This is a genomic window from Rhizobium sp. BK289, assembly GCF_014193575.1.
Taxonomy (GTDB): Bacteria; Pseudomonadota; Alphaproteobacteria; order Rhizobiales; family Rhizobiaceae; genus Rhizobium; species Rhizobium tropici_C.
Window position 1 is genome coordinate 1 of the sequence record NZ_JACHZO010000012.1, and the last position, 57,515, is coordinate 57,515.

51 protein-coding genes, 1 pseudogene and 1 riboswitch (1 of these 53 running past the window's edge) are annotated in these 57,515 nt (G+C 61.0%); of the genes and pseudogenes, 20 read left to right on the forward strand and 32 right to left on the reverse strand.

Annotated features, from left to right (window positions below; translation table 11 throughout):
* The 10 genes and pseudogenes from FHT84_RS21875 to FHT84_RS21920 form a co-directional block, all read right to left on the reverse strand.
* Window positions 1-3,988 (reverse strand): filamentous hemagglutinin N-terminal domain-containing protein (locus FHT84_RS21875; RefSeq protein ID WP_183768583.1); only part of this gene is annotated, 3,988 nt, incomplete at its 3' end.
* Window positions 3,989-4,180: 192 nt separating this feature from the next.
* Window positions 4,181-4,735: a hypothetical protein gene (locus FHT84_RS21880; protein ID WP_183764165.1), complete on the reverse strand. Its 555-nt coding sequence runs from the start codon at window positions 4,733-4,735 to the stop codon at window positions 4,181-4,183.
* A gap of 58 nt (window positions 4,736-4,793) precedes the next feature.
* Entirely contained in the window at window positions 4,794-5,216 is a 423-nt protein-coding gene (locus FHT84_RS21885; protein WP_246698601.1) for a hypothetical protein, read from the reverse strand.
* Window positions 5,217-5,271: 55 nt separating this feature from the next.
* Complete coding sequence (locus tag FHT84_RS21890) at window positions 5,272-7,050, reverse strand: ShlB/FhaC/HecB family hemolysin secretion/activation protein (protein ID WP_183764137.1); 1,779 nt, start codon at window positions 7,048-7,050, stop codon at window positions 5,272-5,274.
* 21 nt (window positions 7,051-7,071) lie between these two features.
* The gene (locus FHT84_RS21895; protein WP_112339811.1) at window positions 7,072-7,749 is read right to left on the reverse strand and encodes an invasion associated locus B family protein; all 678 of its coding nucleotides are present in this window, start codon (window positions 7,747-7,749) and stop codon (window positions 7,072-7,074) included.
* Window positions 7,750-8,070: 321 nt separating this feature from the next.
* Window positions 8,071-9,291 (reverse strand): DUF1501 domain-containing protein, encoded by a 1,221-nt coding sequence (locus FHT84_RS21900; RefSeq protein WP_169643870.1) that lies wholly within the window; start codon window positions 9,289-9,291, stop codon window positions 8,071-8,073.
* Between the two features lie 2 nt (window positions 9,292-9,293).
* The gene (locus tag FHT84_RS21905) at window positions 9,294-10,799 is read right to left on the reverse strand and encodes a DUF1800 family protein (protein ID WP_183764133.1); all 1,506 of its coding nucleotides are present in this window, start codon (window positions 10,797-10,799) and stop codon (window positions 9,294-9,296) included.
* A 75-nt stretch (window positions 10,800-10,874) separates the two neighbouring features.
* Entirely contained in the window at window positions 10,875-11,324 is a 450-nt protein-coding gene (locus FHT84_RS21910) for a periplasmic heavy metal sensor (protein ID WP_183764130.1), read from the reverse strand.
* The gene (locus tag FHT84_RS21915) at window positions 11,321-11,770 is read right to left on the reverse strand and encodes a hypothetical protein (RefSeq protein WP_183764128.1); all 450 of its coding nucleotides are present in this window, start codon (window positions 11,768-11,770) and stop codon (window positions 11,321-11,323) included. The genes FHT84_RS21910 and FHT84_RS21915 overlap by 4 nt, the downstream gene beginning before the upstream one ends.
* Window positions 11,763-12,359: pseudogene (locus FHT84_RS21920) on the reverse strand (RNA polymerase sigma factor); the annotation flags it as partial. The gene FHT84_RS21915 and the pseudogene FHT84_RS21920, both read right to left, overlap by 8 nt.
* 676 nt (window positions 12,360-13,035) lie before the next feature.
* On the opposite strand from FHT84_RS21920, the gene FHT84_RS21925 reads away from it, so the two are divergent.
* Entirely contained in the window at window positions 13,036-13,677 is a 642-nt protein-coding gene (locus FHT84_RS21925; RefSeq protein ID WP_183764126.1) for a TetR family transcriptional regulator, read from the forward strand.
* A 157-nt stretch (window positions 13,678-13,834) separates the two neighbouring features.
* Here the strand turns inward: FHT84_RS21925 and FHT84_RS21930 are convergent, their stop codons facing one another.
* Window positions 13,835-14,926, reverse strand: coding sequence for a porin (locus tag FHT84_RS21930; RefSeq protein ID WP_113249703.1), 1,092 nt, complete (start codon window positions 14,924-14,926; stop codon window positions 13,835-13,837).
* An 845-nt stretch (window positions 14,927-15,771) separates the two neighbouring features.
* A riboswitch (TPP riboswitch) is annotated at window positions 15,772-15,904 on the forward strand.
* A gap of 92 nt (window positions 15,905-15,996) precedes the next feature.
* Here FHT84_RS21930 and thiC point away from each other — a divergent pair.
* The 6 genes from thiC to FHT84_RS21960 all read left to right on the forward strand — a co-directional run bounded on the left by thiC (window position 15,997) and on the right by FHT84_RS21960 (window position 20,881).
* On the forward strand, window positions 15,997-17,823 hold the full coding sequence (gene thiC / locus FHT84_RS21935; protein WP_183764123.1) for a phosphomethylpyrimidine synthase ThiC: 1,827 nt from the start codon (window positions 15,997-15,999) through the stop codon (window positions 17,821-17,823).
* A 1-nt stretch (window position 17,824) separates the two neighbouring features.
* Window positions 17,825-18,805, forward strand: a complete 981-nt coding sequence (gene thiO, locus FHT84_RS21940) for a glycine oxidase ThiO (RefSeq protein ID WP_112342255.1) — start codon at window positions 17,825-17,827, stop codon at window positions 18,803-18,805.
* Window positions 18,796-18,993 carry a sulfur carrier protein ThiS gene (thiS, locus tag FHT84_RS21945; protein ID WP_112342256.1) on the forward strand — a complete coding sequence of 66 codons (198 nt, stop codon included), beginning with the start codon at window positions 18,796-18,798 and terminating at the stop codon, window positions 18,991-18,993. The genes thiO and thiS overlap by 10 nt, the downstream gene beginning before the upstream one ends.
* 2 nt (window positions 18,994-18,995) lie before the next feature.
* Entirely contained in the window at window positions 18,996-19,769 is a 774-nt protein-coding gene (locus FHT84_RS21950; RefSeq protein ID WP_112342257.1) for a thiazole synthase, read from the forward strand.
* Window positions 19,766-20,377, forward strand: coding sequence for a thiamine phosphate synthase (locus FHT84_RS21955; protein ID WP_112342258.1), 612 nt, complete (start codon window positions 19,766-19,768; stop codon window positions 20,375-20,377). Before FHT84_RS21950 ends, FHT84_RS21955 begins: the two co-directional genes overlap by 4 nt.
* A 156-nt stretch (window positions 20,378-20,533) precedes the next feature.
* Window positions 20,534-20,881: a hypothetical protein gene (locus FHT84_RS21960; RefSeq protein ID WP_112342259.1), complete on the forward strand. Its 348-nt coding sequence runs from the start codon at window positions 20,534-20,536 to the stop codon at window positions 20,879-20,881.
* A gap of 115 nt (window positions 20,882-20,996) precedes the next feature.
* Here FHT84_RS21960 and FHT84_RS21965 read toward each other — a convergent pair whose 3' ends face one another.
* Entirely contained in the window at window positions 20,997-21,857 is an 861-nt protein-coding gene (locus FHT84_RS21965) for a DUF1989 domain-containing protein (protein WP_183764120.1), read from the reverse strand.
* 126 nt (window positions 21,858-21,983) lie between these two features.
* On the opposite strand from FHT84_RS21965, the gene FHT84_RS21970 reads away from it, so the two are divergent.
* Entirely contained in the window at window positions 21,984-22,868 is an 885-nt protein-coding gene (locus tag FHT84_RS21970) for a LysR substrate-binding domain-containing protein (RefSeq protein WP_112342261.1), read from the forward strand.
* Window positions 22,869-22,943: 75 nt separating this feature from the next.
* On the opposite strand, the gene FHT84_RS21975 is transcribed toward FHT84_RS21970, so the two are convergent.
* The 3 genes from FHT84_RS21975 to FHT84_RS21985 form a co-directional block, all read right to left on the reverse strand.
* Entirely contained in the window at window positions 22,944-23,342 is a 399-nt protein-coding gene (locus FHT84_RS21975; protein ID WP_112342262.1) for a type II toxin-antitoxin system VapC family toxin, read from the reverse strand.
* Window positions 23,342-23,575 carry a type II toxin-antitoxin system VapB family antitoxin gene (gene vapB / locus FHT84_RS21980; protein ID WP_112342263.1) on the reverse strand — a complete coding sequence of 78 codons (234 nt, stop codon included), beginning with the start codon at window positions 23,573-23,575 and terminating at the stop codon, window positions 23,342-23,344. The genes FHT84_RS21975 and vapB overlap by 1 nt, the downstream gene beginning before the upstream one ends.
* A 119-nt stretch (window positions 23,576-23,694) precedes the next feature.
* On the reverse strand, window positions 23,695-24,579 hold the full coding sequence (locus FHT84_RS21985) for a LysR family transcriptional regulator (protein WP_112342264.1): 885 nt from the start codon (window positions 24,577-24,579) through the stop codon (window positions 23,695-23,697).
* A 129-nt stretch (window positions 24,580-24,708) separates the two neighbouring features.
* Between FHT84_RS21985 and FHT84_RS21990 the strand changes: the two genes are divergently transcribed.
* Window positions 24,709-24,894, forward strand: a complete 186-nt coding sequence (locus FHT84_RS21990) for a 4-oxalocrotonate tautomerase (RefSeq protein ID WP_112342265.1) — start codon at window positions 24,709-24,711, stop codon at window positions 24,892-24,894.
* A 40-nt stretch (window positions 24,895-24,934) separates the two neighbouring features.
* Here the strand turns inward: FHT84_RS21990 and FHT84_RS21995 are convergent, their stop codons facing one another.
* Both FHT84_RS21995 and FHT84_RS22000 read right to left on the reverse strand, forming a co-directional pair.
* The gene (locus FHT84_RS21995; RefSeq protein ID WP_112342266.1) at window positions 24,935-25,201 is read right to left on the reverse strand and encodes a hypothetical protein; all 267 of its coding nucleotides are present in this window, start codon (window positions 25,199-25,201) and stop codon (window positions 24,935-24,937) included.
* A 158-nt stretch (window positions 25,202-25,359) separates the two neighbouring features.
* Window positions 25,360-25,821 (reverse strand): Lrp/AsnC ligand binding domain-containing protein, encoded by a 462-nt coding sequence (locus tag FHT84_RS22000; RefSeq protein WP_112342267.1) that lies wholly within the window; start codon window positions 25,819-25,821, stop codon window positions 25,360-25,362.
* Window positions 25,822-26,003: 182 nt separating this feature from the next.
* On the opposite strand from FHT84_RS22000, the gene putA reads away from it, so the two are divergent.
* From putA to ugpC, 7 genes are all read left to right on the forward strand, one after another.
* Window positions 26,004-29,708 carry a trifunctional transcriptional regulator/proline dehydrogenase/L-glutamate gamma-semialdehyde dehydrogenase gene (putA, locus tag FHT84_RS22005; RefSeq protein ID WP_113249758.1) on the forward strand — a complete coding sequence of 1,235 codons (3,705 nt, stop codon included), beginning with the start codon at window positions 26,004-26,006 and terminating at the stop codon, window positions 29,706-29,708.
* A gap of 289 nt (window positions 29,709-29,997) precedes the next feature.
* A complete protein-coding gene (locus FHT84_RS22010) occupies window positions 29,998-30,954 on the forward strand; it encodes a LacI family DNA-binding transcriptional regulator (RefSeq protein WP_348647369.1) in 957 nt (318 codons plus the stop codon).
* 45 nt (window positions 30,955-30,999) lie between these two features.
* Window positions 31,000-32,238: a sugar ABC transporter substrate-binding protein gene (locus FHT84_RS22015; protein ID WP_183764117.1), complete on the forward strand. Its 1,239-nt coding sequence runs from the start codon at window positions 31,000-31,002 to the stop codon at window positions 32,236-32,238.
* Window positions 32,239-32,305: 67 nt separating this feature from the next.
* A complete protein-coding gene (locus FHT84_RS22020) occupies window positions 32,306-33,223 on the forward strand; it encodes a sugar ABC transporter permease (protein ID WP_183764114.1) in 918 nt (305 codons plus the stop codon).
* A gap of 8 nt (window positions 33,224-33,231) precedes the next feature.
* Window positions 33,232-34,095 (forward strand): carbohydrate ABC transporter permease, encoded by an 864-nt coding sequence (locus tag FHT84_RS22025; RefSeq protein ID WP_183764155.1) that lies wholly within the window; start codon window positions 33,232-33,234, stop codon window positions 34,093-34,095.
* Between the two features lie 24 nt (window positions 34,096-34,119).
* On the forward strand, window positions 34,120-36,051 hold the full coding sequence (locus FHT84_RS22030) for a glycoside hydrolase family 127 protein (RefSeq protein WP_183764111.1): 1,932 nt from the start codon (window positions 34,120-34,122) through the stop codon (window positions 36,049-36,051).
* Window position 36,052: 1 nt separating this feature from the next.
* A complete protein-coding gene (gene ugpC / locus FHT84_RS22035) occupies window positions 36,053-37,126 on the forward strand; it encodes a sn-glycerol-3-phosphate ABC transporter ATP-binding protein UgpC (RefSeq protein ID WP_183764108.1) in 1,074 nt (357 codons plus the stop codon).
* Between the two features lie 77 nt (window positions 37,127-37,203).
* On the opposite strand, the gene FHT84_RS22040 is transcribed toward ugpC, so the two are convergent.
* The 13 genes from FHT84_RS22040 to murA all read right to left on the reverse strand — a co-directional run bounded on the left by FHT84_RS22040 (window position 37,204) and on the right by murA (window position 52,371).
* On the reverse strand, window positions 37,204-39,474 hold the full coding sequence (locus FHT84_RS22040) for an FdhF/YdeP family oxidoreductase (RefSeq protein WP_183764105.1): 2,271 nt from the start codon (window positions 39,472-39,474) through the stop codon (window positions 37,204-37,206).
* A 141-nt stretch (window positions 39,475-39,615) separates the two neighbouring features.
* Window positions 39,616-40,566, reverse strand: coding sequence for a lytic transglycosylase domain-containing protein (locus FHT84_RS22045; protein WP_112342274.1), 951 nt, complete (start codon window positions 40,564-40,566; stop codon window positions 39,616-39,618).
* A 107-nt stretch (window positions 40,567-40,673) separates the two neighbouring features.
* Window positions 40,674-41,789, reverse strand: coding sequence for an anhydro-N-acetylmuramic acid kinase (locus tag FHT84_RS22050; RefSeq protein WP_183764103.1), 1,116 nt, complete (start codon window positions 41,787-41,789; stop codon window positions 40,674-40,676).
* Between the two features lie 10 nt (window positions 41,790-41,799).
* A complete protein-coding gene (locus tag FHT84_RS22055; protein WP_183764100.1) occupies window positions 41,800-42,816 on the reverse strand; it encodes a serine hydrolase in 1,017 nt (338 codons plus the stop codon).
* Between the two features lie 21 nt (window positions 42,817-42,837).
* Complete coding sequence (locus FHT84_RS22060; protein ID WP_183764097.1) at window positions 42,838-44,577, reverse strand: ABC transporter ATP-binding protein; 1,740 nt, start codon at window positions 44,575-44,577, stop codon at window positions 42,838-42,840.
* On the reverse strand, window positions 44,574-45,413 hold the full coding sequence (locus FHT84_RS22065) for an ABC transporter permease (RefSeq protein ID WP_183764094.1): 840 nt from the start codon (window positions 45,411-45,413) through the stop codon (window positions 44,574-44,576). Before FHT84_RS22065 ends, FHT84_RS22060 begins: the two co-directional genes overlap by 4 nt.
* A complete protein-coding gene (locus FHT84_RS22070) occupies window positions 45,413-46,372 on the reverse strand; it encodes an ABC transporter permease (protein ID WP_183764091.1) in 960 nt (319 codons plus the stop codon). The genes FHT84_RS22065 and FHT84_RS22070 overlap by 1 nt, the downstream gene beginning before the upstream one ends.
* A 129-nt stretch (window positions 46,373-46,501) precedes the next feature.
* Window positions 46,502-47,947: an ABC transporter substrate-binding protein gene (locus FHT84_RS22075; protein WP_246698599.1), complete on the reverse strand. Its 1,446-nt coding sequence runs from the start codon at window positions 47,945-47,947 to the stop codon at window positions 46,502-46,504.
* A 156-nt stretch (window positions 47,948-48,103) separates the two neighbouring features.
* Entirely contained in the window at window positions 48,104-49,027 is a 924-nt protein-coding gene (murQ, locus tag FHT84_RS22080) for an N-acetylmuramic acid 6-phosphate etherase (protein ID WP_183764086.1), read from the reverse strand.
* Window positions 49,028-49,424: 397 nt separating this feature from the next.
* Window positions 49,425-49,874 carry a type II toxin-antitoxin system VapC family toxin gene (locus tag FHT84_RS22085; protein WP_183764083.1) on the reverse strand — a complete coding sequence of 150 codons (450 nt, stop codon included), beginning with the start codon at window positions 49,872-49,874 and terminating at the stop codon, window positions 49,425-49,427.
* Window positions 49,871-50,122, reverse strand: a complete 252-nt coding sequence (locus FHT84_RS22090; protein ID WP_112342281.1) for a type II toxin-antitoxin system Phd/YefM family antitoxin — start codon at window positions 50,120-50,122, stop codon at window positions 49,871-49,873. The genes FHT84_RS22085 and FHT84_RS22090 overlap by 4 nt, the downstream gene beginning before the upstream one ends.
* Before the next feature lie 96 nt (window positions 50,123-50,218).
* Window positions 50,219-51,118 carry an N-acetylglucosamine kinase gene (locus FHT84_RS22095; RefSeq protein ID WP_112342282.1) on the reverse strand — a complete coding sequence of 300 codons (900 nt, stop codon included), beginning with the start codon at window positions 51,116-51,118 and terminating at the stop codon, window positions 50,219-50,221.
* Window positions 51,115-52,371 (reverse strand): UDP-N-acetylglucosamine 1-carboxyvinyltransferase, encoded by a 1,257-nt coding sequence (gene murA, locus FHT84_RS22100; protein WP_112342283.1) that lies wholly within the window; start codon window positions 52,369-52,371, stop codon window positions 51,115-51,117. The genes FHT84_RS22095 and murA overlap by 4 nt, the downstream gene beginning before the upstream one ends.
* Before the next feature lie 227 nt (window positions 52,372-52,598).
* Between murA and FHT84_RS22105 the strand changes: the two genes are divergently transcribed.
* From FHT84_RS22105 to FHT84_RS22120, 4 genes are all read left to right on the forward strand, one after another.
* Window positions 52,599-53,459 (forward strand): MurR/RpiR family transcriptional regulator, encoded by an 861-nt coding sequence (locus FHT84_RS22105; protein ID WP_112342284.1) that lies wholly within the window; start codon window positions 52,599-52,601, stop codon window positions 53,457-53,459.
* 101 nt (window positions 53,460-53,560) lie between these two features.
* Window positions 53,561-54,337 carry an SDR family oxidoreductase gene (locus FHT84_RS22110; protein WP_112342285.1) on the forward strand — a complete coding sequence of 259 codons (777 nt, stop codon included), beginning with the start codon at window positions 53,561-53,563 and terminating at the stop codon, window positions 54,335-54,337.
* A gap of 146 nt (window positions 54,338-54,483) precedes the next feature.
* Entirely contained in the window at window positions 54,484-54,756 is a 273-nt protein-coding gene (locus FHT84_RS22115) for a type II toxin-antitoxin system VapB family antitoxin (protein WP_112342286.1), read from the forward strand.
* Window positions 54,753-55,166 (forward strand): type II toxin-antitoxin system VapC family toxin, encoded by a 414-nt coding sequence (locus tag FHT84_RS22120; RefSeq protein WP_112342287.1) that lies wholly within the window; start codon window positions 54,753-54,755, stop codon window positions 55,164-55,166. The genes FHT84_RS22115 and FHT84_RS22120 overlap by 4 nt, the downstream gene beginning before the upstream one ends.
* A 73-nt stretch (window positions 55,167-55,239) precedes the next feature.
* On the opposite strand, the gene nadC is transcribed toward FHT84_RS22120, so the two are convergent.
* Together nadC and FHT84_RS22130 are read right to left on the reverse strand one after the other, a co-directional pair.
* Complete coding sequence (nadC, locus tag FHT84_RS22125; protein ID WP_183764081.1) at window positions 55,240-56,097, reverse strand: carboxylating nicotinate-nucleotide diphosphorylase; 858 nt, start codon at window positions 56,095-56,097, stop codon at window positions 55,240-55,242.
* Between the two features lies 1 nt (window position 56,098).
* Window positions 56,099-57,515, reverse strand: partial view of an L-aspartate oxidase gene (locus tag FHT84_RS22130; protein WP_112342289.1) — the 3' portion only. The gene runs 125 nt beyond the window's last position; only the last 1,417 of its 1,542 coding nucleotides appear in the window; the start codon falls outside the window, past its right edge — the gene reads right to left on this strand; the stop codon is at window positions 56,099-56,101.

Here is a 57,515-nt window from a genome sequence, read left to right on the forward strand (position 1 = left end):
TGTGCCCGGTGATGGTGGCGGCCGTCACGCTGGCTGCGTTGATGTTGATAGTACCGGCGGCTTCCACCGTCGATGCAGAGAATCCGCCACTGAGCCGCGCAGCCAGATTCCCGGTCTGGCCAAGAACGATATTGCCACCGGATGCGTCCGTTGCGGCGAAGTCGATACCGGCGACGACAGACTGTGCCGACAGGCCTTGGCCGGTGATCAGGACATTGCCGGCCGCGAGAATCTGGCCGGTGATGCTGGTCACGCCATTCAGCGTGGCATCGCCATGGGCAGTGACGGCATCCGCGCTTACGGTCGTACCGCTGGCCGAAAAAGTGCCAGCCGAGAGCAATGTGCCGGTCTTGATCGCACCGGTCGAAGCAAGAGTCAGATTACCGCTTGTCGTCTGGACGATGTTCCCATTGGCGGCTGCCGTTGCTGCGAAATCGACGCCTGAGACAATGGCGCCGGCTTTGATGCTCGAGCCAGAGATACCGATGTTGCCGCCGCTAAGCATCTGCTGATTAACGGTGGTTGCCCCGGCGAAGGTGATGTCTTTATGACCTGTGACGGCATCTGTCGTCACAGTCGCGGCATTGACGTTGATGGCACCGGCGGCTTGCATCGTCGATGCCGAGAACCCACCACTCAACTGAGCTGTCAGATCCCCAGCGCGATTGCCTGCAATCGTCGCGGTCTGACCAACAACGATATTGCCGCCGGCGGCATTAGTTGCGCCGAAGTCGACGCCCGCAACGACGGTCTGCGCTGCCAGACTTTGGCCAGTGATCAGCACGTTACTGGCGCCCAGGATCTGGCCCGTAACGCTGGTGGCACCCCGGAGCGTCACATCGCCATGCGCCGTGACGCTCCCGGCCGTGATAGTAGACCCGGCCGCATTGAGGCTACCTGCCGAGAGTAGTGTGCCAGTGTCGATGTTGCCCGCGGCGGCAAGTGTCAGATTGCCGCTTGTCGTTTGGACGATACTTCCGTTTGCGGCTGCCGTTGCAGCGAAGTCTACACCCGAGACCGCGGTACCGACCTTAATGCTCGAGCCAGAGATGCCAAGGTTACCGCCGCCAAGCAACTGGTTGGTGATATCAACGCGACCGCTTGCGGTCGTCGTGGCGACACCGCCAGCTGCCGTGCCGGAAAGGCTGATATCCTCGTGACCGGTAATCGCATCTGCAGTGATGGACGCGCCGCTGACGTCGATGGCACCCGCAGCCTGTATGGTCGGCGCCGCAATGGCGCCATTGACGTTCACCGTCAAATTCCCGGCGTGGCCAAGGACGATATTGCCGCTGGCCGCATTGGTCGCATCGAAGTCGATGCCGGAAACGATGGTCCGAGCCTTCAAGCTCTGGCCGCTGATCGATACGTTGCCGGACGCAAGGATCTGGTCCGTCACGCTGATCGCGCCGCCGAGCAGCATGTTGCCATGGGCCGAGATATTGCCGGCCGTGACCGTCGCGGCACCGGCAGTGAGATTGCCGGCAGAGAGCAACGTTCCAGCGCTGAGCGCGCCAGTGGCCGTCAATGTCAGATTGCCGGTTCCGGCTGATGGTGCGCCAAGCACGACGCTGCCTCCGGCCGCATTGGTGGCGGCAATGTCGACGCCGGAGACAATAGCGTCCGCCTGGATGCCAGAGCCGGAAACGCGGACATTGCCGCCGCCGAGGACCTGACCGATGATATCAACACTGCCGCTTCCGGCTGCCGCACTGGTGGCGCCTGAAAGCACGATGTCCTTGTGGCCGGTGATCGTGTCGGCGGTGATGGTCTGGCCGGTGGTATTGATCGCGCCGGCTGCAAGCACAGTCCCTGCCTGTATGGCGCCAGCACTGTCATTGATCGTCAGATCACCGCCACCCGCACTGAGCACGATATCACCGCCATTGGCTTTGGTCGCGGCAAAGTCGACGCCGGAGGCGAGAAGATCGGCGCTGACACCATTGGCGTTGCCATTGATGGTGATATTGCCCGCGCCGAGCAATTGGTTGGCGACATTGACGCCGCCGGCGACGCCGACGGCTCCATGGCTCGTGATGTTATTTGCCTGCAAAAGAGCAGCGTGGGCCGTCAGGTCGCCGGCCGACAGCAACGTGCCGACGGCGATGGTGCCGGCGGCAGCTTTTAGATCGAGTGCGCCGGCCGAACCTAGGACGATGTTGCCACCGGCGGCGTTGGTCGAGGCAAAGTCGACGCCGGCCGCGATAGCGGTCGCCTCAATGCCAGCCCCGGAGATCAGGATATCGCCCGCCCCCAGAATCTGACCACTTGCGTTTATCGCAGCGTTGACGGTCAGCCCACCATGCGAAGTAACATTGGCGGCCGTGAGCGAAGTCGCGGTCGCGGTAAGATTGCCGGCTGATTGAATATTCCCCGCCGTGATATTACCGGTCGCACCGGTGTTGAGGCTTCCAGCCGACTGCAGATTGCCAGTGGCAATCGTGCCGCGAGTCGCCGTCAAGCTCAAGTTGCCTGCGGAGCCAAGAACGACATTCCCGCCAGGATCGGCACTGGTGGCAGCAATATTGATGCCGGAAACAACCATGCCGGTGGAGATTGACTGAGCAGTGGCGCTGACATTGCCCTGCGCCAGGACATTGCCGGAAACGGCAAGACTATTACCAGCGGTAAGAGCGAGATTGTTGTAGCTCAACAGCGAGGCGGCCGAGATCGAGCCGGCCGTGGCAGTCAGAGTAAGGTCGCCGGTGCTGCTGGCAGCACCACCGATCGCGATATCGCCGGAAGTGGCGACAAGCGTCGCAGCACCATTGCCAGCGGTGACGCTGCCGGCGGCAATGCCGCCGTCCGAACTCAGCTGCACGCTCGTGCCGCTGTTGACGTCGCCGGAGGCGCTCAAGAGACCGGTGCCGTTCGCAAGCACGATATCGCTATCCGCTGCGACTGATTGCAGGGTGATACCCTGGTCAGCCTGAACCGAAACCTTCTGTCTCGAGGTCACCTTGGCGGCCGTCGCCTTCTGTTTCGAGGTGATGGCAACGCCATCGCGGCCAGAGGCATTGCCGATCGAGATCTTGCCGTCGGCCGACAGCGTCAGTTCGCCGGCATTGGCGGCCATGTCACCGCTCATCTTGACGCCGGCGCCCTTCTCGGTGACGACGACCTTGATGCGGTCGGCCTGCATGGCGCCGAGTGCCGTGCCGTCGATCGCGTATTCCGGCGTGCCTGACGTGGCGGTCAGCGCCGTCGCTTCGCCGGTGGCATAATTGTATTGGCTGGCGCCGCCCGTCAGGCGGATGGTCTTGCCGTAGACCGGCGCATTGACATGGATATTGCGGGCAACGACGTCGAACAGGTCGACGGCGCCGGGGGCAGCCGCGAAGTTTCCGCCTGCCCCTTCGAAGGTGACGTCGCCGCCGTTGACGGTGAAGCCTGACAGGCTGCCGTCGGCGCCGATATTGGGCACGCCTGATGTCAGCGTCGCTCGCGGCGTGTTGATGAAGCCGCAGCCCGCGCAGGTGATCCCGTTTGGATTCGCGATGATGACGTCAGCCCTGCCGCCGAACACTTCGGTCGGGCCGTTCAGCGCGGAACGATTGCCCGACGTGACTTCGTTTAGGATGACCGAAGCCGGGCCGGAATTCCTCAAATTGGGATTGCCGGGGGTGGCGCCGCCCAGGTTCGAAGTGCCGACTTCACCGTTGAAGTTATTAAGGATGAGGCCGGGCGTGCCGACGTTGAAATTGTCGTATTTGTTATGCGACAGGCCCGTGCCATTCGGGGTGACGATATCGATCAACGGCACACCGTTCGGGGCAGCCCCGACACTCGGCTGGTTTGCGGCGGGTGCCGAGCCGGCAGCGGAGACGGATTGCGCATTGGCAATCGCTGGCTGCAGGAAGAGAAGCAAGCTCAGAGTGACGGCGAGCGACTGCCGCCCAAGACGCAGGAGCGGGCTTCGCAGATCAAACGCGACCTCCCTCTCGTTGGCCGCAAGCCGCGATCCAACCAATGCGATCTTCTTGCTCATCACACGCCCTCACTGGTGACTGTGCGGCAAGCTGAACTTGCCGCAATTGAAACTAAGCTTGCTGATCGATCGCGACATCCGGGGCCTCGCGAGCACCGCGATTTCGGCCCCTGGCTGACGCAATCTTTCTGGCCGGCATAGGCCGTTCACTCTGAACCCTCTCGGAAAGCCGACATCGCAGCCGGCCTCCCGCTATTTCTTCGTCAGCAACCACTGCTTGACCTGCTTGGTGAAGGCGTTCGACAGCCGTTGCGCCAGAATATCGTCAGGCCCTGCGGCCGAAGCTGCGTTGACGGCCATGGCCACAAATATGCCGAGCCCCTCTCCGCGCATGCCACTGTTACCCGCCGCAATGGGCTGCTCGGCAATGAGATGCCCTGTCTTGGCGTCTTCCAGCCTAGCTATTCCCGCAATCCGGCTGTCGCTGTGAATAAGAACACGTCCAGCCTTCGTGGCCAGATCGACCACATGGAGGCTGACGACCAACCGCGCTCGCGTTGGACCACCGGGTAACCCGATCAGCTCCTTCTCCATGGTCCCTTTCAACACGCGGACAACCGTGGCCAATTGCGGATCGGGTTTACCTTCCGTGAAAAGGCCTGTCATTTTGATATCGGGTGCTGTCTCGATGCGGATTTCGCGCACGGAGGTCTTTTGAAGAGCGGCCACAAGACGTGGGTCCGTTGTGACGCAGGACGCGAGTAACATCACGAGAACAAGGGCGATACCGCCGGAGATGTATCGCATCGCCTGAGCGCCCAAGGCACCTGCTACAAATATCAAGCGCAAATCCACCTTCGCCTCCTCAACCGCCTCTTGCGGCCGGCGCCGTCTTCCCGCCGCCGTCGAGTTTCTTGTAAAGTTCGCCCAATTGAGATTTCGGCGCCGGGCACTTTCGTGAACGGGCAAGGTCCGTCAGCACCTGATTGCGATTGCGCAATGCGTCGATCTCGACTTTTTCGGGTGACTTGGGGTCCATGAAGAACAGAGCTGGCCAGAAGAGAAGAACGCCGGTTGCACCAAGAATCACGTTCTTGCCCTGTGCCTGCGAGCGCTCCTTGACCGTCGAAAGGATCTGGCGTTCGTTCGCTGCAAATTCACGGTTGACGCCGCTGCAATCCAACCCGCCGTCACCGGCACTGGTCGATGCGATCGGATGTGCTTCACGACCGCCGCAACCGGAGAGTATGATTGTGCAGCAAACCAGCGCCGTGATCGCGAGCGGCATCAACGTGGCCCGATCATCTTTCTTTCCCAAAATCATGATTTCCCTCAAAATATGATCACCATTTCACCGACGTGCTGACGAACAGAAGTCCGGCCTCATGCCGATCGACCGTGCCGCCCAGCACATCCGAATAACCCATGTCAAAATTCACATGCCCGCCGGCGAGCTTGGCACCGACCGTCCAGCCGAGCATGTCGCCACCCTGGATGCGGTAGCGCGCCTGCGAAGCGATCCGGCCATAGTCCAGGCCGATGTAAGGCCGGAACTCGCCAAGGATCTTGGCAAGCTCGGCATTCTCGCCGAAAGGCTGCGTACGCCAGACGAGATCGTTGCGGATGAAGAAGCCGTTATTGCCGAACAGCATGGTTTCGCGCGTACCGCGCACGGAGGAATAACCGCCAGCCGATATCTGCTCGGCCCCGAACAGGTTGTCGGGCGAATATTGGCCAGTGACGAGCGAATTGAGTTCGAAGCGCTGATCGGCAAGCTCGAAAGGCCGTGTCATGGTGATCGTGCCAGTGAACTTCGAAAAGCGAGGATCCGCATCCCCTGCTCCGGCATCACCGGGAGCGACGGCGTCAAAGAGGTTGAGCCCCTGACTGTAGGAGAGATCAAAGACCCAAAGGCCGCCCAGCATACGGCGCGAATGCGAGATACCGAGATCACCGACCGTATATTTGCGGCTGCCGACCTCTATTCTGTTGCCGAGCAGGAAATTGTTGGTTTCCTTATAGGTCAGGCCGCTGTTGAAGGTGGTGATCGAATCCTTGTCGCGGAAGATCACGCGATCGGCGCCGATCCCAACCTGTTTGGAATCGCCCGAGGTGTTGAGCGGCCCAAAGTTCCCCGGAACCGAGCTGTTATATTCGTACCAGGAGCCGTTCGCCGAGAACGTCCAGTATCCGTAGGGCACGCTGACATTGCCGGAATAGCTGTTGCTCTTGCCCAGCCCGTCGTCCCGCCACGGATAATCCGGGCCGCTATGCTCGTATGAAAAGTTCCATTGGTCGTTCACGCCGAACAGATTGTCATAGCCGATCGAGGCCGAGGACTTGGAGTATCCCGTCTGCTCTTGACCGAGATTGCTGTTGCCGAAGGAAAGATGCCAGGGGTGATCCGGCTTGTTCTCGATATTGAGGATCGAGGTGCCATCCCTCTTTCCCGGCAGCATCGCGGTCTTGGCATTGTTGGAGGTCAGGCGGTTGATCTGGTCGAGGCCCTGTTCGATGTCGCGCAGATTGGTGATCTCGCCTTTCATGCCGGGAAAGGCCGTGGCGATCACAGCGGAATCCGGCGCCGGCTTGCCGTTGATGTAGATGTCGGCAAGCGTGCCTTCGACCGCGACCAGGCGCAGCACCTTGGTCCCGGCAATATCCTGCGCCGGCACGTAGACACGGGAGCTTACGAACCCCTTGTCGAGATAAAGATGCGTCAGGTCACGCAACAGCCCGTTGATCTCACCGACGCCGACACAGCGGTTCGCATAAGGTGCCGTGATTTTGCCTACGGTGTCGGCCGAAAACTGCCTGACGCCTTCGACCTCGACATGGGCGATCGCAAAACAGGGGCCGACCTTTTTGCCATTGGCAGCCGCAGGCTGCTGGCCTTCCGCCGGAGAAGACTTCGGCGTCATGTCACCCAGGGCTTTCAGGCGCTGCTGCTCGGTCTCCTGCGCCTGCCGGCGCGCGAAATCGTCATTGGGTGTCTGAGCCGCAGCCTCAGACACCATCAGAATTCCTGACAGCAATGCAACCGTTAACGAAGGGGTAGAAGACCACTTCTGAAAGCCTTGGCCGCACCGCGGAGCGGTGATCGGCCCCAACGCCGATATCATGGGGCTATTCCTGTCGTCCGGTTACTTGGAGACAGGCTTCTGCAGCGCATCCAGCGCCGCCGGCAATCCCTTCAGCGAGAACTTGATGTTGACCTTCTGGCCATTCATCATCTGGACATGGCCGGTGCCATCGGCGGCCTTGGTCAATGCCGCCACCATCTTGCCGTCCAGTTTCTGTTGTGCCCAGCAACCAGCCTGGTTGCAGTTGCGGTAGGCCAACTGCACCACGGGCTTGTCAGCCACGTCGATGCCAAGACCGGCTGGAATGTACATGTTCAGCGGCACCAGCGTCGTCAGCACGAGATCGCTGGCCGGCTGCTTTGCTGCCTTCTTGTTTGATGCGGCCGGCGCATCCGCCGCCTTGGCGAACGCCATCGTCAAGACGTTCACGTCCTGGTCGCCCTGCTTGATCGTGGCGATCTGCGCCACTTCGCAGTTCGTGATCGCCGATCCGTCCGCCCCCTTGCCGTCGACGCAGCGATAGTACCAGTCGTCGAACTTCTGCACCCGCGCCTGCGGTGCTGGCTGCTGTTCATTTGCCGCTGGAGCGGGAGTTTGAGCAGTGCTTGTATTGGAAGGGGGATTTGCGGCTGGTGCTGGCTGCTCCTGCGCCGTTGCGGAGGATGCAAGGAGCGCACTCGACAAAAGCATGACGGATGTCAGGATTTTGATGGAAAACGTCTTACTCGTGAGGGACATTCTAACTTTCCAAAGTCAAAGCCATTCGCTTGCGCAAGGCGCACCTTGCTCAATCGGCAAATCGTCAAAATTCATGAGAATGCACCTCATACGCGGCGCGGCCGATCATCGGTTAAGGCGTTACATAGCAGAATTCTAATCCATGCATCAGAAAGTAGCGGGCACTGCGCAATGATTCGTGCACGTTTCTGGGGAAGCGTGTCGATTCCGCAACATTGGCGGTTGCTATTCGCAGCAGCTGTGCATCGTGCGGCACAACACCTACAGCTAATGGGTGATTATTTAGGCCGGTCGCGATTGGTCAAGTGATCGGATCGCGGCTCAGGCGATCAGCCCTTTCATCGGCAGGACATGATCGGAGCCCGGAAAGACATCGCGCGCCAATATGGAAGGCGATGTGCCAAGCAGATCGACGGCGATCCCCTTGACGATGGCGCGCAGATCCGTTGTGGCGGCAAGATCGCGGCCATCGCGCAATTGCGCCTGTTTGAGCCCGGGCCAATCGGCAATCACCCGGCCGCCCCGAATGGCGCCGCCGGCGAGGAATGCCGCCGTTCCGGTGCCGTGATCCGTGCCCTGGGTGCCGTTGACCTGCGCCGTGCGGCCGAATTCGGTCGCGACCAGGATGGCGGTATCCTTCCATGCTGAGCCGAGTTCCTGCTGGAACGCGGCAAAGGAATTGTCGAGCCCGACCAGAAGCTTGTTGAGCCGATCCACTTCGCCGGCATGGGTATCCCACCCCTCGAAGGCCAGCGCCGCGACGCGGGGGCCGTCGTCCTGCGCCAATAGACGCGCGGCACCTCTCGCCATCTGTTCCATGCCTGTTGGATCGCCGGGGCCGCCTCTGGCCTTGACGTCGAGACCGGCGGCAATCTTGCCGGTCGAAATGCCCTCGGCGAGGATTTTCGCAAAGAGCGGATCGGTGTGGTTGTAAAGATCCATCAGCCTCGGCGGCAGGTCGTCGCTGACCGGCTGCAGATTGGATGGCGACCAGCCCAGCACCGGTGCCTTGCCGCGAATGACGAGTGGTGCATTGGCGCCGATGGACAGGCCGCGGATCTCCGAAGCTCCCGGCGAAACCTTGTCGCCCTTCGGCAATCCCTCCAGCATCCGGTTGAGCCAGCCGGAATCGACGCGGCCGGGCACCTCGTAGCCGGACTCCAGCACGTCCTGTCCGTCGAAATGCGACCGGTCGCGATAGGGCGTCGCACTGGCATGGACGACGGCCGCCTGCCCTGCGCGATAGAGCCGGTTGAAATTCGGCATCGACGGATGCAGCGCGAAAAAACTGTCGAGCGGGAGAGCGGCATCGGGGCCGCTGGTCGTCATGGCGATCGATTGCCGCAGCGTCTGATAATCGGGATCGCCGACGGGCGGCACGGCCGTTAGACCGTCGAGCGCGCCGCGCAGGATGATGGTGATGAAGCGCGGATCGCGCCCGCCGGCGGCATGGGCGAAGCGCGGGATGAAGGCCCAGGCGAACAAGGCGCCGGAAGCGCCGAGCACGGCACGACGAGTGGGGGTCATGAGTTCGCAGGTCATGGTCAGCGCCTTTGAAATTCGGGGGAAAGATATGCGATCGTCAGGCCCTGCTTGCGGGTCTCCGCACGCGATACGGCCTGCAGCGTTTCATTGGAAAGCAGCGGCCCCAGGCTGTCGGACACGAAACTGCGCGGGTCGACCTGCGGCGGCACCGCATTGGCGATCATATTGGCGACATCCATGCGCATGCTGAGGCTCTCGCTGGAAGCCCAGACATCGGCAGTATCGGCAAAGCCGTTCGGTCCGGCCGGCGCCCAGAAGGGTTGGCCCATCGCGGTCAACGCGCCGAGAATGACATTCGGTTTCGGGGTCTCGCCGCTTGCCCGCAAAAGTGCCGCCATGAATTCGAGCGGCGAGCGAACCTTCGATAATGTCGGGTTCCATGCATCCTCGGAGCCGACGAGCGCCCGATAGACGGCGGAAAGATCGCCATCCGTCTTGCTGAACGTCGCAGCGACGGTCTGGACAAGCCCTAGCGGAGGCGTATCGGCCACGAAATGACGGACGAGCTTGGTGGCGATATGCTGTGCTGTTGCCGGATGGCGGGCGAGATCGCGCAGCGCTTCGCGCCCCTGTCCGACGCCATTGTCGGCATAGGTGAGGCCAAGCAGCGTCTGATCACCGGGCTCATGCGCGCCCGCGTTGAAGACGAAGGTGCCGGGTGTCCCGAGCTTGCCCTCGGCGCGCGCCACCGTCCAGCCGGTAATGATCTTGGCAAGCGTCGTCACGTCGGCCTGGGTATAGCCACCATTGACGCCGAGTGTGTGCAATTCCAGCGTCTCGCGGGCAAGATTTTCATTGAGACCGCGCTTCCTGTTGGCATTGGCCTTGGAGTTCGGCCCGATCGACTGCTGATTGTCGAGATAGGCGAGCATGGCCGGATGGCTCTCGACGGCGAGCAGCATATCCGAGAAACGACCGAAGACATGCGGCCGGATGGCCTCGCGCTCGAAGGCACCGGCAACGATATGAACCTCTTCGCTCTTCGAGACGGCGACCGCGAAATGGTTTGCCCAGAACATGGCAAGCCGCTCGCCAAAGCCGATCAATGGCTGCCGGATGGTGCCGTTAAAGCGGGCATCCACTTCCGCCAGCAGGACCTGCTGCGGAAGGTAGGGCATTGCGGGTTTTTCCAGCTTCTCGACGGCTTTGCCGATGACAGCCGCCATGGCCTGATTGTTTGGCTGCATTCCCATGGTGCCCGATGGCTGCGCCTGAGGTTGTTGCGACTGCGGCTGCTGTGGCCCCTGCGCCGCCTTATCCGGCTGTGTCGCGGCCTGCTGCCTTGCCTCCTTGCGCTGCTCCTGGAAGGCATAGAGGGAAACGAGAAGATCGGCGGTGGATTGAAGCTGCGGCCCGACGGGTACCGGTACAAAGCGCTCGGTGATTTCCTCCATCAGCGCTCCGTGCGGATCCGATGCGATCGACGCAATGCCGTTATGATCCGCCCCTAGCCCAAATCGGGAAAGGGCGAGCGCGGCATAAACGTCATTCGATTGCTGAGCCATATTCCTGCCAACTCCTGCATCAAACATGCTCCTTAAACGCGAGGTTCGTTCCGATCCGTCGCTTGGCAAGTATGATCATTTTGTGGCAGCGGCCCTCGACGCGCTGCGGCGAACGAGGCTTTCGGCAAGCGCGCGGCGTTCGTCGTAGGAGAGCGTTGCGGCGAAGTCGACAGCGCGTTCCTCCAGCTTCGTTCTGAGGCCGATATCGGCATTTCGCGCCCGCGCCAAGGCAGCCAGAAGCGCTTCCTTGTCCAGCATCGGCTGACCCAGAATGGAAGCGGCGTCTACCTTGGCCTGCTGCGCCTCGAGAATGGCCTGCCGGTTGTCCTTACGCGCCTCGTTGAGTGCGGCACGCAAAGCTTTCTTCTGAACGGAAGGCAGTTGCTCGCCGGCAAGCGGCATCATCCCCGCACGTGCCTGCGTCTTGCGGATCCACGTCAGGCCGCCGCCCGCCAATGCTCCGATGAGGAACGTGTTCAGTACCAGTAGGGAAATGACCACTATTCTAAAACTGCGATCCGTCATTGGCTGTCCTGCACTATGCCCGCGTCCGGCCCGATGTCGCCGAACATGGTTGCGGTTCCGTCGGAGACGACCGAAGCATCGGAGGTCAGGCTGGGCGTGAGCACCGCGATAGCGATGCTGCCGGCGAGCGCGCCAGCAATGCCGACGCCGACAAGGCCGATGCCGGCGGAGCCGAAGCGGAACCAGCTTCTAACCGCCAGGCGGCGGACGAAGCCTTTAAGGATTCGGCGTTGCAGATCCACATGGCCCGGTCTGACGACATAGGTATCGAGCAGCGCATCCAGATCGGCGGCGCGCGCGAGAACTCCGGCGGCGGCCGGGTCTTTTGCGAATTCACGCGCGGCGGCGCGCTCGGTCTGCGGCCACCGAGCGATATCGCCACCATAGGCGGCGGTCAGTTCCTCGAACCGCCCGGCATTCATCGGACCTGCGATATTCTCAACCATCGCCCTGTTCCTTCAACAAAAGCAGCTGCAACGAGCGTCTTCCACGCGCAAGCAAGCTCTCCAATGCGTCGACGCTGACGTCCATGATCTCGGCCGCCTCGGCATTCGACAGCGCCTGATAATAGACCAGGATGATCGCCTCGCGCTGCCGGGGCGCGATCATCTGCATCGCCCGTTCCACACGCTTGGACGGATCGTCCTCGCTCATCAGGCCCGCATCCGGCGCCGGCCCTTCATATTCGATGTCGGGCGGATGCTCGGCAAGAACATCCTTGCGTCGGCGCAAGCGATCGTAGCAAAGGTTGATCGCCACGCGATGCACCCAGGTACTGAAGCGGGCATTGCGCTGGCGCCAGCCGCCGGCGTTGCGCCAGAGGCGTAGAAACGTCTCCTGCGCCACATCTTCGGCTTCGCTCGCATCGCCGAGCATGCGGGTTGCGACGGCCATGATGCGTGGCAGCTGCCTTGCCACCATCATACGCATTGCCGGAACGTCACCAGCGGCGATACGGCCGAGCAGATCCTCATCCGCATCGCCGCTCCCGGGCGTGCGATCCCACTTCATCGACAATCGCCACCGCTCCTGTTTCGCGCGATACCGGCGTGACGCGCCACCCGGTTCGGGCTTTTAGCAAGGAAGCTCGGCCTGGCCGTCAAATCCGGCAAGCGGCTTCCGTCAGATCGCAGCATCTCGGTCAGCGTATCATCCTTCGACATCAAGCATGGGTTCGCAAGAAGTATGGGGTCGCAGGGATTGAACGGCCTATCCGCCGAATTCCGTCGCTCTTACGTCGAGGATTTTTGGATTTTCCTCCCTTCCCCGGCAACTATCTATCGAGCGAATACAAAAAGAGCCGGCTCAGCCGGACGTGGAAGCCTCATCGATATGAGCGGATGGAGTTGCTAACGCCGGAGATCAAACATGCCCTGTGCCCCGATTTGACTGGCGCATCGTTTCCGGGACAGGCGAACTCGGCTTCGTACCGCCAATATATTGCCGCTATGGCTACATATTAGCATCCGAACATTTTCGACCTTTCACTCCCCAACGCGAGGAAACTGCACACGGAAACTTGCGCCTGGCTTTTAGGCGCTTGACGAAGCGCTCCCGTTGCGATTTCCTTCCTTAATTTTAGGGGATTATGTAATTGGGCCGCTTTCTTGTGCATTGCTGATGTGAGGAGTTTCCAGCGATAAGCGGCGATGGTGGGGTAAGAATGCCAAAAAAGAGGGGTACAGCTTGACTGATTTCTGTGGAGACATGAATGAGGCGCACTAAGGAGGAGGCGGCGGAAACGAGGAGCGAGATCTTGCACTCTGCAAAGGCTCTGTTTCTCGACAAGGGTTACGAGAATGTCAGCCTTGAGGAGATAGCCGCAGCGGCTGGTGTAACGCGGGGGGCGGTGCACTGGCATTTCAAGAACAAGCAGGGATTGATGTTTGCGATCCGCGATGAGGCCCAGCAGCCGTTTCAGGAGCTGGCTGAGCGGATGTCGAAGGAACTCCCGACAAATCCGCTTGATCTCGTGGCCGAGGCGATTGCCGGGATATTCGACGATGTCCAGGGCGACCCGCGCAAGAGAAGCATGCTGAAGGTGATGATGCACCTCGACATGGCCTTTTGTGACGGCACCACGAACCGCGCCAGCTCCTTCCGCCACGATATGCACGAGCATTTCGAACGCATATTCACCCTGATGAATGAAAAGACGAAGCTGCCCGCGCCATGGACGCCGGATACGGCCGCCTCCGCGCTGACGGCGGTCATCGGCGGGCTGATCACCGAATGGACGCTCGACAGGGGTAATTTCCAGCTCGTGCCTTGCGGACAGATGTTCATCAAGATGATCTTGAAGACATGGTTCCCGCAGGAGCGGACACATGAGGTAGAGACCTCGGCTGCATAAGGCGGGTCACGCGATATCAAAGCCTTGAACAAAAAAGGATCCGGAGGGAAAGCCGGATCCTTTACTTTGATCGGAGGTCAACCGATCGGTGAAAGAAGCCTGACGGATTGGAACATCAGGCTTCCCTATACCCGGCACGAGGCCGGGTAATTCAAAATTAGAAGCTACGCTCGAAGCGCAGGATACCAGCCCACTGATCTTCGTTCACAGAATCGAAGTTGGTGTAGGAGACTTCCGGCTCGATGAGCAGGTTCTTGACCGGGTTCCACTTGACGTTCGTGGTTGCGGCAAAGATCTTCGAGTCGGTGTAGGCGAGCTGCAGGTTCCACTTCAGCTTTTCGTTGATCGGAACGGCAACGCCACCCCAAACGGCCCAGTCACCCCAGCCGCACTTGGATGCATCGTCGATGGGGCAAGCCGAACGGTCGAGGTTGGTACCTGCATACTTGTTGAGCTTGTCGCCATCGGTGTTCCAGCCACCCATCAAGAAGGCCGAGAACGCGCCGAAGTCGGCATCGACACGAGCCTTGATAGCGCCTTCTTCGACGATCGAGTCGTAACCGCCAACGACCTTGAAGCCCCATGCGCCAGACTTGAAGCCGGCACCGGCGACGACGTCAGGAGCATAGTGATTGCCCTTGTCGTCGGACCACCAGCTTGAGCCGTAGGAGGCGTCGGAGCCGCTGGAGTTCGAGTCTTCAACCGAGATCACAGCCGTGAAGCCGTTGCCGGCATCGTAGCTGTAGGTCAACTGGTTGAGTTCGTACGGGCCGTCATAGATCACGTCGTCGTTGATGACGTCGCCGGCATAACCGATGTAGTAGTTATACTGGGAGTCGGCCTTACCGACGAGGAAGCCGCCGAGGCTGATATTGGCGAACAGCAGCTTGGTGGAGGTGGAGTTGCCGTCGTTCCAGTCCCAACGGACGACCGTGTTGGTCTTCAGCGGGCCGTATTCGGTGTCGGTCGCGGTGTCGATGCTCAGCTCTGCACGGGTGTGCCACAGCGTACCGTTCTTGCTGTTCGGGTTGTAGGCATCGTACCACTCGCCTTCGGTACGGACACGGCCGCCGATCTTGAGGCAGGTTTCAGTGCCCGGAATGAAGAAGTAACCAGCACCGTAAGCGTCGCAGATGCGGACGTATTCCAGCGGCTCCGGCTCTGCAGCAACGATAGCGTCAGCTGCTTGGGCACCGGAAACTGCTGCGAGCGCAGCAGCGGAGCCGAGAAGAAGGCTCTTGATATTCATATTAAACTCCTGGTTGTAATATGCATTTCTAATTTGCCACGAGTGCTGAGCTGGAAACCACCTTGAAGATCGACCCGGTCGAAAACGCGACCGCGCAGCCCGGCAAGTACGCACGTAATGTTGGCTTGAGTCCCCTCGAACCTCCATGATTGTCCCCGCGGCAAAGGTCTTGAAATGCCCCTACCGATCCGGCCGATCGCTCGACCGTAAGACAATTTCTGTCCTGCTTCTGACTTACAAACAGCCCGTATGTTTGTCAATTATGTGAAACCGTGGCGAGCGCCGGTCCAGCGTTAGTCTTGCCGGCTGTTGCTTAAATGCAACTGGGGACGGCAGGGCGAGGTTCGTTTCACCCGAGGAACGCGGGAAGACCGCCAAAGGCGCGAATGCACGACAAGGCTGAGAAACAAAACTCAACAAATCGCCACACACAGAAACGTCGAATCTTCCCAGATTCCAGCTATTCGGGCCATAGGAAGGGAAGAATCGCGCATGAATGAGAATCGGCTGATCTTCATAGCGCCCCCCCGTTCGGCGGCCTCGTCACCAGGGATTATATGCAATCCATCTTTTCCCTGATGCAGACCGGCGCGTAGGCCGGCGTGCAACTGACGCTCGCCCTTCTCGGCAATGACGCGCTGATTACCCGCAACGCAGTACGCTGGTGTCGTCCCCTACCGCTTTATCGGCAACACGGCGCCTCATTATTGAGGGAGCGCCATGCCGCGCCTCACGTGTAAACACGCTTAAATTGTGGATTCTCCAATGCGCCAAGCGCTGGCTCGCGGAAAAATGCAGTCATCATTGCAGGGTTGACAGAAGCCAAAGCAAGAGCATAGCCTTCCAGCATTCACCAGGGGGGTCCCGGCAAGGGGCTGAGATACTGCTGAACAATACGGCTTTGCCGATTGTGGGCGCAGTGACCCGTTGAACCTGATCCAGTTCATACTGGCGTAGGGACGGTGCGAGCGCTCGAAGACTTCGGATTCCCGCGTGGATTCCATGTCGGCGTCTTATCATCATTCCGGCTGATTGACTGGGTCTCCAACCGCAACTTGGAGCCTCAAACCATGACCATTGCCGCAAAGAACCTCATCCCGACGGTCACGACCGGTCCGCTGCCGGCCTCTCGAAAGATCTACGTCCCCGGGGATATCCATACCGACATCCGCGTACCGATGCGTGAGATCAGCGTCCATCCGACATCGGGTGAGCCGCCTGTTATCGTCTACGATTCCTCCGGCCCCTATACCATCGAGGGTGCCGATATCAGCATCGAACAGGGCCTGTCGCAGCTCCGCCGCAGCTGGGTGCTCGCACGCGGCGATGTCGAGGCCTATGAAGGCCGGCATGTGCGTCCCGAAGACAATGGCTTCGTCACCGGCGAACGGCTGACACCGGAATTTCCGGCCAAGCGCCAGCCGCTGCGCGCCAAGGATGGCAAGGCCGTCACCCAGCTTGCCTATGCGCGCGCCGGCATCATCACGCCCGAGATGGAATTCATCGCCATCCGCGAGAATCTCGGCCGCAAGGCGAAAGCCGAGACCCTGATTCGTGACGGCGAGAGCTTCGGCGCCCATATTCCGGATCATGTGACACCCGAATTCGTCCGCCAGGAAGTCGCGGCCGGCCGGGCCATCATCCCGGCCAACATCAATCACCCGGAAAGCGAACCGATGATCATCGGCCGGAACTTCCTGGTGAAGATCAACGCCAATATCGGCAATTCCGCCGTCACCTCCTCCATGGCGGAAGAAGTCGAGAAGATGGTCTGGGCCGCCCGCTGGGGTACCGATACCGTCATGGACCTTTCGACAGGCCGCAACATCCACAATATCCGCGAGTGGATCATCCGCAATTCGCCGCTGCCGATCGGCACCGTCCCGCTCTATCAGGCGCTGGAAAAGGTCGGCGGCATTGCCGAAGAGCTCACCTGGGAGATCTATCGCGACACGCTGATCGAGCAGGCCGAACAGGGCGTCGACTATTTCACCATCCATGCCGGCGTGCGGCTGCATTACATCCCGCTGACAGTCAATCGCGTTACCGGCATCGTTTCACGCGGCGGCTCGATCATGGCCAAGTGGTGTCTCCATCATCACCGCGAGAGCTTCCTTTACGAGCATTTCGAGGAAATCTGCGATATCTGCCGGGCCTATGACGTCTCCTTCTCGCTCGGCGACGGCCTGCGCCCCGGCTCGATCGCCGATGCCAATGATGCCGCGCAGTTTGCCGAGCTCGAAACGCTCGGCGAACTGACGAAGATCGCCTGGGCAAAAGACTGCCAGGTGATGATCGAAGGCCCCGGCCATGTTCCGATGCACAAGATCAAGGAGAACATGGACAAGCAGCTCGCCGTCTGCGGCGAGGCGCCCTTCTACACGCTCGGACCGCTGACGACGGATATCGCGCCGGGCTACGATCACATCACCTCGGGCATCGGCGCTGCCATGATCGGATGGTTCGGGACGGCGATGCTCTGCTATGTCACGCCGAAGGAGCATCTCGGCCTGCCCGACCGCAACGACGTCAAGACAGGCGTCATCACCTATAAGATCGCCGCCCATGCGGCCGACCTCGCCAAGGGACACCCAGCAGCGCAAGTCCGCGACGACGCATTGTCGCGCGCCCGCTTCGAATTCCGCTGGGAGGACCAGTTCAACCTCTCGCTCGATCCGGATACCGCCCGCAGCTTCCATGACGAGACCCTGCCGAAGGAAGCTCACAAGGTTGCGCATTTCTGCTCGATGTGCGGGCCGAAATTCTGCTCCATGCGGATTTCACACGACATCCGCGCCGAGGCGCAGAAGGAAGGACTGGAAGCGATGGCGGCGAAATATCGCGAGGGCGGCGATCTCTATATGCCGGTGGAAACCTCCACCCAGCCGGCCGAGTGACATGCGCATCCTCGTCAAGGGGGCCGGCGTTGCCGGCCTCACCGTCGCCCACGAACTGCATGCCCGCGGTGCCGAGGTGACGGTTGCCGACCCCCATGCGAATTTCCGCCGAGCAGCCTCATGGCTTGCCGGCGGAATGCTGGCGCCATGGTGCGAACGGGAAAGTGCCGATGAGCCCGTGCTGGAGCGCGGACGCGATTCCGCCGATCGTTGGGACGCGATTCTGCCCGGCAAGGTCGTCCGCAACGGGACGCTCGTCGTCGCGCCGAACCGAGATCAAAACGAGCTGAAGCGATTCGCCAGCCGCACGACAGGCTATCGCTGGATCGATGAGCGCGAAATTGCCGCCCTCGAACCCTTCCTTGCCGGTCGCTTCAGGCATGGCCTGTTCTTCCCCCAGGAAGCACATCTCGATCCTCGCGACGTCTTGCAGTCGTTGAAGGGCACTCTTTCGGCGAAGGGTGTGACCTTTGTCGATCGCATCGCGAATGATGCCGGATTTTCCGGCGTCATGGACTGCACGGGCGCTGCAAATGTCGGCGAGAGCAGGGAATTGCGGGGTGTGCGCGGCGAAATGCTCTATCTACAGACGCAGGAGGTCGCCCTTGCGCGGCCCGTCCGGCTGCTGCATCCGCGATTTCCCGTTTATATCGTGCCGCGCGGCGAAGGTCTGTTCATGATCGGCGCGACGATGATCGAGACGGATTTCGAGGGACCGATCACCGCCCGCTCGCTGATGGAACTTTTGAACGCCGCCTATGCGCTGCATCCCGCCTTTGCCGACGCCGCCATCGTCGAAACGGGGGCCGGCATTCGTCCCGCCTTTCCAGACAATCTTCCGCGCGTGACGCGGGAGGGCAAGACCATTCTTATCAACGGCCTTTATCGCCACGGCTTCCTTCTCGCGCCGGCGATGGCGGCAGAGGCCGCGGATCTCCTCTTTTCCGGACACAACAACGACAGGAGCCGCCAATGCGCCTGATCATCAATGGCGAAACACAGATCGTCGAGGCAGCCACGCTTTCGCAGCTTCTCGCCGCGCTCGAATACGAAGGCGAGTGGCTGGCAACCGCCGTCAATGGCGAACTCATCCATCGCGAAGAACGCGACGACCACGCCTTGGCCGACAATGACAGGATCGAGATCCTGACGCCAATGCAGGGAGGCTGACCATGATCGAACTCTACGGAACCCGTATCACATCGCATCTTCTTCTCGGCACGGCGCGCTATCCCTCTCCGGCCGTGCTGGCGGAGGCCGTCAAGCGCTCGGCAACCGAAATCGTCACCGTATCGCTGCGCCGGGAAACGGCAGGCGGCCGCAATGGCGGTGCGTTCTTCGAGATGATTCGTGGACTTGGCGTTCGCATTCTGCCCAATACCGCCGGCTGCCACGGCGTCTCCGAGGCGGTGCTGACAGCGAAGATGGCACGTGAGGTCTTCCGGACCAACTGGATCAAGCTCGAAGTCATCGGCAACCACGACACGCTGCAGCCGGATGTCTTCGCGCTGGTGGAGGCGGCGAGAATCCTTGCCGACGAGGGTTTCGAGGTCTTTCCCTATACGACGGACGACCTCGTCGTCGCCGAACGACTGCTGGAGGCGGGATGCAAGGTGCTGATGCCCTGGTGTGCGCCGATCGGAACGGCGGCCGGTCCTCTCAATCTTTCCGCCCTGCGATCGATGCGAGCACATTTTCCGGAAATACCGTTGATCGTGGATGCCGGCATCGGCAGGCCCTCGCACGCGGCCACCGTCATGGAACTCGGCTTCGATGCCGTGCTGCTCAATACGGCCGTCGCCGGCGCCGGCGATCCGGCCATGATGGCGGAAGCCTTTGCCAAGGCGATCGATGCCGGCAGACAGGCGTTCGCCGCTGGCATGCTCGAGCCGCGCGATATGGCGGTGCCATCGACACCGGTCATCGGAAAGGCGGTTTTCTCATGATACTCGATCCCTTCTATCTGATCGTCGACAGCGCCGCCTGGATAAAGAGGCTGGTGCCGCTCGGCGTCAAACTGGTGCAGCTACGCATCAAGGATCGTATGCCGGCGGAAATCCGCGCCGATATACGCGAATCGAAGGCAATTTGTGCCGCATATGGATGCCAGTTGATCATTAACGACTATTGGCAGCTCGCGATCGAAGAAGGCTGCGATTTCATCCATCTCGGCCAGGAGGATCTTGCCGACGCCGATCTCGCTGCCATTCGCGCCGCCGGATTGAAGCTGGGGCTCTCGACTCACGACGAGGCGGAGCTGGCAACGGCACTGGCTGCCGGGCCCGATTACATCGCGCTTGGACCGATCTATCCGACCATTCTCAAAGCCATGGCCTGGGCGCCGCAGGGTCTTGCGCGTATCGGCCAATGGAAAAGCTGCATCGGCAATCTCCCACTTGTCGCGATCGGCGGATTGACCGTCGAGCGCCTTGCCGGCGTCTTCGGGCATGGCGCCGACAGCGCGGCTGTCGTGACGGATATCACCCGCAATAGCGACCCCGAATCGCGGGCCCTTGAGTGGATAGGAGCGACGCGACGGCTGCCTCCGCACTGAGCTCGTACCGGCACCGCTGTTCTGGCCTCGATTTCCCAATCCTTTGCCCGATGAACGGCACATTCATGATATATTCAGCTGAACATAATCATGCTCGGGACGTTGATTAATTGACTCGCGCATTCGCTGAGCAAGAAGACTGCTTTGGAGGTAGTCATGATAAAGAAGAAGATTCTCACGGTTTTGCTGGCTGCCACGGTCGTCGGCGGTGCGTTGGCGCCGGTCAGCAGCGCACAGGCGCAGTATTACGACGGTCGCCCGCCCTATCGCGGCGACTGGCGTGGCGATGGTGACTGGCGCCGCCACCATCATCACCACAATGGTGGCGCGATCGCAGGCGGCGTCGCCGCAGGTCTCCTCGGCGGCCTGATCGTCGGTGGCGCCCTTGCCAACAGAGGCCCGGTGTACGAAGCGCCTCCGCCGAGGTGCTGGTACGAGGATCGTCAGGTCGACAACGCCTATGACGACGGTTGGCACTACGAACGCGTTCGCGTGTGCAACTAAGCAATCCGCTGAGCATCTGCCTTCTGACGGATGCTTGGCTTGACGGACGATTTTGGGATTGCCGGCGGACGAAACCGCCGGCAAATGTTTTTTTGAAGCCTTTCGGACGATCGGATTACAGGCCGTGTGTCCGGGGATAGGCGTTGCGCTCCGGAAAAACCCTGCCGGCAAGGCGTGCAGGCTCGGGACGCCAGATCTCCACCCGCAATGGATAGCAGGGCACCGTATCGCTCGAATGCTCGCTGCCGCAATCGCCGCCCGGGCAGGCCGAAAGCGCGCCGAGAAGATCGATCTCGGCGAAGAACTCGATGAAATCGCCCGGCCGCACCGGACTTGCCTTCATGAAATATTGATAGGTGTCGCGCGTGAAACCGGTGCACATGAAGACATTCAGCACATCGTGGACGTGAAACTCGGCGTCCTGGACGGAAATATTCAGCTCCTTGGCGAGAGCACGCGACAGGTTGGAATGGCAGCAACGGTGATAATCGCCGCCGTTCAGCAGCCGGTTCGTATAGGGATCGCAACGCGTGCCGATGACATCGTGGATACCGGCTCCATCCGCATCAAAACCGTACCAGCCGAGCGTATCGTGCGTGATCGTCGCCATCGGCCGCAGGTAGGGCAGATTGCTCCATAACCTGTCCCCGACGCCGACATGCGTGCCGTGCAGCGCACGGGTCTTGCCGCTGAAGAACCGTTCGGAAAGATCATCGGCATTCCACAGATTGAGATCGCCGACCTGCGAGCCCTCCATGCCGACGATGCGAAAGAAATGCCCCTTCGGCACACGAAAGCTGCCGCCATCGCGCGGCGGCACGATGATGTCCTCTATCTTGGCCATGTCTTGGCGGGCCGCACGCAGCACATCCATGTCGGCCGGCGGCAGCGTCCCGTTCGGATAGACGACGACGGGCGGCTTGCGGCGACGCTCCTCGGCATCCGCGGGAACAGGCGTATCAAAAAGATTGTCCATAGCGACGTTTCATTCCTTACCGATTGAGAGCCGAACCACTGGTTTGCCTGCAATGTAAGGATATAAAGCTTCCGCGCAACGTTGATTGCGCTTGTGCTTTGGCTAAGTTTTACTTAGCCTTGAACGATGCAACATGTCCCGCTTGCCTCCCTTCGCGCCTTCGAGGCAGCCGTCCGTCACGAGAGCTTCGCCAAGGCGGCGAGCGAACTCAATCTCACGGCTGCGGGAGTGAGCCAGCATGTGCGCACAGTGGAGGGATGGCTGGGTGTCAAGCTCTTTACGCGTCATGCCCGCGGCGTGACGGCGACGATGGCGGGCCGCGATTTCGGGACGGCAGTCGCAAATGGTCTCGGACATATCGAGATCGCCGCTCGGCAGCTGCGGCTGAATGGCAATGAGAGGCCAGTCAGCATCGCATGTATTGCTTCCGTCGCCACCCGCTGGCTGATACCGCGATTGCCTGAATTCAGGAAGAAACATCCCGAGATCCATATCAATATCGTCTATGCACTTGATGCGGTGACGCCGGAAGCGGCAAGCGTCGATCTGCTGATACGCCATGGCCCGAAACCCGGTGCAAACGCCATCTCGCTTCTGACTGCGGAAACGAGGCCGACCTGCGCGGCAGAATACGAGCGTCGTCGTGGCCCGATCAGGAAGCCGGCCGATCTTCTCGATCTGGATCTGCTGCACGATGAAACGACAGCAGCCTGGACACGCTGGTTCGCCCTTGAGGGCATCCACCGGCCTCCGAAACCCGGCCCGATCTTTGCCGATTTCAGCCTGATGATCGGTTCCGTCGTCGGGGGACAGGGCGTTGGTCTTTGCCCGACCGCACTCATTGCCGAGGAACTGGCCAATGGGACATTGGTCACCCTGTTCAATACGCCGTCGGACACGGAGAAATCCTACTGGCTGCTCGAGGCCAGCCGACTTTCCGATGAGGCGCGGATCTTTCGCGAATGGCTGATTGCCGCGACCGGCGAAGCCGTTGCGGCGACGGATCTGTAAATAGACCGATTAGACGAATTGCAGGGGTCAGGCCTTTCGCTGTTTGCAGGAAGGCCATTGCGTTCGCGGCGATGGTTACACCCAATTCTCCACCCGGAGGCCGGGCATGCGGACGAACTCCTTGATGTTGTTCGTCACCACGATCAGTCCCTCGCTGCGGGCATGGGCGCCGATCTGCATATCATGCGGACCACAAGGAGTTCCGGCGCCTTCCAGCTCGGCCCGGACCTGTCCATAATGCGCAGCTGCCCTAGCGTCGAAAGGCAGAACTTCCAGCCGCGCCACGAAATGCTCGATGGCAGTCAGGTTTTCCGTGCGCCGGGCTGACTTCTCGGCGCCGTAGTGCAACTCACCAAGTGTTATGCTCGATATGCAAAGCTGTTCTGCTACCGCGTTGAACTTCTCCCGGACGGCGGGCGGATAGGTCTTCATCACATAAATGCAAATATTGGTATCGAGCATATAGGCCAGCATCAAAAGGACTCGCGCTCTTCCGCCACCGGCTGTTCTCGCTCACCCAGGAAATCGTCGCTGGCACGGGGACCATGCAGGAAGAGATCATCCCAGCGCTTGCCCTGCGGGACGATCATACGGCTGCGGCCGATCTTCAGGATATCGACCTGATGCACGTCTTCAGGGAATGCGACAGCTTTGGGCAGGCGCACCGCCTGGCTTCGATTGCTGATGAATACAGTCGAACTCGCCATGTTCCGCCTCCCGATGCTGGGATATGCAACTGGGATATACTTAACTCCGCAAACTTCAAAAATCAAGGTGCCGCCATCCGGACCATTGCTATCGGCAGCCGGCGAAAGAGGATCGGCCGTCAACCGAAGCGGGCCACGAGAAAATCGATGACGCTACGCAGCATGGCCGTCGGACGCCGATCCGGCGCATAGACCAGATGCATCGGTGTCGGCTTGTAAGACCATTGCGGCAGCACCGGCTCAAGCCGGCCGGCATCGAGATCGGCTGCGAGCAGCAATTCCGGCTGCAGCACGATACCGGCTCCATGCAGGGCGGCAACGCGCAGAGCCCCGCCCTGGTTCGTGGTGAACCGGCCCTTTATGGCGATTTCGCGGACTTCTCCCTCCGGGCCGACGAGATGCCAGCGGCCCTGCAGGCGCCAATAGGAATGGCCGAGGCACATATGATTGGCGAGATCCTCGGGGGTTTGCGGCCTGCCGCAACGATCCAGATAATCCGGCGACGCCGCGAGAATGCGCCGGTAGGGCCTCAGCGGGCGAGCGACCAGATTGGTATCCGTTAGCTCGCCGATATGGAAGCCGAGTTCATATCCCTCGCCGATCAGATCATGCGGATTGTTGTCGAGCGCCAGGTCGACACTGACCTCGAGATTCTCACGCAGATAGTCGACAAGCGCCGGCACGAGGCTTTGCGTTCCGAAACTGACAGGCGCGACGAGCCGCAAGCGCCCGCGCGGCACCGATTGCAGTTCGGATGCCGAAGATTCGGCAAGCTCGACTTCCGCCAGCACCGTCTTGCAGCGCTCATAATAGAGCTTGCCGACCTCGGTCAGTTGATGACGACGCGTCGTGCGGTGTAGCAGGCGCGCGCCGAGCCGCTGCTCGATCGTCTTGATATGTTTGGCCACCATGGCTGACGACACCTGGCTGATGTCGGCCGCGGCGGCGAAGCTGCCATGCTCGACCACCCTGACGAACATCGCCATGCCGGCCAATTTATCCACGATTGCATACCTATAAGTTTGGAGTGAAGCAAATGCGGGCGTATTTATCACTCACCGGTTTTGCAAGATAGTCCGTGGTGCTTGAGGTCAAGCGCCATAATCTATCGCCCCAATCCATCAGGAGTCACCATGCCCATCCTTCGCTTGGAAATGCACCCCGGACGCACACAGGACCAGAAACGCGCCTTTGTTCGCGAAGCGACCAGGGTCGCCGTCGAAACGCTCGTCTGCCCGCCGGAATCGGTGGAAATCGTCATCACCGAGATTTCGAAGGAGTCCTGGGCGACGGCGGGCAAACTGAAATCCGATAATTGATCCGATTTCACGATGATGGCCTGGCGATCGTAGCTGACCGTCAGGCCTCGTCCGGTATCAGATTCCGGCGTCCCCAGGCTTCGGCCCAATCCATCAAGCGCACCATCTCCTGCTTGAGAGCGTGGGAACGGATGATGTCGGCTGCATGGTTCGGATTGGTGCGCGGATTGTAGAATGTGCCGATCTCTTCGCCACTCTCTTGCCTTGCCGCCTCCAGGCGGGATTTCACGTCCTCGACCTCGGCCTTGACAGCAAAGTACCGCTTCATGACTTCGACAAGGTCGCGATCGCCGGCATTGATCTCCATGCCCACTCCATCTCAACTATTCTGGCTTACTTATTTTAGCACCTCGCAATGATCCGATTCGGATGGCAAAATCTAGACCATTGTTTAGCCAGCAAGATGAGTTGGCTGATGGGGGGCTCATCCAGCGCGTGAGAACGCGCACGACGGGCAAAGCGGCTTCACGACCAGTTTTCCTTGACCGACTGCATCACCACATTGGTGGATGTGCTAGCCACGAAAGGCAGGCTGGAAATTTTCTCGCCGAGAACGATGCGGTAGCGGCGGATATCCGAGGTCCGCACCTTGAGGAGATAGTCGAAGCGGCCGGCGATCATGTGGCACTCCTCGATTTCCTTGATCTTCTTGACGGCGTTGTTGAAGCTGAGCAAAGCTTCCTCGCGGGTATCGGTCAGCTTCACCTCGGCAAAGGCGACGTGATCGAGGCCGAGCTTGATCGGATTGAGTATGGCCTTGAAGCCATCGATATAGCCGGAATCGATCAGTTTTTTCAGGCGCGCCTGGCAGGGAGTCTTGGAAAGGCCGACCCGCTCTGAAAGCTCCGTGATCGACATACGGCCGTCTTCGACGAGTGCATCGAGGATCTTTTGGTCGAACTGGTCAATTTCACTGGATTTGGTCATTTTTGCAGGCATTCCTATTTGAAATAAGCGCTATTGAAGTTCAATATGACTGGAAAGCCGCGGTTTCAAGGCGGAATGCTTTTCTGGAATGAAGTATGTTCGCGTCGAAGCAACGGGAGGGCTGCGTGGGCGATATCGCCGACGCCCACAAGCCATCGGGACCCTTGCACCTTGAGGTTATCATGACTGTCTCTGCCAAGCTCGCCACTGAAGAACCAGCTCCGGACGCTGCCCCATTTTCGCATTTCGCACCGCCCATTCGTGAGCAGAGCCCGCTTCGCCAGGCGATCACTGCCGCCTACAGGCGCCCCGAGACCGAGTGCCTGCCCTTCCTCGTCGAAGCGGCGACCTTGCCGGACGCGACGCGCGAAGCGGCGAAGAAGACAGCCAGGAAGCTGATCGAAGTGCTGCGCGCCAAACACAAGGGCGACGGCGTCGAGGGATTGGTGCAGGAATATTCCCTCTCCAGCCAGGAAGGCGTCGCACTGATGTGCCTTGCCGAGGCGCTGCTGCGCATTCCCGACACGGCGACGCGCGATGCGCTGATCCGAGACAAGATCGCCGGCGGTGACTGGAGGTCGCATCTGGGCGGCGGCCGTTCGATGTTCGTCAATGCCGCGACTTGGGGCCTCGTCGTCACCGGCAAACTGACCTCCACCGTCAACGAAGGCGGCCTTTCTGCCGCGCTGACAAAGCTGATCGCCCGCGCCGGCGAGCCCGTCATCCGCCGCGGCGTCGACATGGCCATGCGCATGATGGGCGAACAGTTCGTCACCGGCGAGACCATCGATGAAGCATTGAAACGAGCACGTGCGCTCGAAGCGAAGGGCTTCCGCTATTCCTACGACATGCTCGGCGAAGCCGCGACGACCCACGCCGATGCCGAGCGCTATTATCGCGACTATGAAAACGCCATCCATGCGATCGGCAAGGCCTCGGCCGGCCGCGGCATCTATGAAGGCCCCGGCATCTCCATCAAGCTCTCCGCGCTGCACCCGCGCTATTCGCGTTCGCAGGCCGACAGGGTGATGGGCGAGCTTCTACCGAAGGTAAAGGCGCTGGCGCTGCTCGCCAAGCGCTACAATATCGGCCTGAACATCGATGCCGAGGAGGCGGATCGGCTGGAACTCTCGCTCGATCTGCTGGAAGAGCTGTGCCTCGATCCGGATCTTTCCGGCTGGGACGGCATCGGCTTCGTCGTCCAGGCCTATGGCAAGCGCTGCCCGTTCGTCCTCGATTTCATCATCGATCTTGCCCGCCGCTCGGGGCATCGCCTCATGGTCCGCCTCGTCAAGGGCGCCTATTGGGACGCCGAGATCAAGCGCGCGCAGCTGGATGGCCTCGAAGGCTTCCCTGTCTATACCCGCAAGATCTACACAGATGTCTCCTATATTGCCTGCGCCAAAAAGCTGCTGGCCGCGACCGACGTGGTCTTCCCGCAGTTCGCCACCCATAATGCGCAGAGCCTGGCCACAATCTACCATATGGCTGGGGACGATTTTGCGGTCGGCAAATACGAATTCCAGTGCCTGCACGGCATGGGCGAGCCACTCTATGAAGAGGTGGTTGGCGCCGAAAATCTCAATCGCCCCTGCCGGATCTACGCGCCGGTCGGCACCCATGAAACGCTGCTCGCCTATCTTGTCCGCCGCCTGCTCGAAAACGGCGCCAACTCCTCTTTCGTCAACAAGATCGCCGATCCAGCCGTGTCCGTTTCCGAGCTGATTGCCGATCCCGTCGAGATCGTGCGCGCCATGAGCGTAGTCGGCGCGCAGCACGACAAGATCGCTCTCCCGGCCGATCTGTTCGGCGGCGCGCGACGGAATTCCGCCGGCGTCGATCTCTCGAATGAAGCAGCGCTCACCGACCTATCCGCGCAGCTACAAGCCTCGGCAGCCAGAGACTGGACCGCCAAGCCGCTTCTCGCCGATGGCTCCGAACGCGGCGTGGGCCGCGCCGTCCTCAATCCTGCCGACCACGCCGATATTGTTGGCCATGTCACAGAACTGGAGCCGGAGGATGCACCCGACGTCATGCGGTTTGCGGCCGCGGCTACCGAGCGTTGGGCAGCCGTGCACCCTAATGAGCGCGCCGCGATCCTTGAGCGTGCTGCCGATCTCATGCAGAGCGAGATGCCTGTTCTCGTCGGCCTGACCATCCGCGAAGCCGGCAAATCGGCCGCAAACGCGGTCGGCGAAATTAGGGAGGCGATCGATTTCCTTCGCTATTACGCCGCTCAGGCACGCCAAATACTGAAGCCGGAGAGCGTGCCCCTTGGCCCCGTCGTCTGCATCAGCCCATGGAACTTCCCATTGGCGATCTTTACCGGCCAGATCGCGGCCGCTTTGGTCGCGGGCAATCCAGTCGTTGCGAAGCCGGCCGGCAATACACCGCTGATCGCAGCCCAAGGCGTCCGCATCCTACATGAGGCCGGTATTCCGCGCGATGTTCTGCAATTTGTCCCGGGCGGCGGACAAATGGGGGCCGCCCTCGTTGGCGCTCCCGAAACCGCCGGCGTCATGTTCACCGGTTCCACGGAAGTTGCCTGCCTGATCCAGGCGCAGCTGGCCGAGCGGCTTTCCAAATTCGGCAAGCCGATCCCGTTGATCGCCGAAACCGGCGGGCAGAACGGCATGATCGTCGATTCCTCTGCCCTCGCCGAACAGGTGGTCGGCGACGTCATCGCCTCGGCCTTCGACAGCGCCGGTCAGCGCTGCTCGGCCCTGCGCGTCCTCTGCCTGCAGGAGGAAGTCGCCGACCGCACGTTGGCCATGCTGCGCGGCGCGCTTCGCGAGCTCTCCGTCGGCAAGACCGACCAGCTCGCCGTCGATATCGGCCCCGTCATCGACGACAACGCCAAGCGTCGCATCGACGAGCATATCGAACGCATGCGCAAGCTTGGCTGCAACGTCGAACAGCTCGACCTTCCCGAAAGCGCTGAGAAGGGCACGTTCGTTGCTCCGACCATTATCGAGCTGAAGAAGCTGAGCGATCTGAAGCGCGAGGTGTTCGGCCCGGTCCTTCACATCATGCGCTATCAGCGTAAGGGGCTGGATAAGCTCATCGCCGCCATCAATGCATCCGGCTACGGCCTGACCTTCGGCCTGCACACCCGGCTTGACGATACGATCGCCCATGTCACGGAGCGCGTCCGCGCCGGCAATCTCTACGTCAACCGCAACATCATCGGCGCTGTCGTCGGCGTCCAGCCTTTTGGCGGCCGCGGCCTCTCAGGCACAGGCCCGAAGGCTGGTGGCCCGATGTATTTGCGCCGTCTGGTAGCTTCCCCGACAGAACCGTTGCGCGATGCCTCCGTGCAGGCTGATCCGGCTGCACAGCAGTTCATCGCCTGGCTCGAAAGCAAGGGCGCTGCGGATGCGGCCAAACAGGCGCGCGCCGTCACCGCCCAGTCGTCGCTCGGCTTCAATACCGAGCTGCAAGGCCCGGTCGGCGAGATGAACCTCTATGCGCTGCATCCGCGAGGGAGAATCCTGCTCGCTCCACAGACAGCACTTGGCCTGCATGTCCAAATCGCCGCAGGCCTTGCAACAGGCAATTCGATCGTCATCGATGCAGCATCCGGCTTGCATAAAGAGCTCGATGGCCTGCCGGCGCAGATCGCAAACCGCATTTCCTGGACGAAAGACTGGACAGCGGATGGACCGTTTGCCGGCGCTCTCATCGAAGGTGATGCAGCACGCGTCCAGCAGGCGATCAAGACGATCTCGGCTATCCCCGGTCCGCTGGTTCTCACACAGGCTGCGTCGAGCGAGGAAATTGCCAAGAACACCGATGCCTATTGCCTCAACTGGCTGCTCGAAGAGGTGACGACATCGATCAACACCGCGGCTGCCGGCGGCAATGCCAGCCTGATGACGATCGGCTAAAGCTGACAGCGATCTAGAACTTACGCGGCGGCCGGACCGACAGTGTCTCAGCCGCCGCTTCGTTTTCATGGCGCACATCTGCAGTGACCTGCAAATTCGCTACGGCCCACATCCAGCTTCCGGACCTCCTTCTCTTCTGTACAGAAATTTTTGAGAAAAGCTTTTCTCATATTGACTCTCGCCTAGAGAAAAGCTTTTCTCATGAAAACTGACTGGGAGAAGACATCTGGAAAATCAGCGTGCGAAAAGCGGACGCGCAACGATTCACGACGTTGCGGCGGCTGCAGGTGTGAGCATTTCAACGGCATCCAAGGCTTTGAACAATACCGGCCGCATGGGCGACGAGACGCGCGAGAGGGTCAAGCGCGCTGCCGCCGACATAGGCTTCCGTCCGAATGCCTTGGCCAGGGGCTTGCTCAGCAATCGCACCTTTACGATCGGTCTTCTGACAAATGATACATACGGTCGCTTCACGCTGCCGGTCATGGCCGGCATCACGGAAGCACTTGTCGATCACGGCGTCTCGGTCTTTCTTTGCACGATCGAGGACGATCCGGCGCTTGGAAAGGTTCATGTGGACGCCATGTTGGATAAGCATGTGGATGGTATCATCGCCTCGGGAAAGCGGATCGACCGCCGCCTGCCTGTCGATCTCTCCAACCTGCCGGTTCCGGTGATCTACGCATTCACCGAAGGCGCACCGGGAAGCGTCACCTTCTGTGCGGATGACTATCAGGGGGCTGCGCTTGCTGTTGAATGGTTGCAGGGGCTCGGCCGACGCCGGATCGCCCATGTGACCGGCCCTGAAAGCTTCGTCTCGGTGCGTGAGCGCGCCAAGGCCTATCGCGACCTCGCCGGAGACCGGCTGCCGGTCATGTACGGAATGTGGTCCGAGGCCTGGGGACACGAGGCCGTCGCGCAGCTCTGGAGCGCGGCCGGAGCAAAGCCGGACGCGATCTTCTGCGGCAACGACCAGATCGCCCGCGCCGTCGTCGATGCGCTGCGCGAGCGCGGCGTGCGGGTGCCGGAGGACGTCTCGGTGGTGGGTTTCGACAATTGGGACATCGTCGCCGCCCAGACACGGCCGCCGCTGACGACGGTCGACATGAATCTCAAGGCGCTTGGCCGCGAGGCCGGGCTGACGGTTCTCGCGCTTGCGGAAGGGCGCAGCGTCGAACCTGGCATCAGAACTTTGCCCTGCGAGCTTGTCGTGCGGCAATCATGCGGGGGAAGCCCCGATCGTTGATAGAGGAAAAAGGGGCTGACGGGAGTACCCCTATGGGAGGAGAACATGATGAAGCGATTTCTGGCCGCAACCGGCCTCATATCCTTGTGCCTTGCATCCGCCGCATCTGCCGAAAACATCTCCATGTGGGTGCGAAGCGGCATTGGCGATTCCTTCAAAAAGGTCGTGGAGGCCTATAATGCCGGCCATGACGACAAGGTCACGCTGACGGAAGTGCCTTTTGCCGAACTCGTGCAGAAATATGCCACGGCCATTGCCGGCGGCCAGGCGCCCGACGCCCTGTCGATGGACCTCATCTATACGCCGGCCTTCGCTGCGGCCGGCCAGCTGGAGGATCTGACGGACTGGGCCAAGAGCCTGCCCTATTTCAATTCGCTTTCGCCCTCGCATGTGAAGCTCGGCACCTATGACGGCCACATCTATGGCCTGCCGCTCTCCGTCGAGACCTCGGTCTTTGCGTGGAACAAGGATCTCTATAAAAAGGCGGGCCTCGACCCTGAAAAGGCGCCGACCAGCTGGGACGAGATCACGAGCAATGCCGAAAAGATCCGCGCGCTCGGAAGCGATACCTACGGCTTCTACTTCTCTGGCGGCGGCTGCGGCGGGTGCATGATCTTCACCTTTACGCCGCTCGTCTGGGGTGCCGGCGCCGACATTCTCTCGGAAGATGGCAAGAAGGCGACGCTCGACACGCCGCAAATGCGCAAGGCGGTCGACATCTACCGCAATTTGGTGAAGAAGGATCTGGTGCCGGCGGGAGCCGCAAGCGACACCGGCGCCAACTTCCTCAGCATCAGCAACGGCAAGATCGGTCAGCAGAGCATCGGCGCCTTCTCGATCGGCACGCTGATCACGCAATATCCCGATATCCATTTCGGCGTGACGCTGATCCCCGGCGTCGACGGCAAGCCGTCCTCCTTTGCCGGCGGCGACAATTTCGTCATCTCCAAAGGCACGAAGAAGCTCGATGCCGTGAAGAAGTTCCTCGAATACACCTATTCGCTCGAGGGACAGAAGATCATGGCGAAATACGGTAGCCTTCCGACACGCGGCGATATCGCCGACCAGGTGCTGCAGGGTCTCGATCCCCGTATGCAGGTCGGCCTGAAGGCGATCGCCGTCGCCAAGACGCCCTATACGCTGCAATTCAATGACCTGATCAACAGCGCCAACGGTCCCTGGGCGGGCTTCACCAACGCAGCCATCTTCGGAAGCGATGTCGATGGTGCATTCTCCAATGCCCAATCGGAGATGCAGTCGATCATCGACAACGCGCAACAATAATCGACCCATGAACGCCGGGGGGCTTCGACACTCCCCGGTCCCTCCATCGCAACATCGGGAGCATTCCATGGCTGGCCCTGGAGCTATCGCAACCGCGCGTCCGCGAAAACGGCGAAAGCGTGCCGGCTGGCATGGGTTTCTGTACATAGCGCCGGCCATGGCGCTCGTTATCGTCTTCTTCGTGCTGCCCGTGGTCTTTACTTTCTGGATGAGCTTCCACAACTGGCCATTGCTCGGCAATCCCCGCTGGATCGGCTTCGGCAATTATGTCCGCATGATCTCGGACGTGCGTTTCATGGGGGCGCTGCGCTTTACCGCCTATTACACCGTCGTCGTCACCATCGCGATCTTCGCCGTCGCCTTTCCGCTCGCCTTCTTCGTCGAAAAGCACAAGCCCTTCGTCGGCTTCTACCGAACGATCATCTTCCTTCCCGTCGTCGTCGGGCTCGCGACGGCCTCGCTGCTCTGGGTCTGGCTCGCCAATGTCGACGCCGGCTTCTTCGCACCCGTGGCAATGGCGCTTGGTCTTGTCGACAAGCGACCGAACCTGCTTGCCGATTTCGACATGGCCTTCGCAACCATCATCGTCATGGTGGTCTGGAAGATCGCTGGCTTCACCATGATCATTCTGCTGACCGGCCTGCAGGCAATCCCCTCCGAACTGACTGAGGCCGCTCGCATCGATGGCGCCAAGCGCTGGCAGCGCTTCCGGCATCTGACCCTGCCGCTGATGCGCCGCACGATCGCGCTGGCGCTGATCATTTCCATCACCGGCTCGGTGCTTGCCTTCGATCAATTCTACATCATGACATCAGGCGGCCCGCAGAACCGGATGATCTCGGTCGTCTACTACATCTTCAACCAGTCCTTCGTGTCCTTCAATCTCGGCTATGGCGCGGCACTCTCGATCGCGCTCCTCGTCATCCTGGTGCTGATCAGCATCGTCCAGCTCTGGCTGCTGCGTGTCGGGGAGGACAAGCAATGATCCAGGCCATGACCACCGCAAAGGAACGCCGCGCAAGGCGCAAGCTCTTAAATGGCATCGGCTATCACGGCATCGGCGTTGTCATCGTTATCTTCTTCTTCGCGCCGTTCGCCATCGCACTGCTGTCGTCATTCCGGCATGGAACCGAAGCCAGCCTTCCGCCCTTGCCGCCGTGGCCGACGACCGGCTTCAGCTTCGACGCCTATCGCTCGCTCGATGGCTTCGGCGCCGGGGTCATTCAGCACACGCTGAATTCGCTCTTCGTCTCCGTCACAACCGTGCTTCTGACCGTCATCGTCAGCCTGCTCGCCGGCTATGGCTTTTCGCGCTATCGCTTTCCCTTCAAGGGCGCGCTCTTCATCCTGATCATCGCAACGCTGATGATCCCCTTCCAGTCAATCCTGACACCGCTCTTCATCATCCTGGCACGGCTCGGCCTCAACAATTCGCTGATCGGGCTGACGCTCGTCTATGTGACGCTGCAGCTTCCCTTCTCGGTCTTCATGATGCGCAACGCCTTCGACGCCGTGCCGAAGGAAATCGAGGAAGCGGCACGCATCGACGGCGCACGCGATCTGAAGCTTCTCTTTCGCGTCCTCTTCCCCTTGGTGCTGCCGGGTGTCGCGACCGTTGCGATCTTCGCCTTCCTCAATGCCTGGAACGAGTTCCTGGCCGCGTTGGTGCTCTTGTCGAGCAATGAGAAATTCACCCTGCCGGTGCTGATGATCGCCGTTAGGACCGGTCGCCTCGGTGCCGTCAACTGGGGTGCGGTCCAGGCCGGCATCGCCGTCATGACCATCCCCTGCGTCATCGTCTTCCTGCTTCTGCAACGCTACTACATGCGCGGGCTCATGGCCGGCGCGGTGAAATAACCCTTTCAACAACGGATCAAAGCCATGTCTGACAAGCAAAGCCGCCAGTTTCGCCCCCTGCCCGTTCCGAATGTCGAGCTTGCTGGCCTTTTCGGCGCTCGCCAGGATGCCATCTGCAATTCCACCGCAGCAACCTTGCTCGACCGCTGCGTCGAGGCCGGCATGATCAAGGCCATCGACGTCGACCAACCAAGCCCTGGCATCGTCATTCCCTTGCAGACCTGGTCAGGCTCGACGCAGATGTTCTGGGACAGCGATCTCGGCAAGTCGATCGAAACCATCGCCTATTCCCTCTATCGCCGCCCCAATACCGAATTGGAGGCGCGTGCGGACGCCATCATCGACATGTATGAGAAGCTGCAGCAGGAGGACGGCTATCTGAACGCCTGGTTCCAGCGCGTTCAGCCGGGCCGTCGCTGGACCAACCTGCGCGATCATCACGAACTCTATTGCGCCGGCCATCTGATCGAGGCGGCCGTCGCCTATTACCAGGCGACGGGCAAGCGCAAGCTGCTCGACATCATGAGCCGTTTTGCCGATTACATGATCACCGTTTTCGGCCATGGCGAAGGCCAGCTGCGCGGCTATTGCGGCCATGAAGAGGTGGAACTCGCACTGGTCAAGCTCGGCCGCGTCACCGGTGAGAAGAAGTATCTCGATCTCGCCAAATACTTCATCGACGAGCGCGGCCAGGAACCGCATTTCTTCACCGAGGAAGCGCTTCGCGACGGCCGCGATCCGAAGAATTTCGTGCAGAAGACCTACGAATACAGCCAGTCGCACCTGCCGGTGCGCCAACAGACCAAGGTCGTCGGCCATGCCGTGCGCGCCATGTATCTCTATTCCGGCATGGCCGATATTGCTACGGAATATAACGACGATACGCTGACTGCAGCACTCGAGACGCTTTGGGACGATCTGACGACCAAGCAGATGTATGTGACCGGCGGCATCGGGCCGGCTGCCTCGAACGAAGGCTTCACCGACTATTACGATCTGCCGAACGAAAGCGCCTATGCCGAGACCTGCGCCTCCGTCGGCCTGGTCTTCTGGGCCAGCCGCATGCTCGGTCGCGGCCCGAACCGCCGCTATGCCGATATCATGGAAGTGGCGCTCTATAACGGTGCCATGGCGGGTCTGTCGCAGGACGGCAAGACCTTCTTCTACGAAAACCCGCTGGAGAGCGCCGGCAAGCATCATCGCTGGACCTGGCACCATTGCCCCTGCTGCCCGCCCAATATCGCGCGCCTGCTCGCCTCCGTCGGCTCCTATATGTATGCCGCGGCCGACAATGAGATCGCCGTCCACCTCTACGGCGAGAGCAAGGCCCGCGTGCCACTCGCTGGCGGCGTGAACGTGCAGCTTTCCCAGACGACGCGCTATCCATGGGACGGCGCCATTCGCTTCGAGGTCAATCCAGATCGCGCAGCCAAATTCGCACTATCGCTGCGCATTCCCGAATGGGCCGAGGGCGCGACGCTCGCAATCCATGGTGCACCGGTCGATTTGGCAGCGATCACCGTCGATGGCTATGCCCGCATCGAGCGCGAGTGGAAGGCGGGCGACAGCGTCGACCTCACCCTTCCGCTGATCCCGCGCACGCTGTTTGCCAATCCAAAAGTCCGCCAGGATGCCGGACGCGCGGCCCTGATGCGGGGTCCGCTCGTCTATTGCGTCGAAACCACCGACAATGGCCATGACCTCAACGGCATTTCGCTTTCGAGTGATCCGGCCACCGCCAAGACAACGGAAATTGCCGCACTGGAGGGGGCGGTGGCGCTCGATGTTTCGGTCATGCGCGATGAGGCGGACTGGGGCTCCGACCTTTACCGGACCACATCACCGAAAAGGACCGCCTCCACTGCGCGTTTCGTGCCCTATCATCTCTGGGATAATCGCGATCCGGGCGAGATGCTGGTCTGGATCCGCGCCGATCAGCTGCAGCGCGGAGCCTGACATGACGAAGAACGGCATGCGCCTGACCGGCGTCCGCAAGAGTTTCGGCGGGCTGGAGGTCATTCATGGCATCGATCTCGACATACCGGAAGGCGCTTTCGTCGTCTTCGTCGGCCCCTCCGGCTGTGGCAAATCCACGCTGCTGCGCATGATTGCCGGGCTGGAGGAAGTGACCGACGGCGAGATCGCCATCAAGGGCCGAGATGTCACCGATCTCGATCCGTCCGAGCGCGGCATCGCCATGGTCTTCCAGTCCTATGCGCTCTACCCACATATGAGCGTTCGTGACAATCTCGGTTTCGGGCTGAAAATGGCCCGGACCGATGCATCCGAAATCGAAAGACGCGTGCGCTCCGCCGCCGCGATCCTCAAGATCGACCATCTATTGGACCGCCGCCCGGGACAGCTTTCCGGCGGCCAGCGTCAGCGCGTCGCCATCGGACGCGCCATCGTTCGCGAACCGGATGTCTTTCTCTTCGACGAGCCGCTCTCTAACCTCGACGCGGAACTTCGCGTCTCCATGCGCATCGAAATTGCCCGGCTGCATCGCGAACTCGGCAATACGATGATCTATGTCACCCATGACCAGACCGAGGCCATGACGCTCGCCGACAGGATCGTCGTGCTGAGGGACGGCCGGATCGAGCAGGTGGGCAGTCCGCGCGAGGTCTATGAGGATCCGGCCAACAGTTTCGTGGCCGGCTTCATCGGCTCGCCAAGGATGAACATGATCGAAGCAACGTGGTCCGGCGACGGGACAGCGACGGTCGGAAACGGCAGCATGAAGGTCGACCTTTCACAGACTAAGCCCTCAGCGGGCGAAAAGATCCTGCTTGGCATGCGCCCCGAACATTTCGTCGTCGCGCCAAATGCGGCCGACGCCGTGCGGGTAACAGTCGACGTCACCGAATATCTGGGCGGCACCCGCTATCTCTACTGTCAGACAGAGGACGGCCAGGCGATCATCGCCGAATATCGCGACGGACCGGAGATCGAGCGCGGCGATATGCTCCATCTGCATTGCCCGCCCGAACGTCGACGCTATTTCGACAAGCAGGGAGGACGGCTGCGGTAGAATCTCGTCTGTTTAATCCGCTAACTCATCGGGCTGCCATTGAGACAGCCGCTGATGGTTGAATGTCTGTGAGAGGTTCAAGCCGCCTTGCTGACCCGCACCGGAACGGACTTATACGACGGCGTGCCGCTTTCCTTGTCCTGGTAGTCGATCGGGATCAGGCAATTTGCCTCCGGGTAATAGGCAGCGACGGAGCCCTCGGAAATATCGTAGGAAATCGCCGTCAGCTTCAAGAGCCGCTTGCCGCCTGAGGGAAGCGCGGTCTCGATCTCGACGAGATCACCGTGTTCCAGCCCTTTCGCCTTCAAATCCCTATCGTTCATGAACAGAACGTCGCGGCGGCCGAAGACGCCGCGATAGCGGTCGTCGAGGCCATAGATCGTCGTATTGTACTGGTCGTGGCTGCGGATCGTTGCCAGCTTGAGGATCGTCCCGTCCGAGAGCGAAATATCTTCGTTGAGGCCGGAAAACAGCTTGAATTCCGCCTTGCCGGAAGGCGTCTTCCAGACCCGCTCCGTCGGACCGATCGGCAGGCGGAAGCCACCCGGCACGCGGATGCGCTCGTTATAGTCGGCGAAATCCGGATAGACCACTTCGATCTTGTCGCGGATCAGATCGTAGTCGGTGATGAGCTCCATCCAGGCGACCTTGCTGTTCGGCAGGGTCGCCTGCGCTATTCCAGCGACGATCGCAGGTTCCGAGCGCAGCTGATCGGAGGCCGGCTTCAGCCGCCCGCGCGACGCATGCACCATCGACATGGAATCCTCGATCGTCACCGATTGAGCGCCGGTCGCCTGAACGTCCTGCTCGGTGCGGCCAAGCACGGGGAACAGGAAGGATTCCTTGCCAATAAGCAGATTGGAGCGGTTGAGCTTGGTGTTCATATGAACGGCAAGATCGAGCTTGCGCATAGCCTCGGCACACAAGTCCGGATCGGGAAGCGCGATCGAGAAATTGCCGCCGAGGCAGATGAGCACCTTGGAGCGCCCCTCCGCCATCGCCTGCATGGCGGCGACGGCATCGTGACCATGATGAGCCGGCGCGGTGAAACCGAATGCCCGTTCGATGCCCTCGATCAATGCGGGCGTCGGCTTCTCGGTGATCCCGACGGTACGATTGCCCTGCACGTTGGAATGGCCGCGCAGCGGGCAGATGCCGGCACCGGACCTGCCGAAATTGCCGCGCAGCAGCAAGAGATTGGCGATCTGCTGGACATTCGCCGTCCCCTTGGCATGTTGCGTGATGCCCATGCCATAAGCAACGATCGTTGCCTTCGACTTGGCATAGATCTCCGCTACCCTTTCCAGATCGGCGCGGGCAAGACCCGAAACCCGCTCGATATCGGCCCACTCCGTCTGGCTGATATCGGCAACAAGGGCGTCGAAGCCGGCGGTGTGTTCGGCAATGAAGGCGTGATCGAGAACGTCAGGAGAGGTTTCGGCCAGCGCCAGGACTGCCTTCATGACGCCCTTGAGCGCGGCGGCATCGCCGCCGATCTTCACCTGATAATAGGACGAGGCGATCCGGGTCGAGCTGAAGGTTCCCATCTCGATCGGATCCTGCGGATCGGCAAAACGCTCCAGCGCCCGCTCCTTCAAAGGGTTGAAGACGATGATCGGCACGCCTCGCCGCGAGCATTCATGAAGCGTGCCCATCATGCGCGGATGGTTGGTGCCGGGATTGTGCCCCATGGAGATGATCAGATCGCATTCGTCGAAATCGTCGAGCGATACGGTGCCCTTGCCGATGCCGATCGATTGCGGCAGACCGACGCTGGTCGCCTCGTGACACATGTTCGAGCAATCGGGGAAATTGTTGGTGCCGTATTCGCGCGCGAAGATCTGGAAGAGGAAGGCCGCCTCGTTGGAAGCGCGGCCGGATGTATAGAATTCGACCATGTCGGGATCGGGCTGGCTGCGCATGACTTCGCCGATGCGGGCAAAAGCATCTTCCCAGGCAATCGGCCGGTAGGTGTCGGATGCCCGATCATAGACCATCGGATGGGTCAATCGGCCGGCATTCTCGAGCTCGTAGTCGCTCCAGGTCAGAAGTTCGCTGACCGTGTGTTCGGCGAAGAATTCCGGCGTTACACGCTTGTTCGTCGCTTCCCAGGTAACCGCTTTGGCACCGTTTTCACAGAATTGGAAGGTGGAGGTGTGCTCTTTGTCGGGCCATGCGCACCCCGGGCAATCGAAGCCTGTGGGCTTGTTGGTGCGCAGGAGAAGGCCCGGCGCCTCGGTGATGTCCATCTGCTGGCGCACCGCCTTGGCCGTGGCCTTCAATGCACCCCAACCGCCGGCAGGGCTGTTGTAGGGACGAATACCGGGGACTTCACGCTTCTGCGCCATCATACGCTCCTTCGGCTACCCAAACGGCTTCCTCCCAAAGGTCGGGCCTACAAGAAATAAGCTTGCGACATCAGGGAGTAAAGCACAATCAAGCGGTGATGGATCGAACAATCGCCACGGGCGATGAACCCATGCAAAGCGCTAGTTCCTGAAGACCAGGCAGGAGCCGCCTTGCTGCCGGATCTGAGTGCATACGGCATCCGCTTCTTCCCGTGTTTGCCGCCCTATGCGCGCCGCATAGCGGACTCGGCGGCCGAAATCGGCATTGCGCTGACGTACGATCAAGGGCTTTTCGGCATTCAGCGGAGACGGCAACTTGCGGATATTCGCGGTAAATAGGCGCCGCGCGGCATCCAGCTGAAAATGCTCGGCCAATTGCGCGCCCCATGGCGCCCAGGGCCGCTCCTGCTCAAAAGGCGTCGGTTTCAGGCGCCGGCTCTGAGCAAGCGCGACGCAGGAATCGACGAACGGCTTGCTCTTATCCAGCACCGGGGCTGCGATATCGGGCGGATCGTCGCGCCATTCTTCGACACTGTGAGCAGTGATCGCGCTCACATAGTTACGCGTCTCATAGGGAAGCCCGCCGGCATTGAGGAAATTGGCAAGACCGCCCTCACCGGCATTATACGCAGCAGCAGCAAGACCGAGATTGCCGAAACGGTCGCGCAACTCATCAAGATAGGTCGCCGCCTTGCCGAGCGCTTCAAGCGCATCATAGCTGTCGCGAACGCCGCGCAGCTTCGCCGTTCCCGGCATGAATTGCGCGATGCCTCGCGCCCCCTTGGGGCTGATGGCATCGGAGCGAAACAGGCTTTCGCGCCAGACGAGCCGTGCGAGATAATCCGGCGGCAGATGGTTGGTATGAGCGAAATATTCGATGGCCGTGCACAGATCGCGATTGTAGCTGTCCTTGCGCAGGCACAGCGTTTCGCCCGTCTTCGTCGTCATCGGTCCGGAAATGCAGACGGGAGGCGCAACTCGCCATTCCGGCTGAGCGATTGCGGGGCTGTAAGCAAGGGCACTAATGGCAAATGCGACCGCAAAAGCGACGATGATGCCGACGAAGCCTGCCCGATACTGCCTGCCTGCCATATAAGCGATATCCGTCCGAGACCAACCGATCGCAACTTCGCGGCCTCTTCATATCATCGATCGACGGAAGCGAAAACCTCTCACGCGACAGCCAGCGCTAAGGCCTGTTACTCCGCGAGGCGGCCGCCGCGCATCGGCGCCGGCACGCCCGTCGTGCCGGGAAAGCTGATCGGCAGGCCACGCAGAACGCGCACCGCGAGAAACGCAAAGCACTCCGCCTCGACAGCATCGCCGCGCCAGCCGAGATCTTCGGCAAAGATCGGCTCGACTCCGGCCCGGCTTTTCAGCATCGACATGATCGTCGGATTGTGCCGGCCGCCGCCGCTGACGACGACCTTGGTGGGCCTGCGCGGCAGCAGGTCCAGCGCCTTGCCGACGGCGCTTGCCGTGAAGGCTGAAAGCGTGGCGGCGCCATCTTCCGGGCTGAGGCCATCCGCCATGGCGGCGCCGAAATCGAACCGATCCAGCGACTTCGGATAGGGTGCAGTCAGATAGGGATGCTGCAGCAGCCGCTCGAGCCGCGCCTCATCGACCTTGCCGGCAGCTCCAAGCGCACCGTCACGGTCCATTTCGCCGAGCCCGCGGGACTTGATGAAATCATTGAGCGGCGCATTGGCGGGACCGGTATCAAAGGCAACGAAATTGCCCTCGCCATCCCACCAGGTGACATTGGCAACGCCGCCGAGATTGAGAATGGCCGCCTCTCCTGCTGCACCCGCCCCGCGCAGCAGCGCGGTATGATAGGCAGCAGCAAGCGGCGCGCCCTGCCCGCCGGCACGCATGTCGGCCGAGCGGAAATCATAGGCGACCTTGGTGCCGAGAATAGAACGCATCAGCTCGCCGTCCCCAAGCTGGCGCGTCTGCCCAAGCCGGTCCTTCTGCGGCGCGCGATGCAGCACGGTCTGGCCATGAAAGCCGACGACGCCGATGTCTGCCATCGCCATACCGTTGCTTTCGACGAGCTCCCGCACCGCCTCCGACTGCGCTCGCGTCAAGGCTTCCTCGGCCGCCTTGAAGATCGCCGGTTCGGCTCCCTCGAAATTCCATGCGCGCGCCTGCCGCAACGTCTCTTCCAGCAGCTCTCGAATCCAGCTGGGATAAGGAGCCAGAACATAGGGGCCGAACTCCTCGATGCGCTCGCCGTCGGTCTTCAGCATGGCGACATCGATATTGCCGTCGAGGACGGTTCCGGTCATCAGACCGACTGCCCAGATTGGTTCCATAGTCAGGCTCCTATGCTGCGTTGACGAGATCGCTGACGGTCTGACGAAGCGCCAGGATGCCGCTGTCGAAGTGGCGCGTCGGATGGATGCGGTTGGTAAGGAGGGTCCAGGCTCGGCCTTGGTCGAAATCGACCCAGAGAGCCACGCCGGTAAATCCCGTATGGCCGATCGTGCCGGGCGAGCAGAGAGCGCCGCCATGCCAACCGTCATGGGGCCGTTCCCAGCCATGGGTGCGCGTCGCCGAAAGCGGCTGGCGCATCAGGGCGATCGACTGTGCAGATGCGCCGCTACCATCGAGTAGGCCTTTGGCGAAATCGAGGATTGCGTCAGCCGTTCCAAAGAGCCCGGCATGACCGGCACCCTGCAGCGCGGAGCAGTTGTCGTCATGGACTTCGCCCGACAGGACGCGATGGCGCCAGGTGCAGTCCTCCGTAGCCGCCGATGATTCTGGCGGCGCGGAAAAAGCAAATCCCGGGCCTGCATCCATGGCGCGGATCGTCTTCCCATTCAGCCGCTCCAGCGCAAGGCCAAGCAAAATGAAATTGATATCGGAATAGACGGGCGGCCCGGCGCGCCATTCGCGCTGCAGGATGAAGGCGCGCAGAAGCTCTGGATCCCGGCCATAGGTGTAGATTGGCTCGACTGCCGGAAACGGCGTCTGATGACCGAGACATTGGCGGAACGTCACCTTCCGCTCCCAGGCTTCGGCACTATACTGGCGCAGATCGGGCAGAAGTTCTGTAAGCGGCGCGTCGAGATCGATCGTGCCAGCCTCGGCCAGGGCCAGGATGCGCGGCGTGGTGAAAATGACCTTGGTGAGCGACGCAAGGTCGAACCAGGTGTCGACCAGCATCGGCCTGGCGCTCGGCACCTTCTGTGCCGAACCGACGGCGCGGACCTGCCTGATACCGTCGAGATCGATCATGCCAAGCACACCGCCGGGGATGCGGGACGTTGCAACCGATTGTTCGAGCGGTACAAAGGCCCGGTCGAAACGCTCCTGAAACTGCATCCTCGTCCCTGCCATCCCAGCTCCTTGCGACTTCGTTCAGGCTTCCACGAGAGCGATATGATCCGCCGCGAAGCGACGCCACTCCGGTACAGTCGGCTCGAAGCCCAAGGGGCGCACCAGCGACGGAACCTGGCGGGTGTCGAGCGTGAAGTTTTCCTTGCGCCGCGCCACCGTCGGAACCGCCGCGATCAACCGCCTGGTATAGGAATGCTTGGGTTCCGACAAGACCGAGGCGGCATCGCCAATCTCGACGATCTGCCCGGCATAGATCACCGCGATGCGATGGGCGATGCGTTCCACAACAGCCATGTCATGCGAGATGAAGAGATAGGCAAGACCATATTCGCGCTGCAGCTCGATCAACAAGCTTAAAACCTGGGCCTGGACCGAGACGTCAAGCGCGGAAACCGCCTCATCAAGCACCAGCACTGAGGGATTCAGCATCAGGGCACGAGCGATGCACAGCCTTTGCCGCTGGCCGCCGGAAAATTCGTGCGGATAGCGTTCGAGAGCGTTTTCTGGCAATCCCACGCGCTTCAAAAGCATGACCATGCGGTCTCGCGTCTCGACTGAGATGCGGCCGCCCGCGGCGATCACCGGTTCGGCAAGGATGCTATCGATGCGCAGTCTCGGATTGAGCGAAGCGTATGGGTTCTGGAAGACCATCTGCACCGCGCTGGTGCGATCCGCCGCCTTGCCGCTATTCGTCGTAAAGGTGCCGCGGGTCGATTTCACCAATCCGAGGATCGCGCGGGCCGTGGTGGATTTACCCGATCCGCTCTCGCCGACGATTGCCAGCGTCTCGCCCGGCATCAGGTCGAAACCGACGCCTTCGACGGCATGAACGGCGCCGCTCGACTGCCGAAGGAGGCCGCCCTTGACCGGAAAACGGACGGTCAAGCCATCGACCTTCAATGCCGGCTGGGACGACACCTCGTCCCGTTGAAAATCGGTGCGTGCAGCCTGTCCCGAGGCAAAATGCGGAACGGAATGCAATAGATGCTGCGTATAGGGATGGGTTGGATGATCGAGGATCTGATTAAGCTCGCCCTGCTCCACCGCTTCGCCCGCCTGCATCACCATCACCTTGTCGGCAATGCCGGCGACAAGCCCGATATCGTGGGTGATGAAGATCATCGACATGCCGGTCTCGCGCTTCAATTCGGCGAGCAGCGCCATGATCTGCGCCTGCACGGTGACATCGAGCGCTGTCGTCGGCTCATCGGCAATCAATAGACGAGGATTGCAGGCAAGCGCCGTTGCGATCATTACGCGCTGCAGCATGCCGCCGGAAAGCTGGTTCGGGCAATAGGTCAGCCGCCGCGCCGCGTCCGGAATACGCACGCGATCCAGCGCGTCCTTGGCAGCAGCCTTTGCCTGCTTGCCGGTCAGGCCGCGGTGCAGCCGGAAGGATTCTTCAATCTGCGTGCCGATGGTCAAAACCGGATTGAGGGAGGTCATCGGCTCCTGGAAGATCATGCCGATCTCGGCACCACGGATCTTCGTCAGTTCCGCTTCGCCCGCCTTGGTGAGATCGAGGATACTGTTGTCGCCACGCTTGAGCCGGATCGAGCCGCCGATAATGCGGCCACCGCCGAAATCGACGAGGCGATTGATTGACAGTGCCGTTACCGACTTGCCCGAGCCGCTCTCGCCGACGATCGCCAGCGTCTCGCCCGCTTCGAGATCGAAGCTGACACCGCGGACAATGGGATGGGCCTCCGCATTGCGCCCGAAGCCGACGCTGAGATCGGAGACGGAAAGAAGCGGTGTCATACCGTCGACCTCCGCATCTTCGGATCAAGGATATCGCGCAGAGCATCGCCGAGCAGGTTGAAGCCGAGAATGGAAATCATGATGGTCACGCCGGGGAAGATCAGCAGCCAAGGCGCCGTTTCCATAAGATTGCGACTGTCGCTCAGCATCAGACCTAGCGACGAGGCCGGCGGCTGCGTTCCCAGGCCGAGGAAGCTGAGACCCGCCTCCGTCAGCAGCGACCAGGCGAGCGCCAGTGTTACCTGCACCGTCAAGGGTGCGACGAGATTGAGCAGGAGATGCCGCGTCAGAATATAGGACCTGCTGCTGCCGAAGGTACGGGCGGCATCGACAAAATCGCGTGCCTTCAGAGAAAGGGCCGGGCCGCGCACGACGCGGGTGAAGATCGGCGTATAAACGATCGCGATCGCGGCGACGCTGGTCCAGGTACCAGGGCCGACAATGGCGATGATCAGCAGCGCCAGCAGGATCGCCGGGAAGGCTAAAAGCACATCCATCGCGCGCATGATAACGCCATCCCAGCGTTTGCCCGACCATGCCGCCGTCAGGCCAAGCACGGTGCCGATCAGGGTAGCGACGGCGACGGAAAAGAAGGCGACTGTGAAGGATTCACCGATGCCGTGCATCAGGCGGCTCGCGACATCGCGGCCGAAGAGGTCCGTGCCCATCCAATATGTGAGGCTCGGCGCATGCAAGCGGTCGATGCGGTTCTGCATCAGCGGATCGTGCGGGGTCACACCGAGCGTGCCGAGAATGGCAAGCAGGATATAGATGAGGACGATGACGCCGCCGATCCGGCCGCTCATATGTCCGAAGATGGCTCTGACGATCCGCATCAGCCTTCCCCCAGGCGAACGCGCGGATCGAGTGCGACATAGGCGAGATCGACGAGCAGATTGACGATCATGAAATTGAAGGCAATGAACAGCACGCTGCCCTGCACCAGCGCGTAATCGCGCTGCAGGATGGCATCGAGCACCATTCGGCCGAGCCCCGGCAGGGCATAGATCTGCTCGACCAGCACGGCACCACCGAGCAGGTAGCCGAATTCGACACCGCTCAGCGTAACGACGGGGATCAGCGCATTCGGTAGCGCATGCCGCCAGATGACGCCACGCGCCGGCACGCCACGGCTGCGGGCGGTGCGCACATAGTCATCGCTCAGGACATCGAGCATCGCCGAGCGCACGACGCGCGTCACCGACGCGGCGAAAGCAAAACCGAGGGTCAATGCGGGCAGGATCATCTGGCCGAGATTTTCAAGCGGGTTCTCCCAAAGGGGTGTGAAGGCGCCCATGGTCGGCAATACGCGAAATCCCGCCGACAAGGCATAGATCAGCAGCAGTCCGAGAACGAAGTTTGGCGTGGACTGCCCGATCATGGCGACGATGCGCACGGCAAGATCGGACAGTTTTTCATTGCGCGTGGCGGCAAAGACGCCCGCCGGCAGGCCGATGGCAAGCGCGATCACCATGGAAAGCAAGGCAAGCTCGAGCGTCAGCGGAAAGCGTTCCAGGATGATGTCGAGCACCGGCTTCCCGTAGGTGACGGAAATGCCGAGATTGCCCTGGAATACACCGAGCAGCCAGTGCCAGTACTGGATCGGCCAGGACTGATCGATGCCGAAATAGGCGGCAAGAGCCTCTCGCTGCTCCGGCGTCAGCAGGCCCGCATTGGTTCCGAGCATTGCCGTAATCGCATCGCCCGGCACCAGCCGGATGGCGACGAAGACGAAGATGGACACGCCCAGCATGATCAGCGGGAATGTCATCAGCCGGCGCGTCAGATACGACATTATAATTCCTCTAAAACAATTTCAGCTGAACCAAGACGTGAACTTACGGCCGAAATTGCGTAAAAACAAAGAGATAGAGCACTTCCATAACGTCATTTGAAAGGGAAATGCTCTAGCTCCCGATCGTCGTTACTTGATCGTGACTTTGCTCAGGCCGAACAACGAGCCGGTCGGCGTCGGCACGAAGCCCTCGACGTTCTTCTGCTCGGCGGTGTAGCCGTAGGCCGTGTAGAGCCAGATCCAGGGTGAGACCTCGACAAGATGCTTTTCAAATTCGGCGAAGATCTCCTTGCGCTTGGCCGGATCGGTTTCGGCGCGGCCCTTCTGCATCAGGCTGTCGAGCGTATCGTCGATATAGTTGGCGACCTTCTGCAGGTTGCCGGTCTTGGTCCAGTAACGGTTATACATCGAATAGGGGTCGGCACTGCCGCCATTGAGCGCCACGGCCATGTCGAAATTGCCCTTCAGCCAGGTGTCGACATAGACGTTGAGTTCCATCACCTTGATGTCGAGCTTGATGCCGATTTCGGCGAGCTGCGACTGAATGACCTGCGCTTCGGCCGTGGCTGTCGGCGGCTCGCCGGTTGCGGCGATCACGGTCGCCGAGAAGCCGTTGGCAAAGCCGGCATCGGCCATCAACTTCTTCGCTTTGGCGACATCGCGCGTGTAGCAGAAGAGCTTGCTGGGATCGGTGGCGTAGAGCGGCATCGTCAGCGGGCCGGTCACCTTGCCCTCGCCGAGTGCTGCCGTATCCATCACGTCCTTGCGGTCGATGGCGCAGGAGATCGCCTGGCGCACGGCCAGCTGATCCATGGGTTTACGCAACGGATTGAGCTGCAGAACGTTGTAGGAGAGCACCGGCGTGCGGGTGAGCTGCAGCTTCGGCTCCTTCGGCACCAGCGTTGCCACGAGCGGATCGTTCAGCAGCGCGAAATCGATCTGGCCGGTGCGGAGCGACGCAAGGATCGCGGTTTCATCCGGCAGCACGCTGATGTTGATGCCATCGACGCCGGTGGCGCCGCCCGCCCAATCCTTGTTGGCGCTCAAGACTTCCTTGGAGTTCGGAACCCAACTGTCGAGCTTGAAGGGGCCGGAGCCAATCGCCTTCGTGCCGATGGTGCCGGCTGCGATTTCGCTGGCCGGCACGACGGCAGCATTGAGGCTCGTCATGGCAGTCAGAAGCGGAACGTCGGGCTGCGACAGGTTGAAAACGACGGTATTGGCATCGGGCGTATCGATGCTCGCGATCGACAGGAAGTTCGCGCGGGCGACAGCGCCGGTCGCCTGATCGAGAATGCGCTGGAAGGAGGCCTTGACGTCGGCCGACGTGACAGCTGCGCCGTTCTGGAATTTGGCCTTTGCATTGAGTTTGAAGGTCAACTGCTTGCCGTCGGGCGAGAACTGCCAGCTCTCGGCGACACCGGGCACGATCTGCAGATTGCCATCGAGGCGAACGAGGGGCTCATAGATCAGTTCCAGCAGGCGGATGGAGGAGAAGGCGGTCTGCTTATGCGGATCAAGGCCGGTTGCGTCCTGCGACCATGCCATGCGCAACGTCGCTGCCTCTACGGGCATAGCAACCGTCGCCAGACCGATCCCCACGGCCAGCGCCACACCCGAAATCAGCTTCTTTCCAAAATTCCCTTCCACTTTCAGTCCTCCAAATTTTTTAAATGTCCCCGACCGATTTTGGCCCATTGATTGCCGTCGCGGCATGCCGCGATGGTTGTCTCAAGCAGTCCTGGCGTTGATGGCCTTGCGCAGGAATCCATCAGCGTTTTGCAATGCCGTGCGGGCTTCTTCAATGCCCATCCCGGTAATTTCCATGAGAATGGCTAGCTTGACGTCATTGCCGGTGAGATCAAGCACCCGGCGGGCCTCCTGCTGGGTGCAACCGGTCGCTTGCATGACGATGCGCGAGGCGCGCGCCACCAGCTTCTTGTTGCTGGCGCTGACGTCGACCATCAGGTTCTGATAGCTCTTGCCGATGCGGATCATGCTTGCTGTCGTCAGCATGTTGAGAATGAGTTTCTGCGCCGTGCCGGATTTCAGCCGGGTCGAACCGGTCAGGATTTCCGGGCCGACAACGGGCGAGATCGCCAGATCGGCAATGCCGGCGATGATGGAATTGGGATTGCAGGAGAGCGCGACGGTAAAGGCACCGATACTCTTGGCGTAGTTCAGGCCACCGATCACATAGGGCGTGCGGCCACTGACGGCGATGCCGACGACGACATCATCCTTGCTCAGCTTGATCTCTTCCAATGCCTGGCGCCCTTGGGCCGGATCATCCTCCGCACCCTCGATCGAGCGCCGCAGCGCATCCGGGCCGCCAGCGATCAGGCCGATGACCATATCCGGCGGCACGCTGAAAGTGGGCGGGCATTCGGAGGCGTCGAGAACGCCGAGACGGCCGCTGGTGCCGGCCCCCATATAGATCAGCCGTCCGCCCTTCTGGAAGGTGGCGACGATCTGATTGACGGCGGCGGCAATCGCTGGGATCACCTTCTCGACGGCGAGGGGCACCGTCTGATCTTCGTAGTTGATTTCACGCAGGATATCGAAGGTCGGCAACAGATCGATATGCATCGTATTCGGATTGCGCCCTTCGGAAACCAATTGTTCCAGTTCGGATATCAACGTCTGTTCTGTCATGGGCCTGCTCGCGAAATAACGCTTCGATATCAACAGCTCGCAGTGGCAAGTTCGATCACTTTAATATCGAACACGCCACAGCAAGGATCGGTTTTCAGTCAGACGGCCGATCAAAATCAGCCAGGGCTCGGGCGGCCTTTTCGGCTCCGCTTCCTGCCCACTCCCTGTTTACCTTGGTTAACACTATGTCTGATTATTCCTTTCGTCAATCTATAAAGGAATAAAATATTCCAATTCTGCCGCGCAAATTCACCACTGCGATTATGCGGCGACAGCACACAGCGGGTAAGTGTGATTTACCGACCGACGCCAGCTAACGCTTCGACTCCAGATCAGTCAGCTTGATCGTAGACGTCGCCATCATCGCGCTGGTTGCCATTCATTGTGGAGATAGCGATCATTCCGATCTGAAAACCGCCGGAAGATCAGCCGATACGTCGAGCGGCTGAAAATGCCGCAAGTTCTCGGTGATGACCGTCAGGTCATAAGCCCGCGCCGTCGCTGCAATGATAATGTCGCCGAGGCCAGGATTGTGGCCCTTGCTCAGGGCGTCGTCTTCCAGAGCACCGGCGATCCGCGCAACCACCGCATCCATGGGTAGGATACGATCGCTGAAACTGTGCGTGATGAAATCGAGCCAGTCAGAGAGACGCTTGGCTCGCTCAGTTCCGCCACGACGATGAAGGGAGCGTATTCCCTTTTCGATCTCCGACACGGACATGGCCGACAGAAAGAGCGCATCGGCTTCGCCCTGATTGTGGAACCAGATCCGGATGGCATCGGAGGGCGGCACCTTATCCGGCGCAAACCTGCTGATAATAGTCGTATCGAGCAGGTACTCCGTCACAGATCAACGTCCCTCATTTTTGAGGAGTTTCGATCCAGATCGACACCACCGGGGAAGGTGAGCAGGAAATCCCCGAAATTCGGCCTTGGCTTCTTCAGAGCCTTCTTCGCGGCCTCTGCCGCTTCGACCGACACAAGTACGGCAGCGGGCTTCCCGTGGCGCGTAATGGTGACAAAATCACCGTTGGCGGCCTCATCGACCAGATTGGCAAAGCCTGCCTTTGCCTCTGCTACGCTAATTGTTGACATCACGGCCCTCAATCTAAAATGACCATATATAGTCAAAATAGGGCCTACCGTCGTTGGAATCAAGGGGAAAGAGAAAGACGTCTATTGCATCCCAGGTCATTCGGTTCGAGAGCCGCAAATTGCCTGTCTTGCCAAAATGATCGCACCGGATACCGCGTCACCATCGCTGGGTTTCAATCGACGGCGTACATCGGGCGAGAGCCAGGGCTCGAGCGGGCTTGCGAGACCGCCGAGCAGGCAGACGCGCGGCGCACCTTTTTCGAACAGGGTGCGAACCAGAGTATCGATATGGCCGGCCGCGCTTTGCACGATCCGCCGCGCGGCAGCATCGCCCTGATCGGCATGCCTAAGGACCATGGGCGCAAGAGCGGCATAATCCGTCGCCGATGCCCGGTCCATCCAAGCGACCGCCTCCATCGGATCGTTCTGAAAGCGTTGCATGATTTCGGCCAGCAATGCGGTCTTCTGTTCACGGCCGTCATGGGCACGCAATACAAGCTGCACGGCCTTCAGCCCGAGATAGGCGCCGCTGCCTTCATCCGAAATGGGAAAACCATAGCCGCCGACCCGCAATTGCCGTCCTTCGACAAGGCCGAGGCCGATCGAGCCCGTCCCAGCAATGACAATGGCACCATCGCGACCGGAATGCGCGCCGAGGCAGGCGCCCTCGCCGTCGCTGATAAAATGGATACTGGCAAAGGGATGTTCGATCGCCTTCAGTGCGGCAAGGGCGCCCTTGCGGCCGATCCCGGCCAAACCGACACCGACATGGACGCGCCCAAGATCGGAGGCATTCAGCCCCGCCTCCTCGATAGCGGCATCGAAGGCACGCGAAATCGATGCCCATGCTTCAGTGATCCCGAACCGGGTCGTTGCCGGCCCGGACAATCCCTGCCCCAAGACCGTGCCTTCAGCATCCTCGATGCGAGCCCGGCAGCCGGTGCCACCGCCGTCAATGCCGAGGAAATAGGGAGCGTTTTCCGATGCGGCCGTCATGATGTCAGCCGTTCGATATCGGCGCCGCAGAGGCGCAGCTTGCGATCGAGCTGCTCGTAACCGCGGTCGAGATGATAGACACGGTTGACGATGGTTTCGCCCTTGGACACGAGGGCGGCGAGAACCAGCGACACGGATGCCCTGAGGTCCGTCGCCATCACCTGCGCGCCCTTGAGCGGCGCACCGCCGCGCACCAGTGCCGTCGTGCCCTGCAGGGTGATGTTGGCGCCCAGCCGCGTCAGCTCCGGTACATGCATGAAGCGGTTTTCGAATACCGTTTCGCGGATCAGCGACGCGCCTTCCGCACAGCAGGCCAGAGCCATGAACTGTGCCTGCAGATCCGTCGGGAAGCCGGGATAGGGTTCGGTGGTGATATCGGCTCCCTTGAGCGGACCGTCTCGCGAGACAACGAGACCCCGATCGCTCGGCCAGACACTCACTCCCATAGCCTCAAGCGCCTGGACGACCGAAGCCAGATTTTCCAGCCGTGCATGGATAAGTTCGAGCTGACCGCCGGTGATCGCGGCTGCTATGGCATAGGTGCCGGCTTCGATGCGGTCAGGGATACCGTGATGCTTGGCGAACCGCCAATCGGTGTCACCATCGATGAAGATGCGATGGGTTCCCGCTCCTTCGATCCGTGCACCCATGGCGCAAAGACAAGCCGCGAGATCAGCCACCTCCGGCTCACGGGCGGCATTCAGGATCTCGGTTTCGCCCTTGGCCGCGCAGGCGGCCATCATGGCCGTCTCCGTCGCGCCGACGGATGGCGAGCTCAGCACGATCCGTGCGCCCTTCAGCCCGCTCGGCGCCGAGGCGACGATCAGGCCGCTTTCGATCGCGATATCGGCGCCCAAAGTCGCCAGGGCCTTGATATGCATATCGACGGGCCGGGCGCCAATGGCACAGCCGCCCGGAAGCGAAACACGCGCATGGCCGAAGCGGGCAAGCAGCGGCGCCAGCACCAGCACAGTCGCCCGCATGCGCCGGACCGTATCATAGGAGGTCTCCTTCGAGACGATCTCGCTCGCATCGACCGTCGTGCCATGCGGCCCGCGTGCGATCTTGGCGCCGTGCAGCGCAATAACGCCGAGCATGTTCTCGACGTCGCTGACGGCGGGCAGGTTCGTGAGCTCCAGCGGATGTGGGCTCAAGAGCGCTGCGGCGATCTGCGGCAAGGCGGCGTTCTTGGCGCCGGCGATGGTCACCGCGCCCTGCAACCTTTTGCCGCCGGAGATGCGAAGTCTGTCCATGATGAAAATCCGTCGAGGAAAAGGTGAGGACGCCACGAGTCCTTCACGCGTCTCCTCCAAAGACTAATCGGCCATTCCAGAGTGTCAACCGGATTTGGAATTTTTTATTCCAACCTGCTGTGATAATGTCCGATCGCACGAAGCGAGATTGCCGAGCTTGAACCGGATGCTATTTTCGATGCGCTCGTGTCAGTGGGTAAAGCGGCCTTGATGGCTTGAAGGGACAAATGTCGATCTTAAAGAAAATCAGCGCGCAGCTGGAAAGCATGGCCCCCGCCGATCGTCAGATCGGACAGTTCATCATCGACAATCCCGATCAGATGCTGCGCCTCTCCTCCGCCGCTCTCGCGGCGGAAACCGGCCGCAGCCAGTCGAGTGTCGTGAAATTCAGCCAGAAGCTCGGCTATGCCGGTTATCAGGAAATGAAGCTTGCCGTCAGCGAGGCGAAAGCGCAGGAATGGCAGGCGCCGGCCGGCATGATCCATGGCACGATCGAGGTGGGCGACGGCTATCTCACAATCCTGCAGAAGCTGCTCGGCAGCAAGATGCAGGCCATGCAGCAGACCATTTCCGTCAACAACGAAGCCGATATCGAAAAGGCGCTCGAAGCGCTGCATGATGCCCGGCGCATCCATCTGGCCGGCGTCGGCGCCTCGTCGCTGGTGGCGCGCGATTTTTCCTACAAGCTGATGAAGCTCGGCCGTAACGTGCTGCATGATAGCGACAGCCATGTGCAGATGGCCAACGCATCGACGCTTGGGCCTGACGACCTGCTCTTTGCGCTGTCCTATTCCGGCGCCAGCATCGAGACGCTGCGGATTGCAGAGCTGGCAAGCCAGCGCCAGGCGACCGTCATTGCCGTCACCGGGTTGCAGGACAACCCGCTTGCCCGCGTCGCCGATATCTGCCTCCATACCGTCGGCGACGAGGATCGCGTGCGGTCGTCGGCGATCACCGCCCGCGACGCACAGTTGATGCTGACCGACCTGCTGTTCATTCTCCTGGTGCAGCGTCAGCCTGACGCCAACGACTATGTCCATAACAGCGAGACGGCCGTTTCCGTGCTGAAGGCCAAGCGTCTTTCGTAAGATCGCGCTCCGGTAACCAAGCTGTGACGACCGCAACCCTGTACGATGGTGATTTCGGGACGTAGCTTGGCGATCCAAGCAAATCATACCGGAGACATTCCATGGACCTTGGCCTCAAGGATAAAATCGTTCTGATCACGGGCGGCTCGAAGGGCATCGGTTTTGCCTGCGCCGAGCTCTTCCTGCAGGAAGGCGCACGGGTTGCGATCTGCTCGCGCTCGCAGTCCAATATCGATGCCGCCCTCTCCAGGCTTCCCGGCACACGCGGCTACGCCGCCGACCTGGTCTCCGACGAGCAGGCACTTGCCGTGGTGAACAAGGTCGAGTCCGATGTCGGCCCGATCGATATCCTCGTCAACAGCGCAGGTGCCGCGGCACGCACGCCGGCGGATGAGCTGACGCCTGCCATCTGGCGGGCTGCGATGGATGCGAAGTATTTTTCCTACATCAACGTGATCGATCCCGTCATCAAACGCATGGGCGCGCGCGGCTCAGGTGCCGTCATCAATATCATCGGTAATGGCGGCAAGATCGCCTCGCCCGTCCACCTGGCCGGTGGATCGGCCAATGCCGCCCTGATGCTCGCAAGCGTCGGCCTTGCCAACGCCTATGCCGGCAAAGGTGTGCGTGTCGTCGGCCTCAATCCTGGCCTCACCGAGACGGACCGTGTCGCCGAGGGCCTGAAGGCGGCCGTGAAGGCTTCCGGCTTGACCGAGAAGGAAGCGCTAGCGGATGCCCTTAAGCGCATCCCGATCGGCCGCATGGCCGATCCAGGCGACATCGCCAATGTCGTTGCTTTCCTGAGTTCGGCCAAGGCCGGCTATGTCACCGGCGTCGTGATCAGCATGGACGGCGCGCAGGTGCCGGTCGTGGTGTGAAAGCTGAGCAGCGACTTGGTCGCATCAGAATCAAGGAGTAAATTTGGCTTACGTGTTCACCGGGATCAACTTGATCGAGACCCTTTTGCATTGAAGAAGCGATATACACGTGCTATCTAGATCGTTCATCTAGAAAGGCAGCGATCATGGCGTTGAGCATCAAGACTGAAGAGGCGGATCGGCTGGCGCGGGAATTATCCCGCCTGACCGGCGAAACCATGACCGACGCCATTACCCAGGCCATGCGCGAGCGGCTTGAACGGCTGCGTGCCGAGCAGGAGACACAGGGCGACTATGCTGCCCGTATGAAAGCTTTCGTCCGCCGGCGCGCCGGCCGCTACGATCGGCGACCCGTCACGAAACAGGAATGGGATGAAGCGGTCGGCGACACAGCTGAAGAACTCGATTTCCCCCGATGATGATCGTTGATGCGTCTGCCATCATAGCGATCATGTTCGAGGAGGCGGAAGCTTCAGACTGCGTGATGGCCCTCCAGACGGACGCTCAGCGTCTCATATCGGCTGTGAATTACGTCGAAGCCGGCACGGTCATGGCGGGCAGGATCAAAGAAGGAGACCGGTATGAGGCGATTGCCGATCTAGACGAGTTTTTGACCGAATTCCGCATCGGGATTGCCTCGATAGACGAAAATCTCGCGCGAGCCGCGATGAAGGCCCGTGTGAAATACGGTAAGGGTTTCGGCACGCGAGGCGGCCTGAATTTCGGCGATTGCTTCGCCTATGCCCTTGCCAAACGACATTCAGCCCCTTTGCTCTATGTCGGAGATGATTTTGCGTTGACCGACGTGCAATCCGCATTGACGAAATAAATGACCAACTGGAAGCTGGGCTGCCAGCAACCTTGCGTTGCCGACAGCCCAAAATGTAGAAGCTCGCTCTGCCTCAGGCCGCAGCCTTCCAGTCCAGCCCGATATCGAGCGTCGGCGCACTATGCGTCAGCCAGCCGACGGAGATGAGATCGACGCCGGTAGCGGCGATTGCGGAAGCCGTTGCCGGCGTAATGCGGCCGGAGGCTTCCGTGATGGCCCGGCCGCCGACAATATCAACTGCCTCGCGCAGTTGATCCGGTGTCATGTTGTCGAGCAGCACGGCGTCGACACCCTCCTGCATCGCTTCGCGAAGCTGCGCGAGCGTATCCACTTCGACTTCGATCTTGACCATATGACCGACGCCCGCCTTGGCGCGGCGGATGGCTTCGGCGATACCCCCGGCAATGGCGACATGATTATCCTTGATCAACACGGCGTCATAGAGCGCGAAGCGATGGTTCATGCCGCCGCCGGCGCGCACGGCGTATTTTTCCAGGGCCCTGAGGCCCGGCGTCGTCTTGCGCGTGCAGACGATCGATGCCTTCGTGCCGGCGATCGCCTCGACGATGCTGCCGGTCACGGAGGCAATACCGGAGAGATGGCCGAGGAAATTGAGCGCGGTGCGTTCCGCTGTCAGCAGGCCGCGGGATGGTCCTTCGATCGTCGCGATGACCTCACCGACATCAACCTTCGTACCGTCGGGCACATGACGGGTCATGGCGATGGCGGGATCGACCAGCTGGAAGGCCAGCTCGGAGGCATCGAGGCCCGCGACCACGCCCGGCTCGCGGGGTACCATAGCAACGCGGGACCGATGTTCCGCCGGAATGACGGCGGTGGACGTTACGTCGCCGGCAAGGCCGAGATCTTCGACAAGCGCATTGCGCACAAGCGGCTCAACGATCACGCGCGGGAGGGGAGCAAGCGTCATGTCAGGCACTCCTTGCCATCGAATAGGGAACGACGGACCGGGCGATATCGAGGGCGTCGGTGAGATACATCATGCGGCGCTGCGCGTATTGCAGTTTCAGCGGAAAATCCGTGCGCGCATGGGCGCCGCGTGATTCCATCCGGAGACTTGCGAAGACGGCGATCAGCAAGGCCACCAGCGCAGGGTTAGTTGCCGTGCTTTCGTTCTCACAAAGCGGCAGAAGGGCCGCGATCGCGCCATGGATGGCACCGGCATTGCGCAACACGCCGAGATGCCGCGACACAATCGGCCGGACGGTCGTCGGGTCTGGCGCGAATGTCTCGGGATGTTGCTTCGGCAATCTTGCGAGGCTTGCATCCGTGCCAGCGATATCGCGCGCCGCCCGCATGCCCATGACCGCGGCCTCGAGCAGGGAGTTGCTGGCAAGGCGGTTGGCGCCGTGCAAGCCGGTGGAAGCCGCCTCGCCGACAACCCATAGGCCGGGAACCGAACTGCGGCCGCTCTCGTCGGTCGCAACGCCGCCCATGTGATAGTGAACGGCCGGACGCACCGGGATGAGATCGCTCGACGGATCAACGCCCGCCTCGTGGCAAAGGGCCTCGATGACTGGAAAGCGCGCGGCGAAACGATTGCCGAGCGCGCCTCGCGCATCGAGGAAGACCCGACCGCCGCGGGCGATTTCCGCGCTGATGGCACGGGCAACCACATCGCGCGGTGCAAGCTCGGCACCTTCGACACCGGCCATGAAGCGCTCGCCGCTTTCATTGACGAGCAGCGCGCCCTCGCCGCGAACCGCCTCGCTGACAAGCGCCAGGGGGCGACGGCGGCTGTCGAGCGCCGTCGGATGAAATTGCACGAACTCCATATCGGCAAGCCGTGCCCCGGCCCGTGCCGCAAGCGCAATCCCCTGCCCGAAATTGCCAACCGGATTGGTCGTGGCATCGAAGAGACCGCCGATGCCGCCGGTAGCAAGGACGATACGGGAGGACGGCAAGACGATATTGCCCTTGCCGGTCAGGCACAGAAGGCCGGCGACGCGATCCCCATCCAGCAACAGGCGTTGCGCCTGACAGCCCTCGAGCACCGTGATGGATGGCGCGCGGGCGACCGCCTCGGCGAGCGCGCGGACGATGGCAGCCCCCGAACCATCGCCCCTGGAATGCACGATACGTCGAAGCGAATGGGCAGCTTCGAGGCCGAGGGACAATTCGCCGGCATCGTTGCGGTCGAACTCGACGCCCAAACGCTCCAGCGCCGCAATGGCCGCAGGCGCTTCGGCGACGATCCTTGCCGCCACTTTCGCGTCGCAAAGCCCGTCGCCGGCGACAAGCGTATCGGCGAGATGCAGGGCTGCACTATCGCCCTTGCCGATACTGGCGGCGATGCCGCCCTGTGCCCAGGCGCTCGACGTTTCCGCT

Bases quoted from the DNA above. Each gene is read 5' to 3' on its own strand.
- FHT84_RS21995 (WP_112342266.1), bottom strand. From the start codon at position 25,201: ATGGAGATCAATGCCGGCGATCGCGACCTTGTCGAAGTCATGAAGCGG.
- FHT84_RS22020 (WP_183764114.1), top strand. From the start codon at position 32,306: ATGGCTGGCCCTGGAGCTATCGCAACCGCGCGTCCGCGAAAACGGCGA.
- FHT84_RS22000 (WP_112342267.1), bottom strand. From the start codon at position 25,821: ATGACCAAATCCAGTGAAATTGACCAGTTCGACCAAAAGATCCTCGAT.
- FHT84_RS22045 (WP_112342274.1), bottom strand. From the start codon at position 40,566: ATGGCAGGCAGGCAGTATCGGGCAGGCTTCGTCGGCATCATCGTCGCT.
- murA (WP_112342283.1), bottom strand. From the start codon at position 52,371: ATGGACAGACTTCGCATCTCCGGCGGCAAAAGGTTGCAGGGCGCGGTG.
- FHT84_RS22115 (WP_112342286.1), top strand. From the start codon at position 54,484: ATGGCGTTGAGCATCAAGACTGAAGAGGCGGATCGGCTGGCGCGGGAA.
- murQ (WP_183764086.1), bottom strand. From the start codon at position 49,027: ATGACAGAACAGACGTTGATATCCGAACTGGAACAATTGGTTTCCGAA.
- FHT84_RS21960 (WP_112342259.1), top strand. From the start codon at position 20,534: ATGATAAAGAAGAAGATTCTCACGGTTTTGCTGGCTGCCACGGTCGTC.
- FHT84_RS22070 (WP_183764091.1), bottom strand. From the start codon at position 46,372: ATGTCGTATCTGACGCGCCGGCTGATGACATTCCCGCTGATCATGCTG.
- nadC (WP_183764081.1), bottom strand. From the start codon at position 56,097: ATGACGCTTGCTCCCCTCCCGCGCGTGATCGTTGAGCCGCTTGTGCGC.
- FHT84_RS21890 (WP_183764137.1), bottom strand. From the start codon at position 7,050: ATGATATCGGCGTTGGGGCCGATCACCGCTCCGCGGTGCGGCCAAGGC.
- FHT84_RS21965 (WP_183764120.1), bottom strand. From the start codon at position 21,857: ATGGACAATCTTTTTGATACGCCTGTTCCCGCGGATGCCGAGGAGCGT.
- FHT84_RS21970 (WP_112342261.1), top strand. From the start codon at position 21,984: ATGCAACATGTCCCGCTTGCCTCCCTTCGCGCCTTCGAGGCAGCCGTC.
- FHT84_RS22120 (WP_112342287.1), top strand. From the start codon at position 54,753: ATGATGATCGTTGATGCGTCTGCCATCATAGCGATCATGTTCGAGGAG.
- putA (WP_113249758.1), top strand. From the start codon at position 26,004: ATGACTGTCTCTGCCAAGCTCGCCACTGAAGAACCAGCTCCGGACGCT.
- FHT84_RS21950 (WP_112342257.1), top strand. From the start codon at position 18,996: ATGATCGAACTCTACGGAACCCGTATCACATCGCATCTTCTTCTCGGC.
- FHT84_RS22060 (WP_183764097.1), bottom strand. From the start codon at position 44,577: ATGACACCGCTTCTTTCCGTCTCCGATCTCAGCGTCGGCTTCGGGCGC.
- FHT84_RS22050 (WP_183764103.1), bottom strand. From the start codon at position 41,789: ATGGAACCAATCTGGGCAGTCGGTCTGATGACCGGAACCGTCCTCGAC.
- FHT84_RS22095 (WP_112342282.1), bottom strand. From the start codon at position 51,118: ATGACGGCCGCATCGGAAAACGCTCCCTATTTCCTCGGCATTGACGGC.
- vapB (WP_112342263.1), bottom strand. From the start codon at position 23,575: ATGGCGAGTTCGACTGTATTCATCAGCAATCGAAGCCAGGCGGTGCGC.
- FHT84_RS22055 (WP_183764100.1), bottom strand. From the start codon at position 42,816: ATGGCAGGGACGAGGATGCAGTTTCAGGAGCGTTTCGACCGGGCCTTT.
- FHT84_RS21910 (WP_183764130.1), bottom strand. From the start codon at position 11,324: ATGACGGATCGCAGTTTTAGAATAGTGGTCATTTCCCTACTGGTACTG.
- FHT84_RS22015 (WP_183764117.1), top strand. From the start codon at position 31,000: ATGATGAAGCGATTTCTGGCCGCAACCGGCCTCATATCCTTGTGCCTT.
- FHT84_RS22025 (WP_183764155.1), top strand. From the start codon at position 33,232: ATGACCACCGCAAAGGAACGCCGCGCAAGGCGCAAGCTCTTAAATGGC.
- FHT84_RS21885 (WP_246698601.1), bottom strand. From the start codon at position 5,216: ATGCCGCTCGCGATCACGGCGCTGGTTTGCTGCACAATCATACTCTCC.
- FHT84_RS21930 (WP_113249703.1), bottom strand. From the start codon at position 14,926: ATGAATATCAAGAGCCTTCTTCTCGGCTCCGCTGCTGCGCTCGCAGCA.
- FHT84_RS22030 (WP_183764111.1), top strand. From the start codon at position 34,120: ATGTCTGACAAGCAAAGCCGCCAGTTTCGCCCCCTGCCCGTTCCGAAT.
- FHT84_RS21955 (WP_112342258.1), top strand. From the start codon at position 19,766: ATGATACTCGATCCCTTCTATCTGATCGTCGACAGCGCCGCCTGGATA.
- FHT84_RS21925 (WP_183764126.1), top strand. From the start codon at position 13,036: ATGAGGCGCACTAAGGAGGAGGCGGCGGAAACGAGGAGCGAGATCTTG.
- thiS (WP_112342256.1), top strand. From the start codon at position 18,796: ATGCGCCTGATCATCAATGGCGAAACACAGATCGTCGAGGCAGCCACG.
- FHT84_RS21975 (WP_112342262.1), bottom strand. From the start codon at position 23,342: ATGCTGGCCTATATGCTCGATACCAATATTTGCATTTATGTGATGAAG.
- FHT84_RS22065 (WP_183764094.1), bottom strand. From the start codon at position 45,413: ATGCGGATCGTCAGAGCCATCTTCGGACATATGAGCGGCCGGATCGGC.
- FHT84_RS22110 (WP_112342285.1), top strand. From the start codon at position 53,561: ATGGACCTTGGCCTCAAGGATAAAATCGTTCTGATCACGGGCGGCTCG.
- FHT84_RS22075 (WP_246698599.1), bottom strand. From the start codon at position 47,947: ATGCCCGTAGAGGCAGCGACGTTGCGCATGGCATGGTCGCAGGACGCA.
- FHT84_RS21915 (WP_183764128.1), bottom strand. From the start codon at position 11,770: ATGGTTGAGAATATCGCAGGTCCGATGAATGCCGGGCGGTTCGAGGAA.
- ugpC (WP_183764108.1), top strand. From the start codon at position 36,053: ATGACGAAGAACGGCATGCGCCTGACCGGCGTCCGCAAGAGTTTCGGC.
- FHT84_RS22040 (WP_183764105.1), bottom strand. From the start codon at position 39,474: ATGGCGCAGAAGCGTGAAGTCCCCGGTATTCGTCCCTACAACAGCCCT.
- FHT84_RS21900 (WP_169643870.1), bottom strand. From the start codon at position 9,291: ATGACCTGCGAACTCATGACCCCCACTCGTCGTGCCGTGCTCGGCGCT.
- thiO (WP_112342255.1), top strand. From the start codon at position 17,825: ATGCGCATCCTCGTCAAGGGGGCCGGCGTTGCCGGCCTCACCGTCGCC.
- FHT84_RS21895 (WP_112339811.1), bottom strand. From the start codon at position 7,749: ATGTCCCTCACGAGTAAGACGTTTTCCATCAAAATCCTGACATCCGTC.
- FHT84_RS22105 (WP_112342284.1), top strand. From the start codon at position 52,599: ATGTCGATCTTAAAGAAAATCAGCGCGCAGCTGGAAAGCATGGCCCCC.
- FHT84_RS21880 (WP_183764165.1), bottom strand. From the start codon at position 4,735: ATGCGATACATCTCCGGCGGTATCGCCCTTGTTCTCGTGATGTTACTC.
- FHT84_RS21905 (WP_183764133.1), bottom strand. From the start codon at position 10,799: ATGGCTCAGCAATCGAATGACGTTTATGCCGCGCTCGCCCTTTCCCGA.
- FHT84_RS22090 (WP_112342281.1), bottom strand. From the start codon at position 50,122: ATGTCAACAATTAGCGTAGCAGAGGCAAAGGCAGGCTTTGCCAATCTG.
- thiC (WP_183764123.1), top strand. From the start codon at position 15,997: ATGACCATTGCCGCAAAGAACCTCATCCCGACGGTCACGACCGGTCCG.
- FHT84_RS21990 (WP_112342265.1), top strand. From the start codon at position 24,709: ATGCCCATCCTTCGCTTGGAAATGCACCCCGGACGCACACAGGACCAG.